Genomic DNA, 44,785 nt, shown 5'->3' with positions numbered 1-44,785 from the left:
GCGCGAAACGGATGCGCCGGTGGACGCGGAAGCTGCGTTGCGCCGCGCTCGCACGAAGGCGCTTGTGCGTCACGCGCGCGCTCTCGACGCTGTTATCGGCAGCGAAAATGCGGACTGGCAGGGCAGTCCCGAGCAGTTGCTCGAATTGAGGGATGCCCGCAGCGCGTTCGAGAAAGTTCGGCCGCATGGCTGGCGCGATGCCGAAGCGGCCTATGTCAAAAATCCCGAGCTGGTCCGTGAGGCGGGCGCCGGCCGCGTCAATCGCATTGTGCTTGCTCTCCAGCTAGAGACGGAAATCCGCACCGGCCTGGACACCGATCCCGGCCGCCGCGCCGACCGTTTCGTGGAACGTTGGCAAAAGCTCGACCGCAGGGGCCAGCATCAATACCAGGTCGGCGACATGTCCGGCTACAAGTCAACGCGGTCAGCCATGTCAGATATGGCCAAAAGCCTCGAACGCGATCCGCAGCTTGAATCCCTCCTTGCCAATCATAAGAAGGCGCTTGGCATCCAAGTCGAATCAGGCCGGCGTCTCGGCGCGGAACTCGCCTTCAATCACGGCATCGGACTCGGGAGGGCGCGCGGCATAGGGATCTGACCCATCCGATTTGCCGCCGATTCCACGTCACCTTACGATGCGGCGGCAATCCGTATTGCGCGGCCGCAGCACCCTGTTCTGTCTGACCACCAGATATCAGAAGCATCTAGCAAGAAGCAGGCCAGGCATGTCAGAACCCGACCGTATCATCCGCCTCACAACCGTCCTTTCCCGTACTGGGCTCTCCCGCTCCACCCTCTACCGCAAGATCGCTGAGGGCACATTTCCTGCGCAGATCAAGATCAGCGTCAACGGTGCCGGATGGCACGAATCCGATATCAACCTGTGGGTAGAGAATCCCGCATCTTGGAGGCCGAGGCGAGAAGGTGGTGGAATCCGATAAATCCCGATGCAAGAGATAGAAAAATGATAGCCGGAGTCGTTGCGATGCAATTTCCTGTGGAAAAGTGGAATCGAACCACAGGTAAAGCTTATAATTGGGTAATTTTGCGGGTATCGGCCATTATTTGCACTGAAGATTTATTAATAAATTCAAAAACATAGACTATCAGTTCGAATCCGCCTCTGGCACCATCACCCTCGCAAGGTGTTGACACAGCTGAAAAACCAGCAAAACTAACTGCTTAGGGCTACCCGAGTGCTACACACAGGTGTTACACATGGTCCTAGCTATGAGCCGTCCAACAAAACATCGTAAGACCGGCGTTTACTGGTTCCGAAAGCGGATGCCAGCCGATATCGCCTTGTTGACCGGCCGCCGAGAAGTCAACAAGACGCTCGGAACGAAGGACCCCGAAGAGGCAAAGCGAAAATTCGCGGAAGTCCTTGCGGAGTACGAACGTGAGTGGGCGCAGCTTCGGCTAGGAAACGGCTCGGTCAATGGAAGCAGCTGGGGTGGTCCTGCCCCTGCTGGTGCAGATTCCCTCACACCGCGCCTCATTACGGACCGTGAGGCGCATCTTCTTGCCACGGCGGTGCACGATGAGTGGCTTGCGAAATTCTACGACAATCCGAGTGAACAGCTCCACTGGCACACCGACCTGTACGAGGGCATGTGGGAAAAGTATCCGTTGCCATCAACTGATCCAGTCGCTGGAGTGGAAGGCATCGCTGATCCCATCCCGGGGACAATGCCAATTGAGAATGTCTTTTGGAAATCGATGAGGGCCAGATGCATTAGCAGGGCTGAGGCCATCCTAGCTGACAATGGCTACAGCGATGATCCTTGGAGCATTCACAAGACAGCACGAGCTGTTGGGGCTGCTCTGCAGCGAGCTAGCTTGACGCTACAAAGGCTCGAACGCGGGGAGTTTGAGCTAGGAGAGCAGCCCGGGCGCCTTCCTCGTTCGGCAAATACTCAGGCAGCAGACGGTCAGTCCTACAAGGCGACGGCTGGGAACTCCGACGCAGCGACGTTGACCGGCCTCGTTGACGGTTGGTGGAAGGAGAGCAAGGCAGCAGGCAGAAAACCGAGCACCTATGAAAGCTATAGAGACGCCTTTGCCTATCTTGCTCGTTTCTTGAAACACAACGACGCATCGACGGTCACGGCTAAGGATGTCATTGCCTTCAAAGATCACCGACTGAGCACACCCTCGCCGAAAACTGGAAAGATGATTTCCGCCAAAACGGTTAAGGATAGCAATCTGTCGGCTCTGAAAGTCGTCTTCGGCTGGGGGGTCGCCAACGGACTTGTCGCTCATAACCCGGCTGTCGGTGTGACCTTGAAGGTCGGAAAGCCTGCTCGCCATAGATCGAAGGGCTTTTCTGATGAAGAGGCGAAGACGATCCTTTCTGGCGCGCTATCTCATCAGCGAGGGCAGGAAAATCCGAAGACATTTGCGGCGAAGCGTTGGGTACCATGGTTGTGTGCATTCACAGGAGCTCGCGTAGGCGAATTGGCCCAGTTGCGGAAGCAGGATGTATCCCTGCGCGGCGACTTCTGGGTCATTCGCATCACCCCTGAGGCCGGAACAGTTAAGACTAATGAAGCCCGCGAGGTACCTCTCCATCAGCAGGTGATAGACCTTGGATTCCCTGCTTTTGTACAAGAGGCTACAAGCGGCCACCTCTTCTTGAACGTCGATTCGTCTGAAAACGTCCGAGGGGCTCTGCGAGGCTTGAAGAACCGGCTCGCCGAGTTTGGGCGGACCTTCGTGCCAGACCCAAATGTGGCGCCGAACCACGGCTGGCGGCACCGCTTCAAAACAATTGGCATGGAAGCCGGTATTCCTCCGCGCATCCTCGACGCAATCCAAGGTCAGGCAGCTCGGACGGTTGCCGACACTTACGGCGAGGTCACACTCAAAACGATGGCCGAGCAGCTTGCCAAGCTACCCTTCTACTCACTTGTTGACGCAAATCAGAATTTAGCGTCGCGGCCACAGTGATAAGCCATTTTCTTTCTGGTGTAGTTTGACGCGCGTTCGCTCCCCTTGTGGGCCACTTCCAGCAGCTTTGCGCATTCCGTCGGCGGTGTGACGGGACCAAGCAATTGCAATTTACCTTGTAGCCACCCTTGCGAATAACCAAGTGACTGCCTATTTCCCCAACTAGACGAATGGCAGCAGCCATCGGCCGAGCGCCGAGTTCTCCTTTGGAGAGCCAAGAAGCTCACGGACTTCGCCGCAGATTTTGCGGTTCAGCTCGGCCAAATCACCACAGATCAATCTGGGGTCGGTGCTGCTGGATTCGTTGTTTTTCCATCTCCATCGATCCCGCTTTTTGCGGAGTAGAAAAATGCCTTGCGATCTAGCTTGTGCAATCTTGGACGCTGTCGCGTTGTCCAAGGAATTTACGGTCGTGAACGCCGGAGGTGCGCAATGAGCGCCAAAGGAAATTCACCAGAACGGAAGCTACCGGTTGCGCTCGAATCAAAAGATAGGTGCCCACCAATCGAAGACTTGCTGAACAACCAAGGTGCCATCAACGGCGCATTGGACACCCTAAGCAACAGCCTCGCTACTCTAGCAACGCAGTATCGCCAGCATTATCGCGAATACCTCGCCGATGGCTATTATTTGGCGTCGGTCATGCGCAAAGATCCCGACACTTGGAGCGATTTCTGTCATAGGCTCGATTGGAACGATGTCGCCGATCGACCCAAAATCAATGAGCCCGAGAGGGCTCTGGAGTACGTGCTCCGCATAGTCTGCGGCCTTGGAAGCAGAACCGGACGACAAAAGGCTTCAAAGCTGAAGTTTGCGCTGCTTGACGCGTGGGAGGCCGAGATTCCACACAGCGAAATACCCGACTGGCTAAAGCAGCGAGGAGGCATCGAGAAGGCTTACAGGGCTAGGCGAGCACGGTTACCCGCCGCAAGGTCAAAGCCAGCCACCGCCAAAGAGCACACGGCTGGCGTGACACCTCATGTCGACGGAAGCGCTCCATATTTGGCTCTCCAGATCTTGGCGAGCGAGGAGCATCTCGCACAAATAAACAAGATCGGGCTTTCGTCTTTTGCTACGCTCTCAGTTCGGCGTTCAGATGGCGACCCCTCCAAATTCGAGATCAGCCTCGTTAAAAAGGGCGGCCCGTATCTTCGCTGGGTCGGGCCTCTGGGGTCAGTTGTAGCACCAAAAAACGTGACAGCACCCACCAACGTGCCAACGCCCATTAGACACTGAAAACGCCGTACCCCACCACCACCTCAATCGTCGAGTGCACAAACCCGTCTTGTGACGCACCATGTGCACTCGACATCACCCCCCATCATGAGATCCATCATGGCTTCCGAACCCATCGTGAAATGGAAGACTTTCGTATCCGCCCATCAACAATTCGACGAAAAAGTGAAGAGATATGCGCTCGGCAAACGAGGGCGTGAGGGCGAGTTCGCTTTGGACGAAGCTATGAGGGAAAACCTCGCAGATCGTTCATCGCTGTCGCTTAAAGCGACAAATTGCCGGGCCAGAATCGAATTCTGCCGTGCCGCCCGCAACGTCATGAAGGCCACAACTAAGCCAATGCCTGAAAGGCCAGCCTACTTTCTGACGCTATCGCCGATCGATTTCGTAACCACCGCTGCCGAAGCAGAGACATACGACTGGTCGGTTCTCCAAGTGTGGGCGGATAAGGTGCTCAAGGGATTTTGCTACTTCGGCATCGTCGATGCAGCTCCGTATGCCAATACCCCAACAGGACGGGAGAAGGTTGTATCGTGGCATATCCACGCCATTGTGTGGGGCGCGAGCCGTGATGAAATGGAGGCGTTTAAGGACTCAGTGAATGAACGGTACGGATCGCTCTTGCCAAATCGCGAGGCAGCGCATGTCCGTGTTCGTAGTAGCTGGAAGGGCCTTCGTCAGAGCCTCATCTACATGCTGAAGGCCCCGCTCAAGACATACCGCGTCTACGCCATCAAAAGCTCCGACAAGCGGCCCACCGGGGAATACCAACAAAAGAAAGATTGGCATAGGTCGGGTGAAGCTGCTGCCGTTTGCCGGTTTATGCACGGCGCGGAGATCGACAAGCTATGCGTCGCCGGACTAGGCGGTCGGGAAGTTTTGGAGCGCACTACGGCTCGGTCCATTTCGACCATCGTTCGGCAGGACGTTGACCGGCTTCATGCCTTGATCCGGGCCGTTGCCTGAGACCGTTTCTTATCCAACTTGGACGCTGCTATGGCGCGAGGAGCCACTTTGGGAACAGTTCGGCGCCAAGTCTCGGAACTCTGAGCAGCAGTCAGCTGCCGTCCTCAAAACGCTTGAGCTTCTCCAGCACGAAATCATTGGGCCGAACCAAAAAGGGAATTTCGTTTGCAGTAGCGCGTCCTTTGAGGACCTCAGCGAAAGCGGTGGCTTGTGCAATTTGCTCACCATCACACGCATCGCGGGGAAGCACGGTACGGCAATCAAAGAATGAACTGGCGAGATCACCTTGGCCTCCTACTTTCGTCGACCCGGTTGCAATCAGATCATCGTTGAGGGCAATGTTGATCTCGGCTTTCCGTAGCCGTGTCTCGGTGGCGGCGAATAGGCCAGCTTTCCCACACACCCTTAGGAATCCGATACCATCTTTGATCTCAACGTCATCACGCGCGCGTTCACGAAGGCGACCTAAGGCATGGGCGGAAGCGTGTGCGACAAGGACCCCAAGCCTGACATCGGTGCCGGACCGCCCAATCTTGAGATAATGACACTGAATGGTGACGCCGGTTTCTAGGCCGGTGAGTGCTTCCATTGGATGGTCGTCGGCTAGCAGCGTGGTAAACATAATTTCGCAGGCTCTTTTGCCAGCAAAGAGGGTGATGTCGACAAAAGCTCCCTTGTCGGCTTCGGGTATGGACTTGAGGCGGTCTCCTACAGCTTGCAGCAAGGCCACACGTTTAACTGGAGACCCCTCTAAATTTAGACTACCGGCCAACCATTTCACTGCTGGCCACCACTCCTTTTCGTTACCATTCGAAATTGCTACGGCGCCGATTAACTCGCGTCGCTTTATCTCTCGCCCAACCTGACGAGCGAAAATGCGGCCTTCCGTTGTGATAGATTTGGCCATAGATGCCCCTAAGCCGATGCGAACAACCGCTCCCGGAGATACCACGCGACGGCGTTCAACACGTTGCCTTCCCAAAACCATTCGACGGTATAGGGTCGAGAGACCTGCCCCAAAGCGGACCAAGCGTTTTCATTGGCCGCAGAACGCGAACTGTTTGATCGTATACGTGGTCTCAGAAACCTTCGTCAGGTTTCCCGACCCGACATCGTAGAAGCGCCGGACGCACGTGTCGTACTTGTCATTGCTGGTGTCCATCCAATCCGCTTGCAGGAGAGTGCTGTCGATACCGTAGCGGAGTTGAAGCTGATAGTTGTCCTCGCCGCCGAGTGGAAAATCGACCACCCTGCCATCACGGCCATCGATCAGAAACGCGAAAATGCACGACGTGCCACAGCCAATTTCGATCATTGTAAAGTGGCCGCCGTAGTTCGGGCCGGACTTCATACCGTTCCGAATCCTCGTCTTGAATTGGGCAGCGGAGCCCGCAAATTTTGGCAGGGCTGACTTCCCTTTGAGATACATTTTTGTGGGATAGTCGCCGAATTTGGGTTGCCGCTGCCGGTGGGACCGCGAGGAAAATGGCGGCCAATAACGCTGAAATCAGTTTCATCATGCTGCCCAAATCCCCTTACGGAACGGCAATGCCTCCGGTCACTAAACCTGTCAAGAGTTTCCTACACCCGGTTTTAACTGAGACCTCTCACTATTCCGCGTAGACTTGCGATGCTTTCGAGGGAACTACCCTGCCACCTGCTAATTACAATCGGGGAATTTTGATCTGAACGTGCCATCCAGTAGCTGGTCCATGATCCGGCAGCAGGTTTTGCACCGTGACGGCTATTGCTGTGTGTCCTGCGGCATCAGGCTCAAGTCGGCGGATGCCGACGTTCACCATTTGCTCCCTCGCTCGATGGGCGGAACCGACGAGATGTCGAACTTGGTCACGCTCTGCGACGGCTGTCACGCGCGCCATCACCCAAACTTGGCTGGTGGTCTGGCAAGACGGGCGATTGAGAGATGGGCCGTGAGGCTCGCGAGATGGGTGGACCGCGAAGGAGTGGTGACCGAAGCCACAGGTAACTTCGGACCTGCTCTACGCCTGTTTGGGCTGCAGCGATTTCGTCACGGTCAGTTGCCGATCATATTGGCGGCGCTTTCGGGAAAATCCGTGTTAGTCGTCAGTCCCACAGGTTCCGGCAAAACCCTATGTTTTCAGCTTCCCGCGGTGCTTAGGCGTGGCGTCGCCCTTGTTGTTTCTCCCTTGAAGGCGCTGATGTCCGAACAGGTGTCCGACCTTCTAGCCAAGAAAATACCGGCAACGTTCATCAACAGTGATCTCAGCCGCGAAGAGAAGGAGACCCGCTTTTCTCTGCTTGGCCTCAAGGCCATAAAGCTCCTCTATGTTGCGCCGGAGCGGTTTTTTGTTCGTAGCGACGCCGAGCGCAACCAGCTTAAGCGGAGCGAACCGTCCTTTTTGATCATAGACGAGGCCCATTGCGTTGACCGCTGGGGTGAGGACTTTCGCCCCGAGTACGGGCGCTTACGCGAGGTTCGGGAAAAGCTCGGTGCTCCCCCAGTCTTGGCTTTCACAGCTACTGCTGGAAAGGAAATGCAGGACCGGATTCTCGCCTCGCTTGGCATCCCGGATGCAAAGGTGTTCGTCCGCGATGTGGATAGGCCAAACATCGCGATGTTGCGACGGCATTGCCGATCTGAACAACGGGCGCAGGAAATAGCATCCATGCTGGCGCTGCCCCAGTTGAAGGGGCAGAAGGCAATGATTTTCGTCCCTACGGTAAAAGTGGGTGACGAACTGCGGACTGCTTTGTCGGCGATGGGGTTGGACATCCCATTCTATCATTCCAAGCTGGGAACTGCATGGGAGAGGCAGGAACTCGTGAAGCGCTTCTTGGGGCAGAGCCGCCCAGTGGTCGATCAGATTGTCTGCACCAACGCCTTTGGCATGGGCCTCGACGTTCCTAACGTGCGGCTGGTGGTGCACTGGCAACAATCAGCATCTGTTGAAGACCTGTTGCAGGAGTTTGGCCGCGCTGGAAGAGATGGGAAGCCGTCGGTCTCGGTCATGTTCCACGACGGTAAAGGTCGAGGTGATACGGGACGCCTCAAATTCATGGCCGAGATGACTGTCTCGAATGCACCGGGGGATGAGCACCAAAAAGCGGTCATGCTGGAGCAGCGGACCCGGAACATCGATCAAGTGGCCGGGATGCTCCGCTCGACTTCTTGTCTTCGTAAGTCGATCCGCAACTATTTCGGCGATAGCGAGGCACGGCACAAACTGAGCCTTGCAGAGCGGATCCTTGAATGGGTTTTTGGAACACGTGCGCCGAGAACCCACCACACCGCTTGCTGCGATAGCTGCGACTCCGCAACAATCAAAAAGCACGGCGCGATAGCTTATGTTGCGCGGGTCATGGGAGCTGAATTCTCGCGTTCAGGGCGAAAATGACGATCGATTGCGCTCAGAAGACGGAACCCGGCAACTCCCGCAATACAGTATTTGGTGGAACATTGTTGATATCTTAAGCACGTCTCCACAATCGGTACTTGTCCGGCTTGGCCCGTTTTGCTAATGAGTCCGTACAAACGGGGGTTTGGATAATGTCGAAGCGCAATTTTCTGTCACCAATGGCCTTGTCGGCCACGATGATTCTCGGCGGCCAAGTTCAGGCTGCAGTCCTTGTCGAATCGGCAAATCAGCCTTCGGCCAAGCTCGCTGAAGCTGGCACTGTTCCGGCGGACCTCGGCTACGGTGAGGTGCTCGACCGCTCAAATGGTACGGACGTTATCATGGCGTACCACACCAGCCATTCGAGCCATGCTAGTCACGGGTCTCACTGCTCTGGCTACAGCTATTGTTGATGGCGGACACTTCTCGCGATAGCGAGCTCGTCCAGACTGCCCAAGTCAAGTTTGATCTGTCAGTCTTCAGCCTCGACTGTGTGAAGCGCGCAGCGTATCGGGTAACTGGAAACGCTGCGGTTGAGATCACGATCGAAGGCGGCTTCGCAGTATGCACGATCAACTTCAGTAAGGCGGCCGCGCGAGCTGCGGCCGACGCAGCGATAGAAAGGCTGCGGCTAGAGGTCTTGGATCAGGACCTGCGTAGCAGCATCGCCGCCGAAACCGCCACGGTTAGAAACGCTATACTGGCGCTGGCGTTTTCCAGATCGGGCCTACAGTCCGATGACTAAGTTTGCTCCGGCAACTGAGTTCCAACGACCGTTGGACGACACATACCAGCTCGCGTACTTCCGTTTTTCCCAGTTGGATGACGAGCGGTATATGCTGACCAACCAAGCGGGCGAATATCTGGTATTGCCGCGCGCCGTGCTGGCTTCGTTTGTCAAGCACGAGCTTCCCAGCACACACCCCGCTTACTCCCGCCTGCGCAGCAGGCAGTTCCTCTTTGATGCATCCTCCAATATCGGCAAGGAGCTGCTGGCGCTTAAGGTTCGGACCAAGGCAAAGAGGCTGGAGAACTTCACATCGCTTCATATAATGGTCGTGTCTTTGCGGTGCGAGCACTCCTGCCCTTACTGTCAGGTATCCCGTCAAAGCGAAGATCGTTCAGCCTTCGATATGTCAGAGGAGACTGCCGAGAAGGCGTTGGCGCTCATTTTCCAGTCTCCAAGTCCGGCTATCAAGATCGAGTTCCAAGGCGGCGAGCCGCTTCTGAATTTCCCGTTGATCCAACACGTCGTGCATCGGGCTGAAGCGATCAACAAGGTCGCCGGGCGGTCGCTGCAATTCGTTATCACGACGAACCTCGCTGTCGTTACGGACGAAATCTTGGAGTTTTGCTGCGAGCACAGCGTCCTAATTTCTACGTCGCTTGATGGTCCGGCCATTCTTCACAATGCCAGTCGACCACGCCCGGGAAAGAACAGCTATGAATTGGCTGTGGCAGGTATCCACAAGGCCAGACTGGCTCTCGGCCATGGACGCGTCAGCGCACTTATGACGACGACCAAAGCCAGCCTTCCACTGGTGCGCGAGATCATTGACGAATACGTGCGGCTAGATTTCCCCGGAATATTCCTTCGGCCGCTTTCTCCTTACGGCTTCGCGGTCAAGACGAAATCGTACGCTGCCTATGACGTGGACCACTGGCTCGACTTCTACTTCGACGGGCTGAATTACATCCTCGAACTGAATCGGAAAGGCATTCCTTTCAAGGAGTTTTACGCGGCCACCATCCTTACAAAAATGCTCACGCCTTTCGAGCCGGGATATGTGGACCTGATGAGCCCGGCAGGCATCGGTATCTCCGCCGTTGTCTATAACTATGACGCCAGCGTCTACGCATCCGACGAAGCGCGCATGTTGGCTGAGATGGGCGACAAGACATTTCTGCTCGGGAACGTCCACGAAAACACGTATGCGGAGATTTTCGGGTCTGACGCTCTCCTCGATCCTATCGAGCAGTCTTTTGCAGGCTCCGTACCGATGTGCGCCGACTGCGCTTACGAACCGTTCTGTGGCTCCGATCCGGTGTTCCACACCGCAACGCAGGGCGACTTTGTTGGCCTCAAAACGCGGTCGGGATTCTGCAATCGCAACATGTCGATCTTCAAGAGGCTGATCGACCTTATGGAGAGGGACGTTACCGCCCGAGAACTCTTTCTAAGTTGGGCGAATTAGGATGTTGCGACTGAGTGGCTTCGCTGCGTCAGCAAGCGTCGGTGATTTCTCACAGCGAGTGGCACTTAGGCTCGTGACGGGCCAAGCTGATCAAGCGCCCAACCCGGAGCATGATGCGTATCTTTTCAAGGGGCAGGCGTTACATCCTGAATGCCAGTGGGTTGTCACCTTTGAGGAGCACCGGCCGGAGGCTGAGCGACTGTTTTCAGACCGACGACTAGTCGTTCTGCCCCACGAATTCGACTACCTCAGCGAGGGAGACGTTATCCGCTTTGTCCCGGATCGGAAGGCAGTGCGTGTCCTGTTCAGAAAGGGTGCCAACGCGAACTATTTCCTCGTAACGGAGCGGTGCAACCACCTGTGCTTGATGTGCTCCCAGCCACCCAAAGACGTTGACGATCGCTGGTTGGCGCGGGAGATTTTGGATGTGCTGCCCTTGCTGCCCGCAACGACCCCGTTTCTCGGGATCACTGGCGGTGAGCCGACGCTGGTGGGTGAGGACTTTTTTGACATTTTGTCATCAGCTCGTGACCACCTTCCTTCTACGCCGGTTCATATTCTTTCCAATGGCCGGACATTTAAGGACAAGGCCTTCTCGCATCGCTATCAAGCAATCGGGCATCCTCGTCTTTCCGTTGGCATACCGATCTACTCAGCGGACCCGGAAGTGCACGACTATGTGGTTCAATCCAAAGGCGCTTTCGATGAGACCATCCGCGGGATCATGAACCTGAAGTCCGTCGGGGCTGAGGTTGAGATACGAGTTGTCGTTCACAAGCAGACCTATGAAGGTCTCGCCGACCTGTCAGATTTCATTTTTAGAAACCTCACCTTCGTAGACCACGTGACGTTCATGGGGCTGGAGATCACTGGCTTCACAAGGGCAAATATGGATAAGCTCTGGATAGACCCGTACGACTATCGAAGTGAGTTGCGGGCGGCTGTGCAATATCTGGCTGCGGCTAGGATCAATGTTTCAGTCTACAATCACCAGCTCTGTCTTCTTGATGGCTCCATCCATCAGTACGCAAAACGCTCGATCAGCGATTGGAAAAATGAATACGCCGATGAGTGCAGAGGTTGCTCCCTACGCAATAAGTGTGGCGGCTTCTTTTCATCCAGCAGCCTCGCAAAGAGCTCTCACATCGCGGCGTTCCAATAATAGAACACCGATGTGCATCGGGACTTTCACGAAACCCGATTCAAAAGCTAAGGCCGTCCAATGCGAAGCTACTTGAGAAACTTTCTCGCGCTAATTGTCATCCTCAGCTTCACGACAGCGTCAATCGCAGATGATTTCAATGCCATTCTATTCGGTCATTCAGTCGAAATTTACGGCGAGGCCGAGGAGACGATGCACCTTGATGGAAAGCCGACCATTACAGACGGTAGACTCACAATCGACGAAATCACAATTGTGAACGGAATTCCAACATTGGTCGGCAACAGCCTGTCCGGCGGCAACGCTTGCGAAGGCTCACCCTTCATTGTTTCGTTCCCCCCTAGCGGCCAGCCTCGCATTGACGGGCCGATCGAGGGAGCCGACTGCGCCTTGGTAACCCGCAAGGTTGAAGACACTGCGATTACTTTTTCCACAGCTCCAAGTGCCGGAAGGGTAGGCAAGATATGGGTCTGGACGCCCTCCGCTGGCCTTGCTGAGCAGGCGTCCGTTGAAATGCAGCCTGATTTGACTAAGGGCTTCGCGACCTTGCGAGAGCGCACTGTCAAACACCCGTCTGACCTTTTCAGCTACGGGGAAATTAGCAGTGCCATCAGCGACCTCCTCGGCCCCGACCTCGGTGCCTACCGGGAAACGCTTGATGGGACGGGCTCCGGCAAATTCGTCGGCGACGACTATGTAGGAACGGCTTGCACCCCGCATATGTGCGGCCTTCAGGAGGCATTGGTTTTCGTGTCCGCAAAAGAACATCGCGTCTACGCGGCGTGGAAACCGGATCAAAAGAAGATAGAAGTCCGGCCGCCTCTAGATGATTGGCCGGACAAGGCTCGGGTCGAACTGGCAACGTGGGCGCGAAAATGGATGTAGCTCGGATTTGAGGTGATAATCTTGCAGCTGAGATATCCGTTAGCCTTTACAATCGCGGCCTGCGTCGTTTGCGGTCCGGTATTGGCCCAATCAGCCATGGAACACCACCTCTGGCAAGATAAGCGTAAATTCGATCCCTATAGTCGTACGGCAGAGTCAATCACCGGAACGATACGGCTCTCGGGAAATCCAGATTTCGCCATCCCGGGCAGCAAGCTGGCGATCACATTCGGAAACGGCAAAAAAGTTGGTCTGACCTCGGTGGGCGCATCTTGGCGTCAGTGGGACGAAACGGGCGATAAAAAAGCGACCGCGGAAGTTTTCAAATTGTCGCGGGATCCGGGTGCTCTTAGAAACGGCAACACGCTTTGCGGTGATCCGAAATCTGACCCAGCCCAGTACGTCGTGTTTTTCGAAAGATCGTCGTCTGGTGGTCCCCTGCTGCTTGGGATGGCGGTCTTTGGATCGAAAGACACTCCGCACGACATCAATAGCCCAAACCTCTGCGGCACTTTCAATTATTCTACAGACTGAACCGGCCGTCTGGCCGATTGGGGCCGCTGCGAGTGATTAGAGTGCTTTGGAGTATCATTGGGGACGACTATGAAGTTTTTCAGGTACGTATCTGCAGTCTTGGCCATCGCTATCTCCGCTTCAGCAGGATGGGCCGATGACCACGATCCCATCTACTACGGAAGTCGGGCCGGTATGCAGCTTACCACAGTGTCGACGGAAGGCATCGGCACGGCAAACGCCAAGATTCACGTACGGCACACGCCCAAGGATGCCAAAGCCTTCTGTGTCCAATATAACTCGGACTACTCGATGGCTTGCGTCAAGCAGACAATGGCTTTGGTCAAAATCGACGATTATGTGACCGGTAATTGCGTCAAACGGACTTGGTTGGATCTATCGAACGAAAAGTTCGCGTTCCTCGGCCCCGCCAAGAAGTCAGACGAAATGATCGCCGATTACGCTATAAAGCGCGTCAAAACTGGCGAGATTCTCGACGGCACAACGGCTTCGGGATACTGGGTCGAGCTCGGCATTTTCCAGCACCTCTGTCCCGGAATTGCGAAGTAACATGCGTTGGAGGCTTTGCGCGTCGCTTTCGCTCGGCATCTTTCTCGGTCTAGCCGGGATGGTGCAAGCTGCCGAGGTGAGGTTTGTCGGGAAGGTCGAGCACAAAGGAAGTGAGGCGGTAGGTTTTCGACTTGAAGGCGAGATCAATGATACTGACTCCGCTAGCGTCAAGGTCGCATTGGCGAAAGCCGGGATCTCAAATGATGGCGAGGTCTGGCCAAGAATTGTCGTCGAACTCAACAGCTCGGGTGGATCTTATCAGGCTGGGCTCGACTTAGCGCTGCTCTTCCGCAGGTTAGGGCTGGCGACAGTTGTCAAATCTGGAGACCATTGTTTTTCCGCCTGTGCGCTGGCTTTCCTTGGCGGCACTCAGCGGGCAACGGATCCGACACCAGCCCCCGAGGATGGACCTATCCCGGACCAGCTTCCGGATCGTTCAATCGCACGTGACGCCTTGCTTGGTTTCCACGCTCCGTATCTCGCCCTGAGCGGGTCTTCATACACTGCTGACAACGTCTCAGAGGCGTATACCGCTGCTGTCTTGGGAATTTCGCGGTTTATAGCCACTGCCGACCATTTGTATGTGTCTACCGCCGAATTGCCGAAACTTCTCAAACCGACACGAGATGACCTCTATATGGCGGACAACGTTGATGCGGTCAGATTTCTAGGAATCGACTACATCGACTATGCCCTGCAGATTCGCGACCTTAAGGGCATTACACCATCGATGATCCTGAACGCCTGCGTAAATCGATACTACCATCTCCGAGGGCGAAGCAGCCTCGCCGGGTACGGAATGGCAGCCTCTGTCAGAGAAGAATTTGTCGAAGGCTCGAAACTCCTTGAGAATGGTGAGGAGAAGGAGGTCTTCGGCGTCCGGCGCATCAAGTACGGCGAGCGTTCAACAAATGTGGTGTTCACACCGATAGCGAAAACCGACGATGGTAGAAGTTTTGTCTGGTGCCTGTTTGGTCCCGTCGGATCTGATGCCACAACGATCTACAAGCCCGCCGGAACGGTTGAGGAGCTGTTTGCAGAACTGAGGAACGGAAGCGGGCAATGGTGGGAGTTCTCCAGCTCGCAAACAACTATGAAAATTGGTCATACCGACCCGATTGAAACAATGATGCGGGTCCTCGACATGGTACCGCCCGAGACAAAACTAAATGACGTTGGCAAGATTGTGGGGCAGTACCAAGCAGATGAAATGAATATCCCGTCGCCATAAACAGCGGCAAATGATAGCAATCTTTTCAACCTGCAGGGGCCGGTCAATAGGAGCGGGCCAATAACGTTCCGACATTACGTATACCAGATAATTACGAGCCGACTCAACACTTCGACCGAGTAGTCAAAGAGGCCTTTTCCTTTCGGTTGACAGGTGCTCTTTAACGACCACACCCAACAAAGCAGGAAACCTGTAATATTGGCTCGGAGAGTGCTACACAACGGAGATTCGCATGTGGGAGCAGGATAGGCATGGGTGAGACTGCGGGTATAGCGCAAATTGCAGAGATAATTTCCGACCAGATTTTTGCCGAGTTTCTCTGGACAAAAATTGGACCAGTCAACGTTGATTTCAAATGCGATAATTACGAGAGCCACAAGGTAGCTACGCATCCAACCGATGTCGTCTTTTATTACGATGAGCCTTACGACGACGTTACAACCTATGTTCAATGCGATCTCAAGAGCTACGCTGCCGCTTCGATCGGGCGGTCACAAATCGAGAAAGCCATTGTTAGCCTTTCCGCTCAGGTCGCTTGCGCAGAGATAAGCGCCGAGTGGCAAGAGCGATATGTGCACAAGCACAAGGACTTCTCAGTCTCAGGTCTCCTATTCATCTACAATCATGACGGAGGGTACGATCGGACATTTAGTGATAACCTTGAGAAATTGGACTTTGACGACCTACACACTCCCAAGAATGGAAAATTGGTCGTTCTTGGTCCCGCCGAAATTCATTGGCTCAATAATGTCAGCCAAGAAATACTACGAATGAGAGGGAGATCAGGGGCGGCGCGACTACCAGATCGAGGAGCTTGCTCTTTTTTTTACCCGCAGACGGTGCGCCGTGCACAGCTCCGCGGAAAACAGCGATGCGCCGCGTCGTTGGAAATGCTTACCGGCCCGTGGATTATTTTGCAATATGACGGAAACAGCGAGAGAAAAGCGGGGTTGGTGGTGTTTTACAGACCACCCGGTGAAACGGTTGATGAATTCCTCTACCTATTGGATTATATGCGCCAGCATGGATTGTTTGACCTTGAGCGTCAAATATTCATTCGCTCTATAGACAAAGCGGGCACGTCGCTACAAAATTTTCAAAAGGCACGGCTTCATTATATAGAAGCTATGGGCGCGACCGATGAAGGGAAGAATAGCCTATTGGACGTCTTAAATAACATACGATTCGAGCTGATAAACAATGTAATATCGACATTCTCCGAGATCCAGATAGGAATGTCATATGACGGATAAATTGCCTTTTTTGGCAGCTACAGACAAAGATATATTTGACTTGCTCATGTCATCTAAGGGGAGAATGAGCGAAGGTGTGCTACGTGGAATCGCGCTAACCCGAGGAATTATCTATTCTCCCAAAACTGACCGAGAGCGGCTTGCCAGTGATATTTCCATCCTGCCTCATGATTTTGCCTCGTTGACCAAACTGATCGAGAGACGCGAATATCAGAATAGAAACGAGAAGAGGGCTTACGTGGACGTGCTTGTGTCTCTTACTCATGACGAGATTAGTGAAGTCGTGCGAAGTTATAAGGAAGAGTTTGCAGGTGAGGATGAGTTGACCACTCAGCAACGGAGATTGAGAGAAGTCCAGCTGAATGTCGCATACGATGAAATAGACTATTCGAAGACAAGATTAATACAGAGGCAACGAAGAGACGCAAACATCGAGTTTATCTTGGAGAGTGATCGAACTACGATAAGGATGCCTGCAACGGAAAAGGCGAGAGGTGTCGTTGATCGATTGATTAAAAAGATTAGTCAACTTAAGCTTCAGTCTCTTACACCTAAGGATTTGTCACTGGATGGATTGACGGCGGATCAACGGACTACTTTTTTTATGAGTATGCTTCGAAATATTCCCGGATACCAGTTGCAGACGGTCGTTAGCATAAAATGCGCATCGGGCGACGATGACGTCGGCGAAGACCTTGAGATGGATATCGAAGAGAAGGAGCGCGCGGTCGAGAGCGAAATCGTCGGCAAAATAAACAGCGTCGCTCTAAGCGGTATGAACCTCTTGCAGTCTGAGGAATATCAGTCGCTCAAAAAGAATGGGTTTTTCATCACAGCGGTAACTTGGAGGGCGCTTCAAACAGAGAGGCCTAATGATCTCATGCAGTTCGACGTTTCATTTGACGAGCCTCGCCAAGGCAAAGGTTTTAAATTTGGGGTCAGGATCGCTCGGCGACTGACTGACGGAACTCCCACTTCCGACTTCAAACCCCTTGACCCAAATAGGCAGCCCGCGCTTTGGAGTCTGGTGGAGCGCACATCGGCAAACGCACTCGATGAGATTATTGCTTCAGGAGCTCCCGTTCAAGAACCCGCTGAAAGAGTGACAGCGGCATGACCCGGCGTAGATGGCTCCGTGTCCGCTGGCCTTTCGATATGAGAACATTGGCGGAGAGGCTGAGAGCAATACCCTTCACGGCTGCAACACAAAACGGCTTCATTTTGGATCGGGTGCGGCCCAACTCTTTGGAGGGGCGGTTTATCGAGCGCCAAGATATCAGTCAGATTGTGGAGAGTCCCTTAGGAGAGAAAGTTGTTTATGAAAGAACCGAGTTTCGGGGCATTGGCTTCGCGGTTAACCCATCATATTCGGACCTCGAAATCATAAATCCGCCTAGGAGCATGAGTTTATTTTTGTCGCGCCTTGGGGAAGCTTGCAATTTCGAAGTGTCTGTCAGCGAAATTAAGGTAGATGTTATTAGATGGTGCGAGCTTTTCTCGAAGGAGACAAACAGGGACATAAAAATAGTTAGCTGCCAGATGCGAGATATCAAGCTCACTGAAAGTGTTATGGCAACGGCGATTTTAAGAGGTGCCAATGACGTTCGTCTAGCTGCTGATAAATTGACGAATGGCGCTTCATATACGAACGACAAAATAAGAGTTCAGATTGAGGGCTCACCGATTAACACCCTCATCCTTACCAGACAGGGTTCGGCGAGCATTGATAAGAGCGCGTCTGAACCCCTGCTCGAAGCACTGCGGAGATCCCTACGCTATTCATTAGATTGAGAAGGTTTGACAGGCCCATAGGTGACTGAACACCGCTTCAACGAACGGACGCTGTTCGGCCAGCACCGCCCATATGCGCAAGTCAACCACGAGAGACGAGAACATGTCACTTTAGGGTATGCCCTGAGGTGACGTAACATGATCGGCCGCCAACAATGTAACATCTCGGTTGGCATCGGGTATTTGTGACAACGTAGCCGTGAGCCTAAACCTCGAAGTGACAACCATTTTCTACGCCCGCGTCAGCGCGCAGGCCCGACGGCCGTGAAGGGCATAAGGGCGCAACCGCCGTTGCGCCGCCCCAAAGCGGTGACGGCGCTCAATGCGGGGCCTGTAGGGCTGCCCCACGCCTTCGTTTCGGCGCGCCCGGCTACTCATGTGGTAACGCTGAAATTCACCAATCGACGATTCTCCGGACCTTTGGCCTTGGCGTGCAGTAATTGCGCTTTCTGAACTTCCCGAATAGGAACGAGATGGGGCAAACAAGAGGTTGAATCGCATGAACAACGCAAGCGAGCAGACGCGCACGGACCTGTTGGAACTGACCGCAGACATTGTCGCCGCCTATGTCCAGAACAACGCGACGCCGGTGGCCGGTCTCCCGGATTTGATCGCCAGCGTCAATTCTGCGTTGTCGAACCTAGTCCAGCCGGTTGAGCCACCGACGCCAATGCTCACGCCAGCGGTGAACCCCAAGAAGTCGGTGTTCCCCGATTACATTGTGAGCCTTGAGGACGGGCGCAAATTCAAATCTATGAAGCGTCACCTTGGTTTGCTCGGCATGACGCCCGACCAGTACAGAACCAGATGGGGTCTGGCGAAAGACTATCCTATGGTGGCACCTAGCTATGCGGCTCAGCGGTCGGCCCTTGCAAAATCTTCTGGCCTAGGTCGCAAGACCGTTGCAGCAGCACCTTCAAAGAAGGTCCAAACAAAAAAGCCCGCTCCTAGGCGGCCAAAGTCCTGAGGTGATTAGATGAACAGGACCGCGGCTTGTAGTCCTCTTTTCCGACTAGGCTTTATGGCAGTGCTCCTCGTTGGCGCGCTGACGCTGCAAAGCGCATCCATGGCAGAAGAGACGAACTCGATCTTCCCATCAAACCTAACTGGCACTTGGGAGCCCAGTGTAGATTATTGTGGCAAGACCGATGCCGAAAAGACGGTAGGAACGGCCCTGATCATCTCAAATCCAGACGGCGAAAATAACGCTGGGCCGTCGTTTGTATTCCGCAGCTACGAAGGCGAAGGGGGCGACTGCAATATCCAATCAGCGAAGGCGGCGGGGCTTGCGTTGAGGTTAGACGCCCAATGCAGATCTGAGGAACAGCCTTACACGAAAGAATCGCTTCGGCTTGAGGTTGGGGCGGCAAGTGACGTCATTTCTCTACAAAGAGCTGCGGCAACGGCACCGGAAATATACTACCGGTGTTCTTTGCCCGTCGTGTCAGCACGGCGGGAGGCAAGTGAGTGTTTTGATATTTCAAAAGGGCAGCCGGAGCACTTGTTCGGCCAACTAACCTACCGGATATTCCCTGGATCACCAAATTTCGAAGATGTGAAGGCAGGAGACGAACCGGAGCCAGCCTACATACTCCGTCTAGCCTCGCCTATTTGTCTGACAGGGGATGAGTTCGTAAACGAGGCTGATCAAGTTTCCACGGTTCAGCTCTCTGGAAGCCCCGCCGTCGAAGCTTTGCTTCGTTCACTGGTAGGAAGCGAGGTTTATGTCCGACTTGCCGAGAAGGCGGGCGCGACCACGGCTCATCACCACGCGCCCCTCATGGCGACGGCCGTCGAAGTCAATTTAAGCCAAGATACCACTGACGAGTATGGGACCGCAGCCACCACTGTGAGAGCATTCTACTATGCTCTTGAGCAGGGTGACGGCGTTCAAGCAGCGCAATACGTAATCCCGGAAAAGCGGAGGCATGGCCCCCTCTCCGCTGCCGCGATCACCGCATTCTATGGGCATCTCAAGCAGCCTTTGCAACTGACCAGCATCGAGCCGCAACATGCCGACGAATTTCTCGCCCGTTACGGTTTCGCGAGCAAATCGGGCATTTGTGTAGGACGCTCCATTGTGCATACGGTTCGTAGGGGAAGCAAAAACCTCATATCCTCGATTCGAGCGTTAGATGGCTGCTAATACTTTCTTAGCTGTAACGGGTAGCCATGCCTTCCCATCTCAGTCACTCCGAATTCAAGGCCTACTGCCTTAGAGTTTGGGTCGCAGAGTGATTGCAAAACCAGCCGTCCACGCGGTGCGTTAAAACCGGCTCAAAATTGGAACCTCCACATGTCAAAGTTTGGCATCCTTCTTGTTCTTCTTGCGACTTACATCAATCCTGCCTCTGCAGCGTGTGATATCCGCTTGAAAGGGCCGGTCCCAAACTGCCCAGCCGTCGCATACAGCATTGAGGATTGTGATCAGACGTCAATGGTGGGAAAAAAAGGGACAAAAGTCTATTTCACTATAATTCACATTATGACGAACGGGATGGTGTTTGCCGGTGGTGGCCATGAAGCGGCAGTCGAGCTCAAGAACCTACTTTTCAAAAACTGTCGGTTCTCGTTTCTAGATCGAATGGATCAAGAAAGCCCAGAGTACGCCTCACACCTTGTGGTAAAATAGGATCGCAAAGTTGTCTCAATTCACTATGACGCGGGTTTCTTATATACTGATGGCATGCCTGTATGGGATATATAGGTCGCTCTATAACGTGCGATCCAAACATATAGCCAACCTTAAGTTCAAAACTTAACTGCAGCGACGGGATATCACTATGAATTTGCGCAGGTATGTGATGGGCGGGATGGCTCTCGGGTTATTGTCTGGACCTGCGCTGGCCTCAATGCCAGTCCTGACAGCTTCGCCCAATCCAGCGACGTCAGCGACCTGTACGCACTGGGCAATAGAGCAGGATGAGGACACCCTGTACATGTGGGGAGCTACCGAGAGCGGCGAATCTTCAAAAGCGGAAGCAATTCAACGGCTTATAGGGTCGTGTATGGGCCGCAAAATTCCCGATATCGTTGGTTGGGGCTCAAGTGTTGGGTTCGACGAAGCTTACTGCAAAAAACACGCTCGTGCCGCGATATGCGTTAAGGGCAAGAGCCCGGAAAAGCCCTAGGGGGTGTACGATATGCCTCGCACTGATATCACGGATTGTCCAATGACCCACTCCGTTGCGTCGCGCCTAGGCTCTGAAAATTATTAGTGCGGTTTTGATATTGGCAAACGCTCCGGTTTGATTAGAGTCGTCTAACGGTTAGTGTGGGGTGTAGTTTTGGCTTGTCGTTTGCTTCTTACTTCTGGGCTATTGCTGGGGCTGCTCAGTAGCGTCGAGGCCTCGCCGCTTTTTGAAATCAACTCTTGGATTGGCTTCCAGAATTACGATGCCACTGGATGCATCATGATCTCCCCGTTTCCGGACGGAAAGACCGGGCTGGCGGTGGAGATGGTTGATTCTGATGACATCACTATTGGTGTTCGCTGGATCGAGGCGGACTACTCAGCGATAATGGGACAGGACATTCCCGGCAAACTTCTTATCGATGGTGACCCACCTATCGAGGTCGTAGGGCACTTCGTGCAGAAAGACTACCTTCGATTCTCCTCTGAACGTAAGGGTCTGCTCAAGCATGTGTTCACCGCTGGACGGTCAATGAGGTTGGATTACGGGGATGGGGGCTGGGTTGCCGCACCCCTCAGAGGCACGACAAAGGCAGTGGAGCGACTTACCGCTTGTGCCGACAAGCAAAGAACGGCGGCGCAATTTGACCCTAAGCCATCGTCGTCTCAGAGCGTAGATAGCACTCCCAAATCCGATCAGCCCTCAGCCTCACCCTTCCCATCGTTCATTGGTGACAAAGGCTCGCTTGTTAATCAGAATTCTTTCCTCTCAATCTCTTTGGGGGATTTGATCACTAAAGAAAAGCTTCAGGCAATCTTCCCTATGACTGACATCGAGTTTCAAATGTACCCGGAAGATGGAGAATGCACGGATGGTTGTTATAACATTGCAAGCACAGATAAGGAGTCGTTTAAGGCGTTCTTGAAGGTCAATAAGAATGGCAATTTGCTAAGTTATTCTTTCTCCGGTTCCTCGGTGTCAGATTCAAACGGAAACAAGTCCGGCCAACCCTTTAGCGAGATTAAGGTATTTTCCGAGATCAAATGCGAAAGCGGTTACTCCATGATGTGTTCTACGACGCCTGACGCCGTTCAATATATAGATCCGGATATTTCTTGCGATCTTAAAGACGCCCTCACAGAGACAGCCGACGGAATATCGTTTGTTAAGGACCGCTCCTGTTTTAAAATCACATCCTTCTTTTTTGACAAAACCTGATCTTTTTGGGCACTGACAGTCAGCCCGACTGTCCCATGTGTGATTTCTCACGCAACAGATGAATTACGCTGAAGGAGATTGGAATGTTGAAAGCCGGGATCTGCCTTGTAACTGCTTCCCTTGGCATCAGCGTCGCAAAGGCTGATACTTTTGACTACCGATGCAAGTTTGGCGTCAAAATCTATCCCCTTACGGTGGATACCGACGCAAACACTCTCAAATGGAGAGGCCAAACTTACCAAATAACTAAGTCAACCTCCGACAGTGACTATAGCGTGTGCGCCAATTACGGATGGCACGTAGAGGGCAACCGCACGTCTTTTGACTTCTGTACCGCAACTCAGGGGTATGGGGAAATTAAAAAGGAAGGAGAGGTTCAAGCGCAATGCGACATCAAGAGCTGACGCTTAGTCAGTCCTACACGGCGGGAAGCGCTAATTGGGGAGTCGGTGTTTCCCGACTACATTGTGAGCCTAGAGGGTGGGCGCAAAGTCAAATCAATGAAGCGCCACCTCGGTTTGCTGGGCATGACCCCGGACCAGTACAGAATCAAATGGGGTCTGGCGAAGGACTATCCTATGGTCGCGCCAAGCTACGCGGAATCGGCTTGCCTCTGCAACTAGACCTCGCGGCTAGCCATTCAAAAAATCAGGGACGCGATGATGATCCCGACGCTCGCGAATGACCCTGCCGCCTTCATTCGTTCTTGAATTTTAGTGATACCTAAAATATCATTTTCGAATGTCTGGATGCGGTTTTACAGAATGGGCTCGCCGATATGGTGAGTGCGTGGTGATGTCGTGACGATCATCTCTGAGGCCGCCAAACATAGCCTTTGGCCGTCCTCAGCCTTCGACCATAATGGACTGTCTCGTCCTGTCACCGGTCACATCTGATGTCCCGACACTTCGCGAACGAGGCCGACTTCCACCAGCGCATTATCGACAATTCCGACGCCTTCCCTGCTCTGTTTCGGGGCGCACCGGCGGCTCGTACTTTGTTTTGGGCTCATGAGCTTACACTTCATGATGCCGGTCGCGGCGGCGGAAACGGAAGTGCTGACTTGATGACCGTCGACGAGACCGGGATGGTCTGGCTTATCGAGGTAAAGTTCAATTTCTCGCTCGAATCTGGAACACAAGTTTGGCACGGCCAACTGGCGAGGTACCGCAATGCGTTGATGACAATGAGCTGGCAGGAGATCGTGCGTTATACGCATCGGTTCCTTACAGGCTTCGAGCAGACCAAACCTCAGCTTCCCCTCCGAAAGAATGCAGGCAGCCTTGATGAATGCATCGGCGAGTGGCTGGTCGCGGCCGAAGCAGAAGCAGCCCCTGATGGCTCGATTGCGTCGATAATGGCGGAGCGACTTCGTTCCGGCAATTTTGGTATTATGCTGGTGTCGGATTACTTCAAGGCATCGGATCGCGCCGCGGCCGAATCCTTTGCGCACACGGTGCATGGCGGCCCAGTCGCATATGCAGTCGTCAATCCGGATGAGACCGGGTTTCATTGGCACGTAAAATACTTCCGGCCGGGAGCCGATCCAGGGTCGGTAATAAGTGCAAGTGTGACGAGCGATTTCGTGCCGGAGAAAATGCAGCTCGTTACACCAACCCGGCTTCGCTCGCTAGTATCTCCCGCCTGTCGCAATCTTCTCGACGCCATCGTCTATCCTCGGCTTCACGCACTTGGCTGGAATGAGCGGCACGTGGCAAAGCGTAGTGCATTCAATGCTATTATTCCCGTTGGCGGAAGTTCGATTCCTCTTCTGGTTGTCGGCACATCTGAACTGGATGCGAAAGCGCTGGAGCGTCACGCTAAAATCGACGGTGGTCAGACGCTCAAGATCAATCCGCGTTTCAAGGCAGTCCTGAATCAAACGGGGAATCTGGCCTTCGTAAACACCTACATGAAGCGCTTCTACGAATTGGGGTGGCGTGGTCGTAGGCGCGAGAACAAGCATTTACGTTGGGGAGTAACAGATATCTCGGCCGAGGAGATCAGCGCATCAGAAGCTGCAATGATCTACTATCCTGTTGAAGATCAACGGGACCATAGTGGTAGAGAGGGTGACGCTGAAAACCTGTCAAATTTCTTTGCCGCTTTTGACGAAATGATTGCGTCGATGCCGAAAGCTACACTGGCTGGCGGTTAGCGTGCCTTCTCGGTGATGTATCCTCTGCCAGCCCGAGCATTCACGTCGAGCCAAGCGCCCGGCGGAGGTCCGCCAACTCGGAAACGAGGCGCTGCCCCGCGGTCTGGAGCGACTTAGCTATTTCATGGGCCTCATTCTGTTCGATGACTACGGCCGTGCGCTCTGGCTGCTTTGATCGGAAAGTAAGCGTCCGCAGCACGAGCAACCAGTTACCTTGTTGGTCAAGCACAACTTTGCCGACGCCGTGAGCCAGCGAAGCGCGCAAGCCCTCGTGGGGACGGAAGGCCGACAGCGCTGCCGCCGATGCTTTCCCCTCCGAAGCGAAGGCCCCAGTGGTCCCAATCAAAGTCGCCAATTCTTCGAAACGGTGTCCAACCAGATGGGGTAGCTTTGCTGCAGCGCCGTCCATCGTCGTGCTCGCCATCACGAGAAGTGTCTCGCTAACGGCCACCTCACTCCGCGCAAATAAATCGAGGCAACGTCCACGCCATGCGTTTACGGCCGTGATGGCGTGAAGCCACTGATCGTTGCTGTAAGCAGGAATGGCTGTCGTCTCGGTATCCATTCGGAAACACTATATTAGCTGTGGCGTACCAATACGTTGGCCGCTACGCGCCAGCAAGAGCTTCGCCGCCTTTAAGAATCCGATAAATCTGCATTCTTGAGCAGCCTACTACCCTAGCGATTTCCGCAGGTCCCTTTCCGTCTGCGTTCAACTGAAGTATCTGGTCGCGATCAAGCCGCTGTTTACCGCCTCTGTAGACACCATCACCCTTGGCCTTTTCAATGCCCTCTCGCTGCCGCTCCTTGATAAACCGCCTCTCCATCTGAGCTACCATTCCCAAGACCGTCAGAACGATGTGGCCCATCTCACCACGGGTCGAAACATGTGGGTCGAGGACAGTGACGAAGGCCCCCCGCTGCTCACACTCGTGGATCAAATTCAGAACGTCGCGCGTGTCACGACCAAGCCGGTCGAGCCGAGTGACGACCAGTTCATCCCCCGGCCGTAGAAAGTCGATGATGGTGGCAAGCTCCACTCGGCCTTCGCGGTTGGCGCCAGAGACCTTCTCCGAGCGGATGATGTTGCATCCTTCGGCCTTGAGCTTGGCCATTTGCGTTTCGAGATCTTGGTCGACGGTGCTGACGCGGGCATAGCCAATGCGGCTCATTTGTGTCACCTCAAGGTTTAGGCCCGAGGCTACACTGTCACAAATAGTCGATGTCAACCCAGATGTTACACGGCCCTTGCCGCGTCATGTGACGTCACCTCAGGGCATACCCTGATGCTATGCGATGCCAGCGTTGCGCGTCCTCGTCAAAGCGGTGCGCAAATAAACTTTTGTGTTCGCACCATCTGAACCCACTTTCCAATCCCCCGCTGATTTTTTCTCGGGCAGCCGTATGCTTGACACGACAAATAGGCGCGATTTTGCCCCTCTTACTCTGAAGTTAAATTTGGATACCGAGGCTGTGTGCGTTCACAGTTGCTGGCGAACCCTTTGGGCTAGACAACTGAGCAAACGACATTCGATTGCAGCTTAACCTTCAGATCCAGCCCACCATGCTGCCCGACCGTATCAGTCGTCTAGCGCTCACCAAGCTGAAACTTGGGATCGACTGGAGCGCTGGTTTCGTCGACGACGCTATCGTATTCTCGGCCAATGAGGACGAGCACAAAGCCACCGAAAAACGTTACGCTGGTGATGGCAATCAAACCGAGCGCCCACCATTCGGGCACTGAGAAATACCAAGCCCAGCCGAGTGCTTGGAGCAGTGGCGAGATCACCAGCATCCATGCGCCGTAGACACCATCGGTGTTAAGGCGGCTTCTTGTGGTTACCCTGTATTTGATCGGCACGTTTCCTCCCCGGGCACCCCATGGTGTCTGACCTATTTTTGATGCAGCTTAGTGGCCATGTGCAACCTCTACAACATCACCACGTCGCAAGAAGCCGTCCGCCAGTGGACCCGGACTTTGCGCGACATCTTAGGCAACCTTGAGCCGTCGATAGACATATATCCCAACCAGTTCGGCCCGGTCGTACGCAACGCATCAGACGGCGCACGTGAGCTTGCCAATTTGCGCTGGGGAATGCCGACGCCATTAGACCGCGTTAGGGGCAACGCCGACTCCGGCACAACTAATATCCGCAATCCGCAATACGGCCACTGGCAGCAGTATGTCGGCGTCGAGCATCGCTGCGTCGTGCCGGTGACGAGCTTCGCAGAGCCCAGCCCCACGCGGAATGACAAGGATCCCGAGACAGGCGGCATTCAGCGGAACTTCTGGTTTGCCCTGAACCAGGACCGCCCGCTGTTCTTCTTCGCTGGCCTCTGGACCCGCTGGCAAGGGGTGCGCAAGGTCAAGGAAGGCCCCGGCGATCACGAGGTTTATGGCTTCATGACCACCAAGCCGAACGCCCTGATTGCGCCCATCCACGAAAAAGCTATGCCCGTGATCCTGACGACGCCGGAGGAAACCGAGATATGGCTTACCGCCCCATGGTCTGAGGCCAAGCGCCTGCAGCGAACGGCACCGGATGACGCCCTTGTGATTGTCGAGAAGCCCGCGACGCAGATCAAGGTTCCCGAGCAGGCACCACCACCGCCAAGACAAGGCTCGTTGTTCTAGTGGCTGGCCTTCGGATACTGTCGCATGTAGCACCGGGCCTTGCGATTGCCATCTTTCTTGAAATCTTGGCCGTGGTGTTTGTTCGTCGTAACCGGCGTTAGCAAATCGGCGGCAGGTGATTGAAATGCCGGGCTGTTAGCGCCAGTTATTCATCCCTCCAGACCACGCGCCGCACCATGCGGATTTCAACAAGCCGCCTCACGCGTATCCTCAGGCCCTCGGATGCACTTGGCAGCAGGATATCGACGTCAAGATCGCGACGTTTGCACCGCTCGCAGCGCATGTGCCGGTCAACGTCCCAAAACGGAATGTCCCCCACCAATTTGGCGAGGTCACCCGGCAGATAGTGCCGCGTGATGTTGCAGTTGACACATCGGACGCGGATCAGCTGACCAACCTCATGTGCTTTGCACAGGGTCTGCACGAGGCGGCGGGGTTTTCTGGGCTGCTCCGGCATGGCCAAAAATAGGAATGAGTTCCTCGCCATGTCAATTCGCCCTTGACATTTATGTTCCCTTTTTGTTCACTGTGACAATGCAGCGTTTGGAGTCATTGCCATGGACCGCATTGTGACACTCAACAGTCGCCAGGAGGCCGCCCTCCAGGCTCACGCCGAGGATTTCATCGCCGTCCACAGGGCGACGTGATGAAGGCGCTCAAGGAAATGATCGTGCTCAATGGGCATCTTCAGGAACGACTTGACGCCCTCGCCGCACCTCGCCGCGCGACACGTTAGGAGGAGCCGCAATGGGTAGGATGCACTTAGATGCTGCAGCTAAGGCCGAACTGCATTCCGAAGCGGAGAAGCTCATTGCCCGCTACGACAGCCCGCTTGAGACGGTGAAAGCGCTCATGGCCTACAACTGCGAGCTTGAGACCCAGATACTCGCCATAGCCCATCGGCATCCCGGGATTGTCTCAATCGGATACGACGATACGCCGCCTGTTCTGGGATGAGAGTGACAGTGCTCCATGCAAGAATTTATCGAGTTCATACAGAGTAACTCTGCGTTAGTGGTCGCCAATCCAGCGGCCTTCGCCACGTTTGCCGCGTTGTTCGGCGGCGCCGGATTTGCAGTTGGGCGTTATTTCCTTACTGAGCGCATCGCCAATCTGGAAAGTCGGATTGCGAGGCGTGACGAGGAGATTACGGACCTGAAAGCCAAGCAGAAAGCACCAGAGCCGGAAGTCCCTGTGCCTCTATTCGAGATGACTGAGGTTCTTCCCCCTGCACCGCTCAACTTCAACCGGCTGTTAGTCCAGCGGAAAGACAGCCTCCATGTCGGATAATTTGCTCCCCCAACAGAAAGCACCCAAGCTGATCGTTGTCACCGCCTTCGACCGCGATGAGACCGGCGACCTCCAACCCGTCTTCGGACCGGCAGAGCAGCCGACTGAGGATCGAGCGATACGGACTGCGAGGGGACTGGCGGGCAAGCATGCTGGCGTCATTGCGTGGTCGCGCGATGCCAACCCTTCGCTTGGCGAATATGGGAGCCCACCACTTTGTCGGCGGCGACGTGCCGGATAGCGTTGGCTTGGCCCGGCAGATCTAACCGGGAGGGAGGAACATGTTTTCCTCCTTGGCAGCTGCTTCGAATGCCTTGCGGGCTTCTTGAGGTGGTATCTCGTCGGCCAGAGCGGCCATGCAAACGCGCATCGCGTAGTCCCATTTTGCCCTTTGTTGGTCCACTTCATGAGTTGCTCGGCGGCACCCTGGACATGACTAACCCCGTAGCGAAGGCCAGGACGTTCGGTCTGACGTAGACGGGAGGGTTGAACCAATGGAGAGCCATGAGCGCTATTCGCTGCCATCAATGACAAAGGAGAGATTCAAGGAGGTCGCCATCATCAAACCTTCGCCCTCCGCCAACCGGCCCACCAAGCTTCCCATTGGGAACAGAACCAGCGCTCGCCTCGGGCTGAGTTCACGCGCGTCGCCAGATAATATTCCTGGCCGGGCATGTGATAAATATGCTCGCCGCGCTCATTGATGTTCCCCTTGATGTCGCAGCCCGCCTTGCGAAAGACAATCTTGCTCGATGAGCCGCCCCCGGTATGGACCCGCGGGAGTTGGTGCTGATCGTTGGTCGCAACATAGGCGAGGAACGTAAATCCAAGCAGCGCTAAAACCAGCGGAAGGCGAGCGGCAATAAGCGAGCGCCACCAAGGCCTTCTTGCTCCCGCCGACTTGGGATGAACTATTCTGCCCATACCCTCTCCCGCGAGGGAGAATGCGTCCGTCAGAAGCGAAAGTCTATAAGCGCAGATCGCGGGTACTGGGTCAGTTTGAAATCCAGCCTTGATCGGCGAACAAAGCTGGCTTTCGTCGGTTTGAGGGCCATGGCTACAAATTCGGAAGACCGACATTTCCCCACCGCCGCAGGCATTCTGCTTGGCCTTGGCCTAGGCGGTTTCTTCGACGGCATCGTTCTGCACCAAATTCTCCAATGGCATCATATGGCGACGAGTGCCGGTTATCCTGCTGACTCCTTGGAGAACTTAAAGCTGAACACATTGCTGGACGGTCTTTTCCACGCCAGCACCTACATATTCACGGCAGTCGGGTTGCTCATCCTGTGGCGGACAGCGCGGAAACCTCACTTCTGGTGGTCGCCTAAACTTCTCTTCGCAACCATCCTTATGGGCTTCGGTATCTTCAACGTGGTGGAGGGGATCGTTGATCACCACCTTCTTGGGCTGCACCACGTCAACGAAACGGTGCCCCAGGATCAATGGATCTATTGGGACGTTGCGTTCCTGATCTGGGGTGCTGCCATGCTGATCGGCGGCTGGCTTCTCTGGAAACAGGGCAAGCGCGAAGCCCGCGCTGAAGCCCGCTACATTTCAAACTGACCCACGACCAGATAGCGCGGTGGTTACGCCTTAGCTTTGCGCTTCGCCGGTGCCTTCTTGCGTTACATCGGAGCGCAGGCAGCTTCGCTGGTTGAGCGGATGACCGAGGAGTAGAGGGCGAGTTGGGCGGACATGTTCGCCTTATAGCTCGGACCCTGCACTAGGCAACGAGGATATCTGGCGGAAGGCCCGGGGATAATCCAAATTGCGGCTTATGTGTAACTTATACAACATCACGACCACCAGAAGCCATCCATCAGCGGACTTGGCAACCTTGAGCCATCTGGATGTCTATCCCAATACGCTGGGCCCTGTGGTGCGCAATGCATCTGGTCAGTGAGCCCAGCAATCGGCTTGGGTTATATTCTTGAATTGCTTTCCATCGGCATCTGCAAAGGTGAGTCGGCTGTTCGCTACGTCGTAGATCGCAAACCTTTTGCGCCCACGCAATGCTCCTTCAATGAACATCTTTTGCATCGCATGAAATTGCATATTCTCGTCATCGCTAAGGCCAGTTGAAGCCCCCGTCGTTCCTGCGAGATAGTCTGCCACTGCAATCATTGAGAACGCGATTTTATCACCGCTCCGGAGGACATCGAAAGCCTTGACCTCTCGTCCTTCGATCACGAAATTGCCGGTCGACGTGAGTGCGACCTGCACAACGCTCTCGGGGTCTTCTGTTCCCATGTTCACGACCCCCAGCACTGCTGTGCCTCTCGCTGAGCAAGTCATTTCTGATATACGGGCCTCAGAGGAACTTTGGTCGGCGAAATTCTGGAGGCTTGGTGGTTCAGCTGCGGTCGAATCTGCTGTTCCGCCATTTTCGGTAGGCGCCGTTTGTTGCGTCTGGCCCGTTTCGATGGCTTGCAGTTTCTCATTGGTGACGTTGTCCAATTCGTTCCATTCTTTGGATTGCCAGACCTCGACCGACTCGTTGCGGATCCTGATCATGTCGGCTCTGATCTGGTTCAAAGCGGGCCGTGACGAAGGGTCTGTTGGAAGAGCTCGAGCTTGTTCTGTCAGTTTGGCGAGTTCTTGTTCGGAGGCATTCGCCTTGGCTTGGCTTGCCTCAGCCATTGACGCTTGTACTCGTGCGTCTTCGAGTCGGCTCACTCGCACCCCCAAAATTACGTCGTAGTTTTCGATGGTTGAAGTCTCGGAGTTGCACTTACCGGCAACCTCCAGCAGAGCGTCAATCTGGGCCACGCTTAGATCTTCAAAGGCTTTTCCCTGAAAGTAGTTGCCGCCTTGCACCAATTCGTCGCACGTGGGCTGCGCGGCGACCGCGGGATGCAACAAACAGAGAATGGTAGCGGCGGCGATAGCAATCGCCTTCATCAGAGGTCTCATTTTGTCTTGGTCTCCGCTGCCGACCCCGCCCGGCCACGCCGCGCGCTTCTCCATGCGAAATACGCCATGGCGGCGAGGATCAGGTCGGCGAAGGCCCAAATCTTCATATCAGTGAATGAGCTTGCCGCGATGAAAGCAAACAAGCTGCCGACGACGAAAATAATCGCCGAGACCAGCGGCAGGCCGAACGCAAAGGCGCCGCCGACAAAGAACAGCAAACCCACGAGAACGCCAACCGAGCCAGCGCCCGCCAGATCATGATTGGCCGCAATGCTTCCGCCCGTCGCCACTGCGCAGGACTGCAGCATCGAAATCATGCCAAGCAGAATTCCGATAATTCCAACTGCGATTTTCATTTCACTCCCCCAAGCAAGCACATGAATGGTGCAATCCCCCGAAATTGGAAATAGGGGACTATTGGTCCGTCGATTGTCAAGCCGTTTGTATTGCCTTCTTGCCCACGATGAACGTGCGCAAGATCATTGGTTGGAATCTCCGTAAGCTGCGTGTCGAACGCGGGCTGTCGCAAGAGCGGCTGGCGCTGGCGGCTGAGATCGATCGTTCGTATGTCGGTCGCGTCGAACGCGGTTCTGAAAACGTAACGACCGATACGCTGGAAGCTCTGGCGAAGGCACTTGCCGTTCCGGCTGCGGCTCTTCTGACCGAACCTCCGACGGGGGCTCGTGAGCCGTCGCCGCTTTCGTCGGGAAGAAAGCCGAAGGTGGGTTAGACGAGCGAGGAACTGCGCCCCAGTGCCCTGTGCAGGGGAGAACATCAGTACTCCTCCGGCAGCATGACGGTCATCACCCGGATCGTGACTGCGGGGTCCGAGGCGTCAGGCGATAGGTTCGCCAGAGCGCGGTCATAGTAGTCTAGCTTGAAGAATAGCTGCCGATCGCCGACGTACAACAGAGCGCAGTCGTGGGTGTCATAGGGGTCGTTGTTCTCGTCGAACGCGTCGAAGTTGGCGATGGCCAGCAGAATAGCGCCGATCTCTTGCGCAGGCAGCGCGGCGACACCGGCGGTCATCACCATGCGCCCACCAGCGCCGGTCTGGCGCAGTTGGTCGTTTAGAGTCCGAATACGCGCGGTTCGATCAGCCGCCGTTAGCCGACCGACGCGCTCTGTTGAGCATGTCATGGGTGGTTCCTTCGAATGGATGTGTGACTGAAGGGGTGGCGGGCCGGATCGAACCCGGCCCGTTTGTAGGCCGCTTATTTCTTCGCCAGCTGGCGGGGGTGGATCAGGCCGAGCTGGTAGTAGCTGCGGTCGACCTGCGGGGCTTCCGGGTAATCGCGGAACTTGAGCGTGAAAATACCCTTGGCTTTCGCCTTCATGATGCGAGCTTCGAAATATCCCTCGTCGGGTCCTTCCGATGCCAGCACCATATCGCCGACGGCCAGCTTCGCCCAAAGGTCGCTATCGTTACCGCCAGCGGCCCCGCCGCCACCATCGCCCCCGCCACGGGCCGCCACTGCCTCAGGCGAGCCCGCTGAAGCGTTTTCGGGGCTGTCGGCGGCTTTGTCGTCGCCCGGCCCGCCGTCGCGCTCGTCAGCGACGCCCGCAAGCGCCGCGATACGGCTGTAAACCTCCGATTTGACGAACGGCACGAAAGCCTTGCCGCTGTCGAAAAGCTTGCCAGCCGGAAGGCGCATGACGATCTCGGGTGCTTCGCCGGGCTCAACGCGGTGCGAGTGCATCCCCATCAGCCTCGCTGCGCTTTCCGCCGCCTCGACCTCGGGTAGCAGGAACACCGAGGCGTGGGGCTTGCGTGTCTCATCGCGGCCAAACACGATCAACGATCGGGTGGTTTCGGAGGCGACATTCATTGTCTTGCCTCCAGATATGACAAAGGGCCCAGAGGGCCCCTTAAGGTGTGATTTGAGCGGTGCCGACATGGTGTGTCGGGTCGATCTGTCAAAGGCATGTCAAAGCTCCTGTTAGTGTCTGGCCCAGCCCCGTCGGTCGACGCAGCTTGCAGCAAACAGTATAACAGGAATATTTTCCTATTGTCAAGAATCAATGCAAAATCAATTATTTAGGTTGGCCAGCGTGTCTCAACGAGACATTGTTCCCCAGGATGTTCTTGGCCCAGAAAGAGCAACACAATGTCGGCGCTTACCGCTTCGGCGGGCGAAGTCTCGGTGTCGATGCTTGCCCAAGCGGTAGACGAGTACATATGGGAGAATGTCAGCTGTCAGCTTCTGGCGTTGCCTTGGATGCCGCTGGCAGTTACAGGTGATACGGCCTTTTCGATTCTACTTTGCCACCCGTGTCTTTGACACCTTCGCGGACCACATCGCGGAATGGGCGGAGGGCAGTTCCTTCGTTCGGCGCAAGGTCGCGCTGCTTTCTTTCTTTGGCGTAGACAACCTCGGCAAATGCCGGGCGTTGGGGGGGGGCAAGTATGGAATACATACCGGTTCGCGTGAGCGACCTTATCCGACAATTGAATCGTGATCTGTACCTTCCTGCAATCCAACGGGAATTTGTATGGAGACCTGAGCGGATCGAACGCTTGTTTGATTCTATGATGTCAGACTTCCCGATTGGTTCATTTTTATACTGGAAACTGGAGCAAAAGAACAAGGACGAGTGGCCGGTCTACGAGTTTATCCGGGACTTCGACGACGAAGACCCGCACAATCCGGCGGCCAATATGTCAGGAATCACGAGGGATGTTACGCTGGTACTTGATGGCCAGCAACGAATAACCTCACTCTTCATCGGACTTCGTGGTTCATATAGATACTTCCACTATCGGTGGCGCAAGTTGAAGTTATACTTAAATCTGCTTAAAGCCCCGACGCCCAATGAGGAGAACCCGGAAGAGCTCACCTATAGCTTCGCCTTCCGCGAGAACGAAGAGCCGAAAGGGGACAAACCCCAGATCTGGTATCCGGTTGGTCGAATCTTGGATTTCGAAGACGCTGAAGACGCTAAGGCGGATATGAAAGCCCGCCTTGCCGCTGTTGGCGAGGAGCAGCGCGACAACGCCCAAAGGCTGATCGGACGCCTGCATAACCGCGTCCATACAACTCTCATAGGAAACTACTATGAGGAGAGGTCTCAAGATTATGACAAGGTTTTGCAGGTGTTCGTCCGCGCAAATTCCGGCGGTCAGCCCCTTGAATATTCCGACCTTCTCCTCGCAACTGCTACGGCCAAATGGGATTCGCTTGATGCTCGAAGTGAAATTCACGACTTTACGGATTCTCTTAATGACATTGGAACTGGATACAACTTCGGGAAAGACTTTGTTCTTAAGGCAAGCCTCTACCTAACGGACGGCCTGCCAATTCAGTACAAAGTGAAGAACTTCACGAGGCAGAACCTTCGTCTGATCGAAGCCAATTGGGACAACATCAAGCAGGCGCTTTCCACAACGGTCAGGCTGATTTCTCGGTTCGGCTTCAACAGCAAGAATGTGGTGGCTCCTTTGGCTCTGCTTCCTATCGCGCTTTATATTATGAAGCTCGGCAACTGGTCATTTGATACGTCGTCAAGTGTTAAGGACGCCGAAGCACAAGTGACAATTCGCAAATGGTTCGTGTTTACGACGTTGAAGAATGCGTTTGGCTCTTCGACGGATACGACGCTGAGCCGCTTGCGAGAGTTGCTGAAGGATTGCAACGCGACGACGCCTTTTCCGGCTATTTCGCTCTACAACTCGCTGGGCATCGAACCAAGATTGAGTGAAACGGAAATCGCCCGCATTTTGGAGTACGGCTATCAAGGGAGATACACAAATCTCGCCCTTTCCCTATTGTATCCCGATCGCGATTGGAAGGATGCCGTCTTTCACGAAGACCATGTCTTCCCCAAAACCGAGTTTCAGTCGAGTAAGTTGAAGAGTAGAGGGTATGACGAGTCGAAGGTTCAACTCTACCTGAGCAAATTCAACACGCTTGTGAACCTCCAGCTTCTGACAGAATCGGAAAACCTCTCCAAGAACGCCACCCCGTTTGACGAGTGGCTCGAGACTCGGGAGCCGCCATTCCGAGCGCGGCATCTGATACCGGACCTTTCGGTATATGGATTTGATGCCTTCGGGGAGTTTCAGAAGAACCGAGCCGAGCTGATCGCGGCGGCATTGAACAGAGAGTAATGACGGCCCCACCTATGCTCAACCTGCGACTTCAAAACCACGCCTCATTCCGGAATTCGAGCGAAACGTATTTTTCGCCCGGTGGCTGAGCCAAGATACGGAAGCGTTTGAGGTCGAAGTCCGGCAACGAACGCAGAAAGGTCAGGAGGAAGGCGGACAGGACGCATAAGAAATTGCCGGAGCCAGCGAAGCAGGACCCGCAAAATGTAGACGAAAGTAGCCAGAACAAAGTTGTTGGCAATGACCTCGATTCGACTTTACACCACATCGGTGTTACACAGGCTGTGAAATAGGGCCGCCCCGGCGATTGATTTTGTTAGTTTATTTCTGCGTTCTGCCCTTTCCGCCTCTGGCACCATCCCCTCCTGGTCCGTTCTGGGCACCCCCGTCGCGTCGCCGCCTGCATCGCCAAGTGGAATCACTTTGCGCACATTAGCCCGCCGGCGGATTTAATTTGCTTGGCCACCCCTCAACCCTAGGGCAAACTGCCCGTTGGGGCTGCAGGAGGTGAAATGAGAGCACGCGCAGCAACGCTTGGGGATCTGGAGGATGTCTTTCGCGGTCTGTCCAAGCGGATGTCGGACGAATACGTCGCTGCCGGCAAGGACAGCAAGATCGCCTACGACAACCTTATGATGAATTTGAAGGAGGGCCGCGCGCACGCGCTTGTCGAGGGCGACAAGGCCGTGGCGATCATCGCCTGGCATGAGAACAGCGACGCCGCCGACACGCTGTTCGCCGCACGGGAGGACTTCTTCCGGGCCACGACCGTCCGTTTCTGCAAGCGGCATATCAGGCATATCCAGGCGCTCGCCGGCAACCTCGCCATCCATTCGCGCAGTTGGCTCCAGGGGCCGGATGTCGCAAGATGGTTCGGCGTCATCGGCTATGTCGAGCGCGGCCGGGAGAACGGCGCCACTTTGTTCGAGCTGCCGCCGGCTCGCATCGGCTAGGAAACCCTGGGCTGGTCAAGATCCCTTGCCGCAAACACCGCCACCCTCTCGCGATCGCCCGCACAGGTTCGTCGATGCGGGTCACCGTCTTCGGCTCCAGGATCCCTTGCTCGGCGGCCTTCTGAACTGCCTTAGCAAGCGGCTTGCGCCGGGCGCCGATTGGCGGGATGTTATGGGAGGGCAACCGGGGGGCAAACCGGCACGCCGAGACAGATATGGCTGCTGGAAATGTCACGAGCTTGCTTCGCCTTTCTTGCCTTTGTTGCCTTGGTGAGGCCGGTAGGGGCAGGCGAGTGGACGTCTCATCTGCTTGACCGCCCAAGCCTGGCAACCGCCTATTTTCGCCAAGCCGATCTTGTGACTGCATACGCGACCGCAATGGCGCGCTTCCGTCTGCAGCTCGCAGGGCGTGCCGGCGAAAACAACCTTGCGGTCCCTCTCGAACCACTGCTTTTGCGGGCGGAATTCCGTGCGCGGACATGGCGCTCGGCGGACGGCAGCCTGTTGCAAGGCTTCGCCGGCAAGGGCGGCTTCCGGCTGACTATCGGCAACTGCCTGGCGCGCATCTGCGCTGCCAGCGAATGCAGCGATGCCGGTTGGCCGGTTTACGCCTGCAGCGACGGAGGCAAGCGCAAGATGTCCGTCACGGATTTTGTGACGGCAAACTTCGGCGGCGTCTCCTACCGCCGATTGAGCGCCTCCCCTTCACAGGAATGACAGCGCCGACCCTCTTGCTGCGGCGTTCAGCAAAGGGCGGCGTCCCTCCTCACCGCAAACGCCGCCTGCACCGCGCGATTGACGGTGACCGGCAGGATCGACATGTGGTTCTCGCCGGCATGCAGTTCGAAACTGGCGCGCACGCCCGGGAGAGCGTCAAGACGCTGCGCCATTGCCCGCGCGAATGCGTCGGTGCGTGTCACCTTTTTCTGCTTCAGGCGCTTTTCCTCGTCCTCGGCGCCAATCTGGAACTGCGCCAGCTTCTCGGTCTCGTACTCGCCGGCCGACAGGATCATGGTCGCCGCCAAACCATCGGGAATGGCGGCCTCGAAGGCTTCGAGAAAGCGGTCGATGACACGGTCTTCCCAGTAGATGGCGGGGCTCGCCGCGATCCAGGTCTGAAAGGAAGAAGGCCGCGCGAACAGGGCGTAGAGCGCAAACAGGCCACCGAAAGAATGGCCGTAAAGCGCATGGCGGCTGGCATCGACCGTGACCCGGCTGGCGACCCACGGCTTCAGCTCATCCTCGATGAAAGCAAGGAATTTCCCTGCCCCACCGGTCCGGACTTCGGACGTGCCCTCGTAGAAGGGCGGGTAGGTCTTGCCTGGCGGCGGGCCGAGATCCCATGAGCGGCGCAGCGGATCATAGGCGCCGTCGACGGGATATCCGATGGCGACGATGACGCCCCAGCCGACATTGGTGCCCGTGGGATAGAAGGCCTGCGCGCGCATGGCGTCGACCGCCGTGCCGATGACGGCGTTGCCGTCGGTCATGTAGAGGACCGGCCAGCCGGCCTCGGGCACCGGCCCGGACGGCACATGCAGGAATATCCGCCAGGGGGCGCCGCCCTGCGCCGGAACGAGATCGTGGACCGTCGTGTTGGCGATCAGGGCTGGCGTCGCGTTGGACATGGATATCTTGGACATGGATATCTCCAGGGGCAAAACGGTCAGCGGCGGCGCAGCAGCCACATCAGCACCGGGCCGCCGATCAACGTGGCGACGAGACCGGCCGGGATCTGGCGCGGGAAGATGGCGATCCGGCCCACCCAGTCGGCGGCGACCATGATCAGCGCGCCGGCGAGCACCGCGCCAATGGCCTGCGGCAGCGCACGGGAAAGGCCAAGGCGACGAGCAAGATGCGGCGCCATAAGGCCGATGAAGGTCAGCGGACCGACGATCAGCGTCGAAGCCGCGGTGAGTGCCGCGACGGCCAGCAGCACGAGAAGCCGCGCCCTCTTCAGGTTGATGCCAAGGCCCTGAACGGCGGCGGAGCCGAGCGGCAGGATGTCGAGCCAGCGCATGAAGAAAGGCGCGAGCGCGAAGAGGCAGACCGCGATACCACCGGTCAGCAGGGCGTCACCGACATCGACGCCATAGGTCGAACCGGTCAGCCAGTTGAGCAGCAGCATGGCGCGAGGATCGCCGGTCGCGGTGAGCACCAGGATCAGCGCGTCGAACAAGGCCGTCAGAGCAATGCCGGCAAGCAGCAGCCGCTCCGGCGCATAGGCGGCACGACGGCCGATCGCCAGCGTCACCAGCAAAGCGGCGAAGGCGCCGATCGTTGCCGCCGCCGTCTGAACCGGGCGCCCGGCATCGACGAGCGCAAACAGCGCCACCATCATGCCAAGGGCGGCACCGGCACTGATGCCCAGCACTTCGGGGCTGGCCATCGGATTGCCGGTCAGCCGCTGCATCATCAGCCCGGCAAGCGCCAGCATCGCCCCGGCACTCAGCGCGGCAAGCACGCGAGGCCACCGCCACGACAGCAAAGGCTGCAGCTCGTCGCCGAAGGCGAAGGTCCAGCCATGCGGACCCGGTCCATAGAGCAGGGCCAGCCCGAGCAGCAGAAGCAGAGCCAGGCCGAGTGCCATCAGAACAAGGCCGGGCCGGCTTGCGCGCGGCAGGCGCACGGCCATCAAGGTCGGGGCTTCCGAGCCAAACGCAAGGCGCGGCAACAGCCAGAGCAGCAGCGGCGCACCGAGAAGTGCTGTGATCGCTCCGGTCGGCAGCAGGTCGCCTTGCGGCCCGGTGGCGATCTGCACGCCTTGATCGGCGGCCCACAGCAACACGCCGCCGATCAGCGGTGCCATCACCAGTTGTTGGCCCAGCCGCCGGGCACCGCCGATGCGCGCGAGCGTCGCCGCGGCCAGGCCGACGAAGCCGATGACGCCGACAGCGGCAACGACAAAGGCGATCAGCGCGACGGCGGCCGCCAGTCCGGCGAAGCGATAGGCGCCGAGCGGCACGCCAAGGCTGCGCGCGCCTTCATCGTCGAGGCCAAGCAGGGTCAGGGGCCGCACCATGAAGAAGATCGCAAGCGCAGCAGTGCCGATGCGTGGCAAAAGCCACAGCGTCGTCGACCAATCCTGCTGGCCGAGCGAACCGGCGCCCCAGATGAACAGGCTGGCCAGCCATTCGTGCCGCAGCACGATGAGAGCGGCACCGATGGCGCCGGCATAGAGGCTGACCACAAGCCCCGCCAGCACCACCGAAAGCGGCGACAGGCCCTTGTGCCAGGACAGAGCGATGACGGCGGCAAGGGCCATAAATGCGCCGGCCAGCGCCACCCATTCGCGGCCGAAGGCAAGCAGGGACGGTGACAGAAGCGTCGCCAGTGCCAGTGCCAGATAGGCACCGGCCGAGACGCCGACGGTTTCAGGCGAGGCGAGCGGGTTGCGCAGAACCTGCTGCAGGACAGTTCCGGCAAGCCCGAGCGCCGCACCGCACAAAAGGCTGATCGCAAGCCGGGGCAGGAAGGCATAGTGGACGAGCACCTGCCGCATGTCAGCGATGTCGGGAGCGGCGAGCGATTGGAGCCAGAGCGCCGATGGCAGTTGCACGGTGAGGTTCGAGACGGTTGCCGCTGCCGCAGCCGCGAGCAGCACCGCGCAAAGCAGGATCGCGCCTACCGGCTGAGTACCAGGAGAACTCCTTGGCAAGGCGCGGCCTGACGCCGCAAGCTTTCCTTCTTGAGTAACGGCAGCGGCATCCTCAGCCATGGGCGGCCTCCGCGGTCATCGCCGATGCCAGGACCCGGGCAAAACGGCTCGCGGATGGAAGCGCGCCAAACATCAGGACGGCAGGAAGGCGCATGATCGAGCGGTTGCGCACGAAGGGCATGGCATTCCAGACCGGACTTTCGGTCAGCGTGCCGCCGGCGCCCTCAGGCAAGGGTTCGAGATAGGCGAGGCGCGCATCGCTGGATGTCGCCAGCCCGTCGATGCCGACGGTCGAAAACCCCCAATAGTTGGTCTCGGCCGTCCACGCGTTGCTGAGCCCGATGCGGTCGAACACCTCCTGAAACAGGCTCTTTGCGCCGTAGACGCGCACATTGCGCGGGTCCAGGAAGCTGACGACATAGATCGGCCGTGCCGAAAGCGGCGCCAGCTGCTGGCGAACCTCCAAAAGATACGCGTCTGTCGCCGCGATCAGCGCCTCGCCTTCGCTTTCCTTGCCGACAAGCCCGGCGAGCTGGCGCGTCGCCTCGAGCGCGCGCCGATAGGGCTGCCCGGCCTCGGTATAGAGCCCGATCGTCGTCACTGGAGCCACGCGTTCGAGCAGCGGCTTGATGCCCTCGAGATACGGCATGGACAGGATGATGTCGGGCCTGAGCTGCTGCAGGAATTCGAGATTGGGCTCGAGCAGCGTGCCGAGATCGGCGACGTCGGGCGGCAGCCGCGGCTCGACCACCCATTTCTCCCAGACCTCCCGATCGGCAATGGCGACCGGGCTGACACCGAGCATGAGCAAGGTCTCGGTCAACCCGTCATCCAGGCAGACGATGCGCAACGGACGGGCTTCAGCCGTGGAGGACCTCATGCCGGCGAACGGCAGCGAAAAAAGCCCGAGCGCCTGGCGCCGGGTCATTCGGCTGCGCAAATGATCGGGCGCGGCTCTCGACTGGGGCTCTTGGTCTCTCTGCAATGCGGCCGGCCCTGCTTTTCGGGGGTTGGTCTCCAGTGACCACTGCCCGGTGACTATGAAACATGAGTGTACTAGTCAACATTTAAGATGCCTGCCCAGTCAACTTTCACGCGACCGCATGCCAAGCGCAGACGCCCACTGGCCGCAAGGCGATTCGCCCGTACAACAACCTGTGCGACGTCACCGTCCGAATCACGGTTTGCGAAGCCCAATCCGCGCTTCGCATCATTTTTCCTCCACGAATGCATTCCATGATAGAGGGAGCTACGGTCGCCTTTGGGCAGCCGTTTCCTGGATTGCCTGAGAGACCAAAGACGGCCAAGAACCAAAAGCCGGCAGCAAGCCGCCACCTGAAGACGTCAAGGACCGGTCGAACGCATCAAGGCAGCGTGATCGGGTTGCACTCGGCAAGGCTTGATGATTTGTTGCCGCTATACGGAGAACGAATGATGCGAGAGCCTGCCGGTCAAGACGAATACGGGTCGACGAACCCTTTCGATCCGGACGACCTGCCAACCTTGAACGCAATCGGCCCGAGCATGGGAAGCGGCAATGATTTCGAGAGATATGCCGTTGCCGTGATCATCGTGTTCGGTGCGCTGATCATCGGCGGGCTGATGGCCGCATCGATGGTCTTCGGGCACCGCAACGGCTTCCTCTTCGCGCTTGGCGGCGCCACATCCGCCTGGATCTCCGGAAATGCGCTGCTGCTCGACCGGCCGCGCATCTATGCGCTGTTCGTCGGCATTGCCGCCTTGATGCTGGTTGCGTCCACCCTCACGCTGGTCTTGTGACGGTCAAGTCGGTGTGAGCCGATCCACTTGAGCAGCGGGCGATCAACCCGAATCGCCACGCTGCTCCAAGCTTTTCCTCCGAGCTGTCAGTATCCGAGCGCCTCGCCAGAGGCCGCGCGGCTGTCGATGGCGCCGTTGTAGCGCGCGCCGCCGCCTTTCTCGATTTCCGCCAGGCTCTTGCCGCCGACCAGGATGCCGGCGGCCTGACCCCAGGTCTGGTCGGCGAGATCGAGGTGATATCCCATGCCGGCCAGCAGCTTTTCTGTGTCCGGCGACAGGCCGAACGGCTCGACATACACCTTGTCGGGCAGCCATTGATGGTGGATGCGCGGCGCGTCGATCGCCTCCTGGATGTTCATGCCGTGGTCGATGACATTGACGATCGCTTCCAGCGTGATGGTGATGATGCGCGAACCGCCGGGGCTGCCGATGACCATGAACGGCTTGCCGTCCTTGGCGACCACGGTCGGGCTCATCGACGACAGCGGCGTCTTCTTCGGCTGGATGGCGTTGGCCTCGCCCTGGACCAGGCCATAGAGGTTGGGCACGCCGGGTTTCTGGGTGAAATCGTCCATTTCGTTGTTGAGCAGGATGCCGGTGCCGTCGGCGACGACGCCGGCTCCAAAGGAACCGTTCAACGTGTAGGTGACCGCGACCGCATTGCCTGCATCGTCGATGATCGAATAATGCGTCGTCTCCTTGCTCTCGCCAAAGCCCTTCGGCATCAAATCCTGCGACACGCCGGCCCGGAACGGGTCGATCTTGTCGCGGATATCCTTGGCATAGGCCTTATCAAGCAGTTTCGAGACCGGGTTGTCGACGAAATCAGGATCGCCAAGCGCTGAATTGCGGTCGACATAGGCGTAGCGCATCGCCTCGACCATGACGTGGACCGTCTCGGCGGAACCTGCGCCGAGATAGGACAGCGGATAGCCCTCCAGCACGTTGAGGATTTCGCAGATGATGAGGCCGCCGGAGCTGGGCGGCGGCGAGGAGGTGATCTCGTAGCCGCGATAGGTACAGGTCACGGGCTTGAGCTCACGCACCGCATACTGCTCGAAATCCGGCTTGGCGAGAATGCCGCCCTTGGCGCCGCTCGCCTTGATGATGGCGTCAGCGATGGCGCCTTTATAGAAGGCATCCGTACCCTTTTCGGAAATGGCGGCGAGCGAGGCGGCGAGGTCGGGCTGAACCAGCCGCTCGCCGATGCCATAGGGCTTGCCGTCGGGTTTCAGGAATATGGCGGCGGCCGCGGGGTCCTTCGCCAGCCTGTCGGCACTGCCGGCAAACGAGGCAGCGTCGCCCTGATTGAGGATGAACCCGTCCTTGGCGTAGCCGATTGCCGGCGCCATCAGATCCTGGCGGGACAATTTGCCGTATTTTTCACGGGCCATCTCGAAGCCAGCCACAGAGCCCGGTACGCCGACGGCGAGATAGCCGTCGAGGCTGGCGCCCTTCACCGGGTTTCCGTCCTTGTCGAGATACATGGTTTTTGTCGCCGCCAGCGGCGCCCGCTCGCGGAAATCGAGAAAGGTCGATTTGCCGTCCTTGAAGCGGATGGTCATGAAGCCGCCGCCGCCGATATTGCCGGCATTGGGGTAGACGACGGCGAGCGCATAGCCGACGGCAACCGCCGCGTCGACAGCATTGCCGCCCCTCTTCAAAACGTCGATGCCGACTTCGGATGCCAGATGCTGGGCCGTCACCACCATACCGTGCTCGCCCTTGGCCGGCGCCGGCGAGGCGGCGAAGACACTCGTCAACGGCGCCAGGACAAAGGTGATGGAAAGACTGGCGGCGATCAGTGTCCGACGGTTGAGAGGCATGGCGGTTCTCCGGGCGGGGGGATGCCTAGAAGACCGTGTTGGACGGATCGAGTCCACTAACAATTGAGGGAGCACGAGAAAGAGCCCCCTCACCCGGATTGCCAACCGAATTGCGAAGGGCAATTCGGGGCAATCCGACCTCTCCCCGAGGGGAGAGGAGGTGTCAGCGCTGACGCCAGTCTCTTCTCCCCTGCGGGGGTGAGGCGTGGTCCGCGCAGCGGGCGAAAAGCCAACTGCTTGGCTTTTCGAACAACAAACGCCCGGAGGGCGGTGGCCCGCAAAGCGGCCGGATGAGGGGGCCGGCTCGGCCTCAGACAATGCCGCCCGAACCGCCAGCGACTGCAGGGCGTTCCGCTGCAACCTTGGCGCGGTAACCCGCCGCTCGATAGGCGGCGACCGGGTCGATGGCGCCGCCGGTCTTCAGCCGCGCCATGGCGAGGATCGGCTCGACATCGGTGCGGTAGGCCGCTTTCAGCGTCTGCGTCGCCATCAGCGCGTCATTGCTATCCTGAAAACCTTCCAACGCCTTGCGGTCGACCAGCAGCGCCTGCGCATAGGCGCGCTGCACCTCGACTGCCGATAGCATCAGGCTTTCGATCGGATCGGTGACGTTGTGGCTCTGGTCGAGCATGTGGGCCGGGTCGAACCCCTCGGCGCCGGAAAGTTCGGCGTCGACCAGTTCGTTGAAGACGAGGAACAGCCGGTAAGGGTCGATCGAACCGGCATCGAGATCGTCGTCGCCATATTTCGAATCGTTGAAGTGGAAGCCGCCGAGTTTTTTGAACTGGATCAGCCGCGACACGATCATCTCGATGTTGACGTTTGGGGCATGGTGGCCGAGGTCGACGAGACAGAACGCCTTGTCGCCCAGCTCCTGCGCGATCATGTAGTTGGTGCCCCAGTCCTGCACGACGGTGGAATAGAAGGCCGGCTCGTACATCTTGTGCTCGCTGAACAGCTTCCAGTCGGCGGGCAGTCCGGC

General features: G+C 56.7%; 46 protein-coding genes and 4 pseudogenes. 33 read left to right on the top strand and 17 right to left on the bottom strand.

Annotation, left to right across the window (positions count from 1 at the left end; translation table 11 throughout):
- From EN955_RS16290 to EN955_RS16270, 5 genes and pseudogenes are all read left to right on the top strand, one after another.
- Positions 1-598 (top strand): annotated as a pseudogene (locus EN955_RS16290) (Ti-type conjugative transfer relaxase TraA); the annotation flags it as partial.
- Between the two features lie 127 nt (positions 599-725).
- Positions 726-941 carry an AlpA family phage regulatory protein gene (locus EN955_RS16285; RefSeq protein WP_081714265.1) on the top strand — a complete coding sequence of 72 codons (216 nt, stop codon included), beginning with the start codon at positions 726-728 and terminating at the stop codon, positions 939-941.
- A 277-nt stretch (positions 942-1,218) separates the two neighbouring features.
- The gene (locus tag EN955_RS16280; RefSeq protein ID WP_081714266.1) at positions 1,219-2,949 is read left to right on the top strand and encodes a DUF6538 domain-containing protein; all 1,731 of its coding nucleotides are present in this window, start codon (positions 1,219-1,221) and stop codon (positions 2,947-2,949) included.
- A 432-nt stretch (positions 2,950-3,381) separates the two neighbouring features.
- Positions 3,382-4,185 (top strand): hypothetical protein, encoded by an 804-nt coding sequence (locus EN955_RS16275; protein WP_024503087.1) that lies wholly within the window; start codon positions 3,382-3,384, stop codon positions 4,183-4,185.
- Positions 4,186-4,284: 99 nt separating this feature from the next.
- Complete coding sequence (locus tag EN955_RS16270) at positions 4,285-5,151, top strand: hypothetical protein (protein ID WP_024503088.1); 867 nt, start codon at positions 4,285-4,287, stop codon at positions 5,149-5,151.
- 91 nt (positions 5,152-5,242) lie between these two features.
- On the opposite strand, the gene EN955_RS16265 is transcribed toward EN955_RS16270, so the two are convergent.
- Positions 5,243-6,058, bottom strand: coding sequence for a hypothetical protein (locus EN955_RS16265; protein WP_024503089.1), 816 nt, complete (start codon positions 6,056-6,058; stop codon positions 5,243-5,245).
- Between the two features lie 129 nt (positions 6,059-6,187).
- Positions 6,188-6,502, bottom strand: a complete 315-nt coding sequence (locus EN955_RS16260; protein ID WP_127218517.1) for a hypothetical protein — start codon at positions 6,500-6,502, stop codon at positions 6,188-6,190.
- Between the two features lie 361 nt (positions 6,503-6,863).
- Between EN955_RS16260 and EN955_RS16255 the strand changes: the two genes are divergently transcribed.
- The 18 genes and pseudogenes from EN955_RS16255 to EN955_RS16165 all read left to right on the top strand — a co-directional run bounded on the left by EN955_RS16255 (position 6,864) and on the right by EN955_RS16165 (position 24,638).
- Entirely contained in the window at positions 6,864-8,528 is a 1,665-nt protein-coding gene (locus EN955_RS16255) for a RecQ family ATP-dependent DNA helicase (protein WP_081714267.1), read from the top strand.
- Positions 8,529-8,680: 152 nt separating this feature from the next.
- On the top strand, positions 8,681-8,941 hold the full coding sequence (locus tag EN955_RS16250) for a hypothetical protein (protein WP_127218519.1): 261 nt from the start codon (positions 8,681-8,683) through the stop codon (positions 8,939-8,941).
- 324 nt (positions 8,942-9,265) lie between these two features.
- Positions 9,266-10,723: a His-Xaa-Ser system radical SAM maturase HxsB gene (hxsB, locus tag EN955_RS16240; RefSeq protein WP_024503093.1), complete on the top strand. Its 1,458-nt coding sequence runs from the start codon at positions 9,266-9,268 to the stop codon at positions 10,721-10,723.
- Between the two features lies 1 nt (position 10,724).
- On the top strand, positions 10,725-11,885 hold the full coding sequence (hxsC, locus tag EN955_RS16235) for a His-Xaa-Ser system radical SAM maturase HxsC (protein ID WP_024503094.1): 1,161 nt from the start codon (positions 10,725-10,727) through the stop codon (positions 11,883-11,885).
- Positions 11,886-11,957: 72 nt separating this feature from the next.
- The gene (locus EN955_RS16230; protein ID WP_127218521.1) at positions 11,958-12,770 is read left to right on the top strand and encodes a hypothetical protein; all 813 of its coding nucleotides are present in this window, start codon (positions 11,958-11,960) and stop codon (positions 12,768-12,770) included.
- A gap of 21 nt (positions 12,771-12,791) precedes the next feature.
- The gene (locus EN955_RS16225; RefSeq protein WP_127218523.1) at positions 12,792-13,304 is read left to right on the top strand and encodes a hypothetical protein; all 513 of its coding nucleotides are present in this window, start codon (positions 12,792-12,794) and stop codon (positions 13,302-13,304) included.
- 69 nt (positions 13,305-13,373) lie between these two features.
- The gene (locus EN955_RS16220; protein ID WP_024503096.1) at positions 13,374-13,853 is read left to right on the top strand and encodes a hypothetical protein; all 480 of its coding nucleotides are present in this window, start codon (positions 13,374-13,376) and stop codon (positions 13,851-13,853) included.
- 1 nt (position 13,854) lies between these two features.
- Entirely contained in the window at positions 13,855-15,084 is a 1,230-nt protein-coding gene (locus EN955_RS16215; protein ID WP_024503097.1) for a hypothetical protein, read from the top strand.
- 251 nt (positions 15,085-15,335) lie between these two features.
- Positions 15,336-16,337 (top strand): hypothetical protein, encoded by a 1,002-nt coding sequence (locus tag EN955_RS16210; protein ID WP_024503098.1) that lies wholly within the window; start codon positions 15,336-15,338, stop codon positions 16,335-16,337.
- Positions 16,327-17,454, top strand: a complete 1,128-nt coding sequence (locus tag EN955_RS16205; RefSeq protein ID WP_024503099.1) for a hypothetical protein — start codon at positions 16,327-16,329, stop codon at positions 17,452-17,454. Before EN955_RS16210 ends, EN955_RS16205 begins: the two co-directional genes overlap by 11 nt.
- A complete protein-coding gene (locus EN955_RS16200; protein ID WP_024503100.1) occupies positions 17,451-18,128 on the top strand; it encodes a hypothetical protein in 678 nt (225 codons plus the stop codon). Before EN955_RS16205 ends, EN955_RS16200 begins: the two co-directional genes overlap by 4 nt.
- Positions 18,129-18,627: 499 nt before the next feature.
- Positions 18,628-19,095: a MucR family transcriptional regulator gene (locus EN955_RS16195; protein WP_024503101.1), complete on the top strand. Its 468-nt coding sequence runs from the start codon at positions 18,628-18,630 to the stop codon at positions 19,093-19,095.
- Between the two features lie 54 nt (positions 19,096-19,149).
- The gene (locus EN955_RS16190) at positions 19,150-20,274 is read left to right on the top strand and encodes a hypothetical protein (RefSeq protein ID WP_127223434.1); all 1,125 of its coding nucleotides are present in this window, start codon (positions 19,150-19,152) and stop codon (positions 20,272-20,274) included.
- Positions 20,275-20,424: 150 nt separating this feature from the next.
- Positions 20,425-20,760, top strand: a complete 336-nt coding sequence (locus tag EN955_RS16185) for a hypothetical protein (RefSeq protein ID WP_024503103.1) — start codon at positions 20,425-20,427, stop codon at positions 20,758-20,760.
- A 667-nt stretch (positions 20,761-21,427) separates the two neighbouring features.
- A complete protein-coding gene (locus EN955_RS16180) occupies positions 21,428-22,480 on the top strand; it encodes a hypothetical protein (protein ID WP_127218525.1) in 1,053 nt (350 codons plus the stop codon).
- 83 nt (positions 22,481-22,563) lie between these two features.
- Positions 22,564-22,884, top strand: coding sequence for a hypothetical protein (locus tag EN955_RS16175; protein ID WP_024503105.1), 321 nt, complete (start codon positions 22,564-22,566; stop codon positions 22,882-22,884).
- Positions 22,885-22,917: 33 nt separating this feature from the next.
- A pseudogene (locus EN955_RS16170) lies at positions 22,918-23,085 on the top strand (MucR family transcriptional regulator); the annotation flags it as partial.
- A 290-nt stretch (positions 23,086-23,375) separates the two neighbouring features.
- Positions 23,376-24,638 (top strand): hypothetical protein, encoded by a 1,263-nt coding sequence (locus EN955_RS16165; protein WP_032899138.1) that lies wholly within the window; start codon positions 23,376-23,378, stop codon positions 24,636-24,638.
- Between the two features lie 40 nt (positions 24,639-24,678).
- Here the strand turns inward: EN955_RS16165 and EN955_RS16160 are convergent, their stop codons facing one another.
- From EN955_RS16160 to EN955_RS16150, 3 genes are all read right to left on the bottom strand, one after another.
- Positions 24,679-25,203, bottom strand: coding sequence for a hypothetical protein (locus EN955_RS16160; protein ID WP_024503107.1), 525 nt, complete (start codon positions 25,201-25,203; stop codon positions 24,679-24,681).
- Between the two features lie 43 nt (positions 25,204-25,246).
- Positions 25,247-25,810 carry a recombinase family protein gene (locus EN955_RS16155; protein WP_024503108.1) on the bottom strand — a complete coding sequence of 188 codons (564 nt, stop codon included), beginning with the start codon at positions 25,808-25,810 and terminating at the stop codon, positions 25,247-25,249.
- 416 nt (positions 25,811-26,226) lie between these two features.
- The gene (locus EN955_RS16150; protein WP_127218527.1) at positions 26,227-26,499 is read right to left on the bottom strand and encodes a hypothetical protein; all 273 of its coding nucleotides are present in this window, start codon (positions 26,497-26,499) and stop codon (positions 26,227-26,229) included.
- A 57-nt stretch (positions 26,500-26,556) separates the two neighbouring features.
- Here EN955_RS16150 and EN955_RS16145 point away from each other — a divergent pair, with 57 nt between their 5' ends.
- The gene (locus EN955_RS16145) at positions 26,557-27,273 is read left to right on the top strand and encodes an SOS response-associated peptidase (protein ID WP_024503110.1); all 717 of its coding nucleotides are present in this window, start codon (positions 26,557-26,559) and stop codon (positions 27,271-27,273) included.
- 145 nt (positions 27,274-27,418) lie between these two features.
- Here EN955_RS16145 and EN955_RS16140 read toward each other — a convergent pair whose 3' ends face one another.
- Entirely contained in the window at positions 27,419-27,760 is a 342-nt protein-coding gene (locus EN955_RS16140) for a hypothetical protein (RefSeq protein ID WP_245265323.1), read from the bottom strand.
- A 260-nt stretch (positions 27,761-28,020) separates the two neighbouring features.
- Here EN955_RS16140 and EN955_RS16130 point away from each other — a divergent pair, with 260 nt between their 5' ends.
- From EN955_RS16130 to EN955_RS35415, 3 genes and pseudogenes are all read left to right on the top strand, one after another.
- Positions 28,021-28,230, top strand: a complete 210-nt coding sequence (locus tag EN955_RS16130; RefSeq protein WP_024503112.1) for a hypothetical protein — start codon at positions 28,021-28,023, stop codon at positions 28,228-28,230.
- 15 nt (positions 28,231-28,245) lie between these two features.
- Entirely contained in the window at positions 28,246-28,563 is a 318-nt protein-coding gene (locus tag EN955_RS16125) for a hypothetical protein (protein ID WP_024503113.1), read from the top strand.
- Positions 28,553-28,829 (top strand): annotated as a pseudogene (locus tag EN955_RS35415) (hypothetical protein). The gene EN955_RS16125 and the pseudogene EN955_RS35415 overlap by 11 nt, the downstream one beginning before the upstream one ends.
- Here the strand turns inward: EN955_RS35415 and EN955_RS35410 are convergent.
- Together EN955_RS35410 and EN955_RS16115 are read right to left on the bottom strand one after the other, a co-directional pair.
- Complete coding sequence (locus EN955_RS35410) at positions 28,826-28,921, bottom strand: DUF982 domain-containing protein (protein WP_245462153.1); 96 nt, start codon at positions 28,919-28,921, stop codon at positions 28,826-28,828. The pseudogene EN955_RS35415 and the gene EN955_RS35410 overlap by 4 nt on opposite strands.
- Before the next feature lie 203 nt (positions 28,922-29,124).
- Positions 29,125-29,487, bottom strand: a complete 363-nt coding sequence (locus tag EN955_RS16115; RefSeq protein WP_024503114.1) for a hypothetical protein — start codon at positions 29,485-29,487, stop codon at positions 29,125-29,127.
- 129 nt (positions 29,488-29,616) lie between these two features.
- Between EN955_RS16115 and EN955_RS16110 the strand changes: the two genes are divergently transcribed.
- Positions 29,617-30,129 carry a DUF2243 domain-containing protein gene (locus EN955_RS16110; RefSeq protein ID WP_024503115.1) on the top strand — a complete coding sequence of 171 codons (513 nt, stop codon included), beginning with the start codon at positions 29,617-29,619 and terminating at the stop codon, positions 30,127-30,129.
- Positions 30,130-30,462: 333 nt separating this feature from the next.
- Here the strand turns inward: EN955_RS16110 and EN955_RS16105 are convergent, their stop codons facing one another.
- The gene (locus EN955_RS16105) at positions 30,463-31,467 is read right to left on the bottom strand and encodes a hypothetical protein (protein ID WP_127218972.1); all 1,005 of its coding nucleotides are present in this window, start codon (positions 31,465-31,467) and stop codon (positions 30,463-30,465) included.
- Between the two features lie 8 nt (positions 31,468-31,475).
- A complete protein-coding gene (locus EN955_RS16100; protein WP_024503117.1) occupies positions 31,476-31,835 on the bottom strand; it encodes a hypothetical protein in 360 nt (119 codons plus the stop codon).
- Between the two features lie 107 nt (positions 31,836-31,942).
- Between EN955_RS16100 and EN955_RS16095 the strand changes: the two genes are divergently transcribed.
- A complete protein-coding gene (locus EN955_RS16095) occupies positions 31,943-32,209 on the top strand; it encodes a helix-turn-helix transcriptional regulator (RefSeq protein WP_024503118.1) in 267 nt (88 codons plus the stop codon).
- Between the two features lie 44 nt (positions 32,210-32,253).
- Here the strand turns inward: EN955_RS16095 and EN955_RS16090 are convergent, their stop codons facing one another.
- Both EN955_RS16090 and EN955_RS16085 read right to left on the bottom strand, forming a co-directional pair.
- The gene (locus EN955_RS16090) at positions 32,254-32,514 is read right to left on the bottom strand and encodes a DUF3768 domain-containing protein (RefSeq protein WP_245265324.1); all 261 of its coding nucleotides are present in this window, start codon (positions 32,512-32,514) and stop codon (positions 32,254-32,256) included.
- Between the two features lie 179 nt (positions 32,515-32,693).
- Complete coding sequence (locus EN955_RS16085; RefSeq protein ID WP_024503120.1) at positions 32,694-33,308, bottom strand: hypothetical protein; 615 nt, start codon at positions 33,306-33,308, stop codon at positions 32,694-32,696.
- Between the two features lie 578 nt (positions 33,309-33,886).
- On the opposite strand from EN955_RS16085, the gene EN955_RS16080 reads away from it, so the two are divergent.
- The 3 genes from EN955_RS16080 to EN955_RS16070 all read left to right on the top strand — a co-directional run bounded on the left by EN955_RS16080 (position 33,887) and on the right by EN955_RS16070 (position 37,257).
- The gene (locus EN955_RS16080; protein ID WP_024503121.1) at positions 33,887-35,587 is read left to right on the top strand and encodes a DUF262 domain-containing protein; all 1,701 of its coding nucleotides are present in this window, start codon (positions 33,887-33,889) and stop codon (positions 35,585-35,587) included.
- A gap of 512 nt (positions 35,588-36,099) precedes the next feature.
- Positions 36,100-36,540, top strand: a complete 441-nt coding sequence (locus tag EN955_RS16075) for a hypothetical protein (RefSeq protein ID WP_013533589.1) — start codon at positions 36,100-36,102, stop codon at positions 36,538-36,540.
- Positions 36,541-36,918: 378 nt separating this feature from the next.
- Positions 36,919-37,257: a hypothetical protein gene (locus tag EN955_RS16070; protein WP_013533590.1), complete on the top strand. Its 339-nt coding sequence runs from the start codon at positions 36,919-36,921 to the stop codon at positions 37,255-37,257.
- A 26-nt stretch (positions 37,258-37,283) separates the two neighbouring features.
- Here the strand turns inward: EN955_RS16070 and EN955_RS16065 are convergent, their stop codons facing one another.
- The 3 genes from EN955_RS16065 to EN955_RS16055 are packed head-to-tail and all read right to left on the bottom strand — an operon-like array spanning position 37,284 to position 41,126.
- Entirely contained in the window at positions 37,284-38,183 is a 900-nt protein-coding gene (locus tag EN955_RS16065) for an alpha/beta hydrolase-fold protein (RefSeq protein WP_024503123.1), read from the bottom strand.
- 23 nt (positions 38,184-38,206) lie between these two features.
- Positions 38,207-40,258: a Fe(3+)-hydroxamate ABC transporter permease FhuB gene (fhuB, locus tag EN955_RS16060; RefSeq protein WP_024503124.1), complete on the bottom strand. Its 2,052-nt coding sequence runs from the start codon at positions 40,256-40,258 to the stop codon at positions 38,207-38,209.
- Positions 40,251-41,126, bottom strand: a complete 876-nt coding sequence (locus EN955_RS16055; protein ID WP_024503125.1) for an ABC transporter substrate-binding protein — start codon at positions 41,124-41,126, stop codon at positions 40,251-40,253. The genes fhuB and EN955_RS16055 overlap by 8 nt, the downstream gene beginning before the upstream one ends.
- Before the next feature lie 503 nt (positions 41,127-41,629).
- Between EN955_RS16055 and EN955_RS16050 the strand changes: the two genes are divergently transcribed.
- The gene (locus tag EN955_RS16050) at positions 41,630-41,977 is read left to right on the top strand and encodes a hypothetical protein (protein WP_032808338.1); all 348 of its coding nucleotides are present in this window, start codon (positions 41,630-41,632) and stop codon (positions 41,975-41,977) included.
- An 86-nt stretch (positions 41,978-42,063) separates the two neighbouring features.
- On the opposite strand, the gene ggt is transcribed toward EN955_RS16050, so the two are convergent.
- Both ggt and EN955_RS16040 read right to left on the bottom strand, forming a co-directional pair.
- A complete protein-coding gene (gene ggt, locus EN955_RS16045; protein WP_024503126.1) occupies positions 42,064-43,803 on the bottom strand; it encodes a gamma-glutamyltransferase in 1,740 nt (579 codons plus the stop codon).
- A 310-nt stretch (positions 43,804-44,113) separates the two neighbouring features.
- A pseudogene (locus EN955_RS16040) lies at positions 44,114-44,785 on the bottom strand (sugar isomerase); the annotation flags it as partial.

This window comes from Mesorhizobium sp. M7A.F.Ca.CA.001.04.2.1 (genome assembly GCF_003998485.1).
GTDB classification, from domain to species: domain Bacteria; phylum Pseudomonadota; class Alphaproteobacteria; order Rhizobiales; family Rhizobiaceae; genus Mesorhizobium; species Mesorhizobium ciceri.
This window is presented reverse-complemented; position numbering and strand designations above follow the sequence as displayed.

Coding starts and splice junctions, on each gene's coding strand:
- EN955_RS16285 (WP_081714265.1), top strand. CDS start 726: ATGTCAGAACCCGACCGTATCATCCGCCTCACAACCGTCCTTTCCCGT.
- EN955_RS16280 (WP_081714266.1), top strand. CDS start 1,219: ATGGTCCTAGCTATGAGCCGTCCAACAAAACATCGTAAGACCGGCGTT.
- EN955_RS16275 (WP_024503087.1), top strand. CDS start 3,382: ATGAGCGCCAAAGGAAATTCACCAGAACGGAAGCTACCGGTTGCGCTC.
- EN955_RS16270 (WP_024503088.1), top strand. CDS start 4,285: ATGGCTTCCGAACCCATCGTGAAATGGAAGACTTTCGTATCCGCCCAT.
- EN955_RS16265 (WP_024503089.1), bottom strand. CDS start 6,058: ATGGCCAAATCTATCACAACGGAAGGCCGCATTTTCGCTCGTCAGGTT.
- EN955_RS16260 (WP_127218517.1), bottom strand. CDS start 6,502: ATGAAGTCCGGCCCGAACTACGGCGGCCACTTTACAATGATCGAAATT.
- EN955_RS16255 (WP_081714267.1), top strand. CDS start 6,864: ATGATCCGGCAGCAGGTTTTGCACCGTGACGGCTATTGCTGTGTGTCC.
- EN955_RS16250 (WP_127218519.1), top strand. CDS start 8,681: ATGTCGAAGCGCAATTTTCTGTCACCAATGGCCTTGTCGGCCACGATG.
- hxsB (WP_024503093.1), top strand. CDS start 9,266: ATGACTAAGTTTGCTCCGGCAACTGAGTTCCAACGACCGTTGGACGAC.
- hxsC (WP_024503094.1), top strand. CDS start 10,725: ATGTTGCGACTGAGTGGCTTCGCTGCGTCAGCAAGCGTCGGTGATTTC.
- EN955_RS16220 (WP_024503096.1), top strand. CDS start 13,374: ATGAAGTTTTTCAGGTACGTATCTGCAGTCTTGGCCATCGCTATCTCC.
- EN955_RS16215 (WP_024503097.1), top strand. CDS start 13,855: ATGCGTTGGAGGCTTTGCGCGTCGCTTTCGCTCGGCATCTTTCTCGGT.
- EN955_RS16210 (WP_024503098.1), top strand. CDS start 15,336: ATGGGTGAGACTGCGGGTATAGCGCAAATTGCAGAGATAATTTCCGAC.
- EN955_RS16205 (WP_024503099.1), top strand. CDS start 16,327: ATGACGGATAAATTGCCTTTTTTGGCAGCTACAGACAAAGATATATTT.
- EN955_RS16200 (WP_024503100.1), top strand. CDS start 17,451: ATGACCCGGCGTAGATGGCTCCGTGTCCGCTGGCCTTTCGATATGAGA.
- EN955_RS16195 (WP_024503101.1), top strand. CDS start 18,628: ATGAACAACGCAAGCGAGCAGACGCGCACGGACCTGTTGGAACTGACC.
- EN955_RS16190 (WP_127223434.1), top strand. CDS start 19,150: ATGGCAGTGCTCCTCGTTGGCGCGCTGACGCTGCAAAGCGCATCCATG.
- EN955_RS16185 (WP_024503103.1), top strand. CDS start 20,425: ATGTCAAAGTTTGGCATCCTTCTTGTTCTTCTTGCGACTTACATCAAT.
- EN955_RS16175 (WP_024503105.1), top strand. CDS start 22,564: ATGTTGAAAGCCGGGATCTGCCTTGTAACTGCTTCCCTTGGCATCAGC.
- EN955_RS16165 (WP_032899138.1), top strand. CDS start 23,376: ATGTCCCGACACTTCGCGAACGAGGCCGACTTCCACCAGCGCATTATC.
- EN955_RS16160 (WP_024503107.1), bottom strand. CDS start 25,203: ATGGATACCGAGACGACAGCCATTCCTGCTTACAGCAACGATCAGTGG.
- EN955_RS16155 (WP_024503108.1), bottom strand. CDS start 25,810: ATGAGCCGCATTGGCTATGCCCGCGTCAGCACCGTCGACCAAGATCTC.
- EN955_RS16145 (WP_024503110.1), top strand. CDS start 26,557: ATGTGCAACCTCTACAACATCACCACGTCGCAAGAAGCCGTCCGCCAG.
- EN955_RS16140 (WP_245265323.1), bottom strand. CDS start 27,760: ATGGCGAGGAACTCATTCCTATTTTTGGCCATGCCGGAGCAGCCCAGA.
- EN955_RS16130 (WP_024503112.1), top strand. CDS start 28,021: ATGGGTAGGATGCACTTAGATGCTGCAGCTAAGGCCGAACTGCATTCC.
- EN955_RS16125 (WP_024503113.1), top strand. CDS start 28,246: ATGCAAGAATTTATCGAGTTCATACAGAGTAACTCTGCGTTAGTGGTC.
- EN955_RS35410 (WP_245462153.1), bottom strand. CDS start 28,921: ATGGCCGCTCTGGCCGACGAGATACCACCTCAAGAAGCCCGCAAGGCA.
- EN955_RS16115 (WP_024503114.1), bottom strand. CDS start 29,487: ATGGGCAGAATAGTTCATCCCAAGTCGGCGGGAGCAAGAAGGCCTTGG.
- EN955_RS16110 (WP_024503115.1), top strand. CDS start 29,617: ATGGCTACAAATTCGGAAGACCGACATTTCCCCACCGCCGCAGGCATT.
- EN955_RS16105 (WP_127218972.1), bottom strand. CDS start 31,467: ATGAAGGCGATTGCTATCGCCGCCGCTACCATTCTCTGTTTGTTGCAT.
- EN955_RS16100 (WP_024503117.1), bottom strand. CDS start 31,835: ATGAAAATCGCAGTTGGAATTATCGGAATTCTGCTTGGCATGATTTCG.
- EN955_RS16095 (WP_024503118.1), top strand. CDS start 31,943: ATGAACGTGCGCAAGATCATTGGTTGGAATCTCCGTAAGCTGCGTGTC.
- EN955_RS16090 (WP_245265324.1), bottom strand. CDS start 32,514: ATGGTGATGACCGCCGGTGTCGCCGCGCTGCCTGCGCAAGAGATCGGC.
- EN955_RS16085 (WP_024503120.1), bottom strand. CDS start 33,308: ATGAATGTCGCCTCCGAAACCACCCGATCGTTGATCGTGTTTGGCCGC.
- EN955_RS16080 (WP_024503121.1), top strand. CDS start 33,887: ATGGAATACATACCGGTTCGCGTGAGCGACCTTATCCGACAATTGAAT.
- EN955_RS16075 (WP_013533589.1), top strand. CDS start 36,100: ATGAGAGCACGCGCAGCAACGCTTGGGGATCTGGAGGATGTCTTTCGC.
- EN955_RS16070 (WP_013533590.1), top strand. CDS start 36,919: ATGGCGCGCTTCCGTCTGCAGCTCGCAGGGCGTGCCGGCGAAAACAAC.
- EN955_RS16065 (WP_024503123.1), bottom strand. CDS start 38,183: ATGTCCAAGATATCCATGTCCAACGCGACGCCAGCCCTGATCGCCAAC.
- fhuB (WP_024503124.1), bottom strand. CDS start 40,258: ATGGCTGAGGATGCCGCTGCCGTTACTCAAGAAGGAAAGCTTGCGGCG.
- EN955_RS16055 (WP_024503125.1), bottom strand. CDS start 41,126: ATGACCCGGCGCCAGGCGCTCGGGCTTTTTTCGCTGCCGTTCGCCGGC.
- EN955_RS16050 (WP_032808338.1), top strand. CDS start 41,630: ATGATGCGAGAGCCTGCCGGTCAAGACGAATACGGGTCGACGAACCCT.
- ggt (WP_024503126.1), bottom strand. CDS start 43,803: ATGCCTCTCAACCGTCGGACACTGATCGCCGCCAGTCTTTCCATCACC.